Raw genomic sequence first — 56,663 nt, forward strand, 5'->3', positions numbered from 1 at the left:
GGACGTGGTCAACCTGACCCGCGCCACCGGCCTGTCCCGCTTCCCCGTCTACCGGGAGAAGATCGACGAGATCGTCGGCATGGTCCACCTCAAGGACGCCCTGGCCGTGCCCTCGCACGCCCGGCTCCGCACCTCCGTCACCAGCATCGCCAAGTCCCCGGTGCTGGTCCCCGAGACCCTGCCGGTCCAGCCCCTCCTCGCCAGGCTGCGCAGCGAACAGCCCATCGCCGTCGTCGTCGACGAATATGGCGGTACGGCGGGCGTGGTCACCCTGGAGGACATCGTCGAGGAACTCGTCGGCGAGGTCCGCGACGAACACGACGGCCAGGACGTACCCGAACTCGCCGCAGCGCCACCGGAGGACGGCAAGCCGGCCTGGGACGCCGACGGCAGCTGCCGCGTCGACATCCTCCAACGCATAGGCCTGGACGTCCCCGAGGGCCCGTACGAGACGGTGGCCGGCCTGGTCGCCGACCTCCTCGGCCGCATCCCGGCCCCCGGCGACAAGGCCGAACTCCCAGGCTGGAGGCTGTCGGTCCGCCAGGTCGGCCACTACCGCGCCGAACGCGTCCGCCTCGTCCGCACGGCTCCCGCCGTGAACGTCGTGGAGGCGGCCCGATGACCGTCCTCCAACTCCTCTTCGCCATACTGCTGGTGCTCGCCAACGGCTTCTTCGTCGGCGCCGAGTTCGCCCTCGTCTCCGTCCGCCGCAGCCAGATCGAACCCCTCGGCACGGCCCGCGCCCGCCAGGTCCTCTACGGCCTCGAGCGGCTGCCGCAGATGATGGCCGCGGCCCAATTCGGCATCACCGTCTGCTCGTTGACGTTGGGCGCGGTCGCCGAGCCGACAGTCGCACACGTTCTGGAGCCGGTCTTCGAGTGGATGCACCTGCCCGACGGCATGATCCACCCCCTCGGCTACGTCCTCGCGCTCGCCGCGGTCGTCTTCTTCCACCTCGTCATCGGCGAGATGGTCCCGAAGAACCTCGCGATGGCCGCGCCGGAGAAGGCCGCGATGTGGCTCAGCCCCGGCCTGGTCGCCTTCGCCCGGATCTGCAAGCCGATCACCATCGCCCTCGGCGCCGTCGCCCAGGGCATCCTGCGGCTCTTCCACGTCGAACCCAAGGACGAGGTCGAGGCCGTCTTCACCAGCGAACAGCTCAACCGCCTGGTGGAGGACTCCGGCCAGGCCGGCCTCCTCGACCCCGAGGAACAGGAACGCCTGGAGGACGCCCTGGAGTTGGGCTCCCGCCCGGTCACGGACGTCCTGCTGCGCCGCGAGAACCTGGTCACGGTCAGCCCCTCGGTCACCCCGGGCGAGATCGTCGCCCTCACCGCCCGCACCGGCTACTCCCGCTTCCCCGTCGCCGCGGAGACCGGCGCCTTCATGGGCTACCTGCACGTGAAGGACGTACTCGACCTGGAGGGGTCCGAGCGGGCGGTACCGCAGCAGATCTGGCGCCCCATGACGACCCTGCGCTCCGAACTCCCCCTGGACGACGCCCTGACGGTCATGCGCCGCGCGGCCACCCACCTCGCCCAGGTGGCGGACGCCTCCGGCAAGGTCCTGGGCCTGGTGGCGATGGAGGACGTACTGGAACTACTGGTCGGCGAGGTGACGGACCCGGCCCACAGGGAAGTACCGGCCCAGCCGAGGACGGCGGAACTGAAAGAAACGGTACCGAGCTGACGACTGGAAGCTGACGGTACCTGGCTGACGCGCGTTCCCTGTGCCCACCTAGGGGCGCGGGGAACTGCGCGCCCAGCCACAGCGCACCCGCAGCCGCGATACAACAGATCCCCCCAACCCAGTGCGTACCGCTCAGCCGCCGGCCGGCCCCCGCCCCGACAACACCTCTCCATACGCCTGCATCAGATCCGGCAACCGCAAGGTCGACAGATCGTCCCGCGACAACATCCCGGGATACACCGACAGCCGCAGATCCCGATACGCACAGCTCTTCTCGTACAGGGTCCGCAAGAACCGCCCATTGCCCAGCTCGTCGATCCACCCCTGATCGACCACATGCCCGGCGATGGACCGCAGCTCGTCCAACGCCTCCTCGTCCCACACGTCCCCGTTCTCCGCCGCCAACACCTCACCGATAGAAGTGAGTTCGAGCGGCCGGTACGAAGGAAAGTCGACGCGAGTCGTAAAGCGGGACGACAGCCCGGGGTTCGCGGCGAGCAGCCGGTCCATCCCCTCCGGATAGCCGGCGAGGATCACCACAAGGTGATCGCGATTGTCCTCGGCCCGCTTCAACAACACCTGCAATGCCTCGTCGCCGTACGCGTCGCCCTTCCCGTAACCGGAGTTGGAGAGCGAATAGGCCTCGTCGACGAAGAGAACGCCACCAATGGCCGAGTCGATCAACTCGTTGGCCTTCACAGCCGTTTGGCCCAGATACTCACCGACCAGATCGGCCCGCTGCGCCTCGACGAGATGATCCCCGCCGAGCAGCCCGAGAGCATAGAAGACCCGCCCCAGAATGCGGGCCACGGTGGTCTTGCCGGTACCCGAGGGCCCGGAGAAGACGAAGTGCCGTTTCGGCGGCTGGACCGGCAGTCCCTGCCCGGCGCGCAGCCGCGCCATGTTCAACTGGGCGGACAGCGCCTTGACTTGGCGCTTGACCGGCTCCAACCCCACCATGCGCTCCAGTTCGTTGAGCGCCTCCTCCAGTAAGACGGGGTCGGTGGGACCGGTGGGCAGCGGCGGGATCGGCACCGAGGTCTTCTCGCGCACCGAGTCGGCCGCGGAGGGCAGCGGCCCGGTCGGCGGCAGGCCGGGCTCCGACAGCTTCAGATCGCGCCCCTCCGCGCCGAACAGCGGATCGAGCCCGTCGGGCCCCTCCAGCGCGTCCTGCCCGCCGGAGAGCCTGATCGCCGCGAGGTCGCTCACGTCCTCGGACCCGTCGTACCCGTCGGAGTCCGTGATCGCGGCGAGCCGGGCCGAGGTGTCCATGAACGCGGGGTCGACCCGGTGCACCGCCCGGTACAGGGGGAGCGCGGCAGCACTGCGCCCGGTGCCCTCATGGGCCCGCGCCAGCCAGTACCGCAACTCCTTGCGCTGGGGCTGTTCGCTGCGGCAGCGCATCAGCGCGGAGGACAGGAGCGGCTCGGCCTGGCCGTACATCTCCAGCCGCACCCGGGCCATCCCGCCGAACAACCCGGCCTCGATGCCCAGCAGTTGGTCGTTGATCAGCGGGTCCGTGTGCCGGACCAGCTGCTCCCAGTCCTTGACCAGATAGGCCCGGCAGGCGTGCAGGAAGCGGACCTGGTGGTCGGTGTCGACGGGCGGCAGCCCGGCCAACGCCCGGTCCAGCTCCGGTACATGGCGGCCGTCCAGCCAGTGCGAGGCGTGCGCGAGCAGCAGATCACGCGGACTCTCCAGCACGGGCTGCACCCACCAGCCCAGCCAGTACCAGGAGTTGAGCGTGCGGCGGTGCCTGGTGCGCTGCTCCCCGAAGCGTTCCCGGTGCCGGTACATCCGCAGCAGCGCGGTCGTCGTGTCGACGCGCAGCGCGTGCAGTCCGAGCCAGCCGTCGGCCATTCCCGGATCCATGCGTACCGCGGTGCGGAACTCCTCCTCCGCCTGCGGATAAGCGCCCATCGTGTAGGCGTCCACGCCTCGCAGCCACGCGAGGTCGGCCGGGGCCTCGGGGCCCTGCGTGCCGAAGTCCATCACGTCCCCCCACAAACCGTGCCCCCGTTGATTCGCCGCCGGGCCGGCGCCCGTCGGCAGTCTGGGTCGAACCGCTGTGCCGCGGACGGGAGTTGCCGTGGCGCGCGAAGCAGCCGTCCGTTGGTCGCACCCTGGGCATCGTACCTGCGGGGCAGGCGCCCACCGAAGGGTGCCGCACGGGCCGTTTGACGAGGTGGGAGCAGATGGGGCGCACTCAGGACGGTGACCCAGGGTGAGCGAATCACGGCTCGTGACGGCCGGAAAAGGGGGTGGGAGCAGAACGAAGCCCCCGATCACGGGGGAACAACCGGGGGCTTCGCGACTCTGGGCGGCTTCGAACTGCCGCACATTCAGAACGTAAGACCTGTACGGCCCCTGGGTCAAGCCGAGTTGAGGCACTCAGGGAAGTTCACGCGTGAGGGTCTTCACAAGTTCAGCACACTGCGGGCGGTCCGTCACCGTGGGTGACAGCGTGGTCCGGTCCAACCGTCCCGCAGGGCCCCGGGAGCACCTCGTATCCCTTCCTCAACTCCCTTACCAGGAAGGCCGCGTGCGGTCGCGAAGGGTCTTTGGTGAAGTGTTCGCGTTCCGCCTGGACCCACCCGTCCCAGAAGTCCCGCTGGTCCGCCCCGTCCCGCAGCCGCCCCCGTGCCCAGGCCTCCTCCTGGGGCATCTCCATCCACAGCAGCCGCGCGAGGAACGGGCGCACCGCCCGGCGTCCGGCGCCGACGCCCTCGACGAGGACCACGGGCGCGGCCGGCAGCGCGCGGGGCGTGCCGAAGCGTCGGGCGTGCCAGTCGTAGGGCGCGTAGTGCGCGGTCTCGCCGCGGCCGAGCGGTGTGATCACCTGGCTCAGGAGCCGCTCGGTCCAGCCGAACAGTTCGTCGTGGGTGGCGAGGTCGTCCAGGTGCAGGACAGGCGCGCCGCCCAGGGCCGCGGCCAGCCACCCGGTGAACGTGGACTTGCCGGACCCCGCGTGCCCGTCGACGCCGACGAGCCGGACCGGGCCGCAGGACGGGGGCAGCCGGCTCAGGCGGTGGGCGAGGTCGTGCATGGCTGTTCCCGGGAGGTCGTGGGGTGATGCCGCTGGGTGCCGGGACATTCTAGTGATCGGCGGCCCTCGCCCCAGGTCATGCCAGTGGTCGACACCAATATTGGTGGGCGTGGCATGTCCCGAAGTGCTGGCAGGGGCGTGCCGCCTGTGTCCATAGTGGGCGCACAGTCGTTCATTGGATCTGTCCCGCATCGGACAACCTGGGGGTCCTCCGCCCATGAGCAGAGCCGAACAGCCGTCCCGCAGAACCGTCCTGGCCGCCGCGGTCGCCGCCGCCGTGGTGAGCGGCGCGGGCCCGGCGGTAGCCGACACCGCCACCGGCGCGGCCGACTCCGACCGGGCCCCGAGGGGTTTTGTCGACAACCACGCCTGGACCAGCTACGCCGACTGGCGCGGCGGCGCCGCCCGCGGCACCCGGGCCGTCGCGGGCCTCCGTCCGGGCCTCGCCATCGGCGCAGCCCTCGGCAGCGTCGACTACACGGACCCGCACACCGGCAGGACCGCCCCCTGGGAGTACGCGACCTGGACGTCCCCCGTCCACAAGCTCTCCGTCCCCGCGACGGAGACCATCGCCTCCTGGAACGCGCACACCCCCGCCGGCACGTGGCTCCAGATCGAACTGCACGGTACGTACACCGACGGCACGGACACCCCCTGGTACGTGATGGGCCGCTGGGCGGCCGGCGACCAGGACATCAAGCGGACCTCCGTCGACGGCCAGACGGACGGCAAGTCCACCATCTGGACGGACACCTTCGCGATCGACGACACGACGACGGGCCTGCGCCTGGCGTCGTACCGGCTGCGCCTGACCCTCTACCGCAAGCCCGGCACCAAGCTCACCCCCACCGTGTGGCGGCTCGGCGCGATGGGCTCCGCCGTCCCCGACCGCTTCACCGTCCCGGCCTCCACGCCCGGGCTCGCCCAGGAGCTGATCGTCCCGCGCTACTCGCAGGAGATCCACATCGGGCAGTACCCCGAGTACGACAACGGCGGCGAGGCCTGGTGCAGCCCCACCTCCTCGCAGATGATCATCGAGTACTGGGGCGGCCGGCTCACCCCGGACCAACTCGCCTGGGTCGACCCGGCCTACGCCGACCCGCAGGTCGACAACGCGGCGCGCTTCACCTACGACTACCAGTACCAGGGCTGCGGCAACTGGCCGTTCAACGCCGCCTACGCGGCCACGTACAAGAACCTCCAGGGCGTGGTCACCCGGCTCGGCTCGCTCACCGACCTGGAGACGCTGATCGCGGCGGGCATCCCGGCCATAACGTCCCAGTCGTTCCTCAGCAGCGAGCTGACGGGCGCGGGGTACGGCACGTCCGGCCATCTGATGACCGTGATCGGTTTCACCGCCGACGGCGACGTGATCGCCAACGACCCCAACTCGCCCAGCGATCCGGCCGTCCGCCGCGTCTACAACAGGCGCGAGTTCGAGAACATCTGGCTGCGCACCAAGCGGTACAACGCCTCCGGAAAGCTCTCCTCCGGTACCGGCGGCGTCTGTTACCTCTACTTCCCGGCGCACCCGACCGCCCGCCAGCGCAAGGCACTCGCGGCGGTGGGCGTCCGCTGACGCGGGGCTTGTGACCAAGGTCTCCGGCTCAGGCGGCGAAATGGATGGCAAGGTGGACAGAACGGGGGAGTCCACCGCACATCCGACCTCTGCGAGCCACCATGACCGCACACTCAGCCACCGCCGCCCGCACCCGTACCCGCACCGGCGGCCCCAAGGGCGACGGTCCGAAGATCGCCGAACACGTCATGGGCTGGACCCTCGTCGTGGTGATCGCGATGCTCGTGACCCAAATCGGCCTGCTGTGACCTGACGCATACGTGACCTGCCATACTGCGGTTGACCCAGCCCAGTTGGAGAGCCAGAGTCGAAATTGGAAATCAGTCAGCAGCGTGACGTCGTACGTCCCCGGGCGCGCGGTACCGAGCGTTCCTTGGCGCGCCGCGCCGAACTCATCACCATCGGCCGGAAGTTGTTCGCCGACACGTCCTACGACGCGCTGTCCATGGACGACATCGCGCGGCAGGCGCATGTCGCCAAGGGGCTGATCTACTACTACTTCCAGTCCAAGCGCGGCTACTACCTGGCGATCATCAACGACTCGGTCGCCGACCTGGTGACCTTCGCGGCGAGCGGTCTCGAACTGCCCCAACTGGACCGCGTACAGCGGACGATGGACAGCTATCTGCGCTGGGCCGAGCACAACCAGGCCGCGTACCGCACGATCGTGAGCGGCGGCGTCGGCTTCGACACCGAGGTGCACGCCATCCGCGACGGGGTGCGCGCGGCGATCGTCGCGACCATCGCCGAGGGGGCGTACGGCCGTACCGACATCTCCCGGCTCGCGCGCATGGGCCTGTTCGGCTGGGTGTGCAGCGTCGAGGGCGCCACCCTGGAGTGGATCAGCGGCCCCGACCTGTCCCGCGAGACGATGCGCGAACTCCTCGTGAAGACCCTCGGCGGCACGATGCGCGCCATCGAGGAACTGGACCCGACGTATCCGGCGCCCAAGCCGGCCCGCCGGGACGGCTGAGCAGGCGCGCCGGACCAGTTCCGAACGACCGGGTTATTCTTGAAGTAAGCGGTCGTTAACTGGTGACGAGAGACCTCCGATCGGGCATACTCACAGCGCAGAGCCGCTGGTCAGCCGCTTCCGAGACCCGGGAGCGGGAGCAGCGGCCGTACTCGTGCGATACCCGGCGGACTCGCCTCGACCCAAGGCGTGCGCCCGCCGATGTGCCCGACAAGGGAGGAGAGCGTCGCCATGCCCGACCGCGCCCCGCAGCCGGTGGACCGGCAACTGCCCACGGACGAGGCCCGGGATCTGATCTCGCTGGTCCGCGACATCGCGCAGCGAGAGATCGCCCCGAGAGCGGCCGAGGAAGAGGACGCCGGACACTTCCCGCGCGAGGTCTTCACCCTGCTCTCCGAGTCCGGACTGCTCGGCCTCCCGTACGACTCCGAATACGGCGGCGGCGACCAGCCGTACGAGGTCTACCTCCAGGTCCTCGAAGAGCTCGCGGCGGCCCGCCTCACCGTCGGCCTCGGCGTCAGCGTCCACTCGCTGTCCTGCCACGCGCTGGCCAACTACGGCACCAAGCAGCAGCAGGTCGAGCACCTCCCCGCGATGCTCGGCGGCGGACTCCTCGGCGCCTACTGCCTCTCGGAACCGTCCTCCGGCTCCGACGCGGCCTCCCTGCGCACCAAAGCGGTCAGGGACGGCGACGACTGGGTGATCGACGGCACCAAGGCCTGGATCACGCACGGCGGCATCGCCGACTTCTACACGGTCATGGCCCGCACCGGTGAGGACGGCCCGCGCGGGATAAGTGCCTTCCTGGTGCCCGGCGACGCGGCCGGCCTGACCGGCGCGGCACCCGAGAAGAAGATGGGCATGAAGGGCTCGCCCACCGCGCAGGTCCACTTCGACGGCGTCCGCGTCCCCGACGAACGGCGCCTCGGCGAGGAGGGCCAGGGCTTCGCGATCGCCCTGTCCGCGCTGGACTCCGGGCGGCTCGGCATCGCCGCCTGCGCGATCGGCGTGGCCCAGGCCGCGCTCGACGAGGCGGTGGCCTACGCGACCGGGCGGCAGCAGTTCGGGCGCCCGATCTCCGACTTCCAGGGCCTGCGCTTCATGCTCGCCGACATGGCCACCCAGATCGAGGCCGGCCGGGCGCTCTACCTCGCGGCGGCCCGGCTGCGCGACGCGGGTCGCCCGTTCGCCAAACAGGCGGCCATGGCCAAGCTGCACTGCACCGACACCGCGATGAAGGCCACCATCGACGCCGTCCAGGTGCTCGGCGGATACGGCTACACCGCGGACTTCCCGGTCGAGCGCTACATGCGTGAGGCGAAGGTGCTCCAGATCGTCGAGGGCACCAACCAGATCCAGCGCATGGTCATCGCCCGCCACCTGGCGGGTCCCGAAGCCTACCGAACCGGCTGAGGCCCGGGCTCCGTCCGGCGGGTCATGCCGCAGGCGGGGGGCCTGGCACGCCCTCAGCCTCACGGGCCGGGAGGAGACCCCGCCGATGTCGATGTCTCCTCCGCCGTGTGGCCGCAGCGCCGCGCCCCGCTCACCAGTGCCGATCGGGCGCCGTCGTCTCCCGCCGGCCCGATCCGCCGGACAGGCCCTGCGGCGGCGCCGCCAGCCGCACCCACTCCGGGTCGTGACGCCCCGGCAGGGTGCGGCCCCGGTCCGCCCAAGTCCGCATGAGGTCACGGTAGATGGGCGGATCCTGGGGCTGCGGCGGCGCCGGCGGAACCGATTCTGCGGGCGCGGGGACGAAGATCCGGCGCTGACGCCCGGTCGGCGCATATGTGGCGGTCATACCAGGGCAACGTAAGGGCACATCGGCAGGTCACCGGTGCCCGTAATCGAGCGTGAGTTCACCGGCGTACCGGTCTCGGCTCTGGCTACCGCACACTTCCTGACGTACCGTCACCTCCACTGCCCCCAGGGGAGGTTAGCCGTGGCAGACGACCGTCCCGTGCCCCTCGACGAGTACCCCGTGCACCAGGTCCCCCTGTCGATGAAGCACGTCGCGACCGGCGACCGGAACGCCTACGACCGCTGCATCTTCCACGTCCTCGACCACGAGGGCCGTGCCCTGCTCATCCTCGGCCTCGGCGTCTACCCCAACGTCGGTGTGATCGACGCCTACGCCACCCTCCGCACCGGCGACACCCTGCACGCCGTCCGCGCCTCGGACGCCCTCGGCGACGACCGCATGCACCTCGCCGTGGGCCCGCTGCGCATCGAGGTGGAGGAGCCGCTGCGCCGACTGCGCCTGCGCTGCGAGGACAACTCCCTCTCGTACGACCTCACTTGGACCGCCGAATTCCCCGCCCTCTGGGAACCCCACCACGTCCAGTACCGCGGCGACCGGCTCACCCTCGAAGGGCGCCGCTTCGTCCAAGCCGGCGGTGTGGAGGGCGTGATCCGCACCGGTGACGAGGAGTTCCGGGTCACCGCCGACGGCTGGACCGGTACCCGTGACCGCAGTTGGGGCGTGCGGCCCATCCCCGGCGAGGAGGGCGGCCGGCTCGCCGAGGAGCACCCGACCGAGGGCTTCCACTGGATCTGGTGCCCGGTCCGCTTCGAGGACAGCTTCCTCATGGTCATCGTCCAGGAGGACGCCGACGGTCACCGCACCCTGAACGAGGCGACCGTCGTCCGCCCCGGCCACCGCGACCGCCAACTCGGCTGGCCCCAGGCCGAGATCACCTACCGCTCCGGCACCCGCCACCCCGAGCGCGCCCTCATCCACCTGGGGGACGCACGGAAACCCCAGGAACTCGACGTGGAGATCCTGACCTCCTCACCCCTGGCGATCGGCGCCGGCTACCCGCCCGCCGACGACTGGCAGCACGGCACCTGGCGCGGTCACGAGTGGCTCGACCGACGGACCTACGACCTCACCCAACCCGCCCCGCTCGCGGCCTACGGCGTGACCGACCACGCGGCCCGCTTCCGCCTCGACGGCCGGATCGGCCACGGCATCTTCGAGCACGGCTCGTTCGGCCGCCACGACCCGAGCGGCTTCACCGGCTTCGACTCGGTGGCACCGTAAGGCAGTTGAGGTGACATCCCGGTGGCACCGCAAGGGAGTTGAGACGACATGGCGACGGCACCCCGCCCCCGCACCACCACCCGTGACCCAGAGGAGCTCGCCCACCGCCTCACGGCCTGGCTCGACACCCGCCTGCCCGGCGCCAAGGCCGTCAATGTCACCGTCCCCGCGTCGAACGGCATGTCCAGCGAGACCCTGCTCTTCGACATCGAACACCCTGAACCCCTGCTCCGCGCCTGCGCGTTGAGACTCGCGGCCGACCCGGCGGCGTACACCGTCTTCCCGGTCTACGACATGCCGCGCCAGTTCCGCACGATGCGCCTGGTCGCCGACCGCACGGACCTGCCGGTGCCGAGAGTCCGCTGGCTGGAGGAGGACCCCGGCCCGCTGGGCGCACCGTTCTTCGTCATGGAGCGCGCCGGGGGACGCGTACCGCCGGACGTCATGCCGTATACGTACGAGGGCAATTGGCTGCACGCGGCGACCGACGCGGAGCGAGCGCACCTGGAGGCCGCCTCGGTCGCGCTCGTCGCCCGCCTCCACGACCAAGTGCCGTTGCAGGAGGCCGAGTTCCTCACCCTTCCGGGCGACGGCGACGCCCTCACCCGGCACGTCGCCTCCCAACGCGCCTACTACGACTGGGTGGTTGACGGACTCGCCCGCTCACCCCTCATCGAGAGCGCCTTCGACCGGCTGACGGACCTCTGGCCCACCGACCCGGGCGAACCGGTCCTCAACTGGGGCGACGCGCGCATCGGGAACGTCGTCTACGACGGGTTCGACCCCGTCGCCGTCCTCGACTGGGAGATGGCGGCCCCGGCCCCGCGCGAGGTCGACCTCGGCTGGACCGTCTATCTGCACCGCTTCTTCCAGGACCTCACGGTCGCCTTCGGCCAGGCGGGCCTGCCGGAGTTCTTCCGCCGGGACCGGGTGGAGGCCCGGTACGCCGAACTCACCGGTCACACGCCGCGCGACATGGACTTCTACACCCTGTACGCGGCTCTGCGGCACGCGATCGTGATGCTGCGGATCGCCTACCGGCAGGCGTACTTCGGTGAGGTGGCCGTCCCGGCGGACCCGGACACACTGATCCTGCACCACGGCAGCCTGCGGGCCATGGTGCAGGGCAGTTACTGGGGTTGAGGGAGTGCGCTCAGGCGGCGCGGCGCATGTCCGGCACCCGCATCGGGCGCGAGCTGGGGCCGCCGACGTGCGAGAAGGGCTGCGTCCGCCAGTCCAGCCCCTGAGGGAGCGTCAACAGCAGCGCGGTGTCCTGCTCCTGGGGCTCCATGGACTCGTCGGCGGACCGGGCGTCGGCCGCCTCACGGCCCGTACCGGCGCAGACCGTCAGCCCGAACGGGTTCCACGGCGAGGCGCACAGCGCGTGCTCCGGCAGGACCTCCTCGTCCGCGAGGAGCGCGATGGGCTGCACGCAGTCCGGGCAGATCACCCGGTACATCTCCAAGGTGTCGTACGCGTCGGGTTCGTCGGCCTCGAAGCCGTCCGGGCCGTCGGATTCGACGCCCTCCGGCTCGGGCTCGACGACGAGCTGCGGCCGCTTGGGCGCGGTGCGTCCAGGGCGCTTCACACTCTGCATGGGTTTCTCCCCCTACTGGGCTGGGCCGTGAAGGCGCTGCGGCCTCGACCACAGCAAGCACTTCCCGTCCGGTCTCCGCGGTAATCACGAGACCATCACGGAGACCGCTCGGGGCCTGTGGCGTTCGTCACATGCCGCCCGCAGATGCCCGGGGCGGCGGATTTGTCCCCAGCTGACTCACCAGCCGCTCCCGGCAACATCACGAACCGGGTATGACCTGCGCCGCTCAGCTATCGGAGGAGATCAGACGCCATGTAAGTTCTTGCGTCATGGAGGAGCTGGACCGACAAATCGTGCAGCTGCTCGTCAAGGACGGGCGGATGAGCTACACAGACCTGGGCAAGGCCACGGGCCTGTCCACGTCGGCCGTGCACCAACGGGTGCGCCGGCTGGAGCAGCGTGGCGTCATCCGCGGGTACGCCGCGGTCGTCGACCCGGAGGCGGTGGGTCTGCCCATGACCGCCTTCATCTCGGTGAAACCGTTCGACCCCAGCGCCCCCGACGACATCGCGGACCGCCTCTCCGGCGTCCCCGAGATCGAGGCCTGCCACAGCGTCGCGGGCGACGAGAACTACATCCTCAAGGTGCGGGTCTCCACCCCGCACGAACTGGAGGAGCTGCTCGCCCGGCTGCGCGGCCTCGCCGGGGTCTCCACCCGGACCACGGTGGTCCTGTCGACGCCGTACGAGGCCCGTCCGCCGCGCATCTGACCCACCTGCGTGCGGGGCGGTGGTGGTGAGGCGCGAGACTGTTCCCCATGAGTGAGCGCACCCCCGAACCGACGACCGTCCTGCTCCGTCGCGGCGAAGTCCACAGCCCCGCCGACCCGTTCGCGACCGCGATGGTCGTGGAGCGCGGCCAGGTCGCCTGGGTCGGCTCCGAGGGCGCCGCCGACGCGTTCGCGGACGGCGTCGACGAGGTGGTCGACCTGGACGGCGGGCTGGTCACCCCGGCGTTCACCGACGCACACGTGCACACCACCGCCACCGGCCTCGCGCTCACCGGTCTCGACCTGTCGGACGCGCCCTCCTTGGAGGCGGCCCTGTCCCTCGTCCGGGACTTCGCCGCAGCCCGCCCGGCCGACCGTGTCCTGCTCGGCCACGGCTGGGACGCCGCCCGCTGGCCGGGGGGCCGCCCGCCGACCCGCGCCGAACTCGACACGGCGACGGGTGGACGCCCGCTCTACCTCTCCCGCATCGACGTCCACTCGGCGGTCGTCAGCACGGCCCTGCTCGACCTGGTCTCCGGCTTCGACGCGCCCGACGGCCCGCTCACCGCCGACGCCCACCACGCCGTACGCGCCACCGCGCTCGCCGCCATCACGCCGGAGCAGCGGACCGAGGCCCAGCGCACCGCCCTCGCCCACGCGGCCTCCCTGGGCGTCGGCTCGGTCCATGAGTGCGCCGGGCCCGAGATCTCCTCCGAGGACGACTTCACGGGCCTGCTGCGGCTCGCCGCCGAGGAGCCGGGACCGCGTGTCGTCGGCTACTGGGCGGAACAGGACGTGGAGAAGGCGCGGGAACTGGGCGCCGCCGGAGCCGCCGGTGACCTCTTCGTCGACGGCGCCCTCGGCTCGCACACCGCCTGCCTGCACCAGCCGTACACCGACGCCGGGCACACCGGCCTCGCGTACCTCGACGCGGACGCCGTCGCCGCCCATGTCGTCGCCTGCACCGAGGCGGGCCTCCAGGCGGGCTTCCACGCCATCGGGGACGCCGCCGTGACCGCCGTGGTCGAGGGCGTCCGCGCAGCCGCCGAGAAGGCCGGCCTGCCCCGCGTCCGCGCCGCCCGCCACCGCGTCGAACACGCCGAGATGCTCACCCCGGAGACCATCGCGGCCTTCGCCGAGCTGGGCCTGACCGCCTCCGTGCAGCCCGCCTTCGACGCGCTGTGGGGCGGCGAGGACGGCATGTACGCCCAGCGCCTGGGCGCGGAGCGGGCCCGCGCCCTGAACCCCTTCGCGGCGCTGCTCCGCGCCGGTGTCCCGCTCGCCTTCGGCTCCGACAGCCCGGTCACCCCGATCGACCCGTGGGGTACCGTCCGCGCCGCCGCGTTCCACCGAACGGCTGAACATCGGGTCTCCGTGCGCGCCGCGTTCACCGCGCATACGCGGGGCGGCTGGCGGGCCGTAGGACGGGACGACGCGGGTGTTCTGGTCCCCGGCGCGCCCGCCGACTACGCCGTCTGGCGGACCGACGCCCTGGTGGTGCAGGCGCCCGACGACCGGGTCGCGCGCTGGTCGACCGACCCGCGCTCCGGCACGCCCGGACTGCCCGACCTGACGCCCGGCGGCGACCTCCCCGTCTGTCTGCGCACCGTCGTGGGCGGACGGACGGTGTTCGTACGGCCGGGCGAGTGATCTCCCGGGGTGGCGCGCCCCCGATCCACGGCCGCCGCCCCGTCGCGCGACCTGCGCATCCTCTGCCCTGACCAGGCGATTGAGGGAGAAAGGCCAGGTCAGATGGCTGTTGACAGGCGGGCGCAGGGGGCCGGTAGGTTCGTCCGAGTCCACCACCGGACGCCCGACCGGGGAACCTCCGAACAATCGCCGAAGCGCCGCTGGGTCAGGGACGGTGTGCCGCGCCGGGCACCGTCACTGGGAGCCAGGCTCAGCGCCCGCGCCACGGCGAGGGAACGTTCCGGCCGGTCGGCTGGTGTGACCCGGGTGGGGCCCGGACGTCCAGTAGACAACGGCTTTGGTCGACCCGCAGCCGGCGGGTCCCAGGTCGGCCCGAAGGGCGCCGGGCCCCCATCCGCAGCACATAGGTGCCGAAAGGCGCGTTCTTACCCCGTTCTTGTCGAATCGACACCAGCGTACGAACGACCTGGCACGTCATCCCAGGCGGCGGCCACTATGGTGGACGCCTGCGTACGGACATGAAGGGGCAGCAGTGAACGACGGCGACGGAGCCCTCGCGGCACAGGCCCAGGGGCGGAAGTTCGGCCCGCTCGGCACGGCCTTGGTGATCATCCCGACCTACAACGAGGCGGAGAACATCAAGTCCATCGTCGGGCGGGTGCGGAAGTCGGTCCCCGAGGCTCACGTCCTCGTGGCCGACGACAACAGCCCCGACGGCACGGGCAAGCTGGCCGACGAGCTGGCGGCCGAGGACGAACAGGTCCAGGTGCTGCACCGCAAGGGCAAGGAAGGCCTCGGTGCCGCCTACTTGGCGGGCTTCCACTGGGGCATGGACAACGGCTACGGCGTGCTCGTCGAGATGGACGCCGACGGCTCCCACCAGCCCGAGGAGCTGCCCCGGCTGCTCACCGCCCTCAAGGGCGCGGACCTGGTGCTCGGCTCCCGCTGGGTGCCCGGCGGCCGGGTGGTGAACTGGCCGAAGTCCCGCGAGTTCATCTCCCGCGGCGGCAGCCTCTACTCGCGCGTGGCCCTCGACCTGCCGCTGCGCGACATCACGGGCGGCTACCGCGCCTTCCGCCGCGAGACCCTCGAAGGCCTCGGCCTGGACGACGTGGCCTCCCAGGGCTACTGCTTCCAGGTCGACCTGGCCCGCCGCGCCGTCAAGGCCGGCTACCACGTCGTCGAGGTCCCCATCACCTTCGTGGAGCGCGAACTCGGCGACTCCAAGATGAGCCGCGACATCCTCGTCGAGGCTCTGTGGCGGGTCACCACGTGGGGCGTGGCGGAGCGGGTCGGCAAGCTCCGCGGCCGGGGAAAACCCGGGGGGAAGCCCTCACAGCCGTAGCACTACGACCTCACAGGCGCGGTTGATCGTTCGCTTATCCCGCACTGAGCCGGGTCCAGGCACACTGGACGTATGACGACTGGCTCACCCACCCCTTCCGCCGCCGCCCGGCCACCGCGTTCCCGGCTGCGTACGTTCCTGCCGCTGGGCATCGCGCTGTGGCTGGTGCTGGAGATCTGGCTGCTGACCGTGGTGGCGGGCGCGTCGAGCGGGCTCACGGTCTTCCTGCTGCTGCTCGCCGGGTTCGTGCTCGGCGCGGTGGTGATCAAGCGGGCGGGGCGGCGGGCCTTCCAGAACCTGAGCCAGGCCGTGCAGCAGGGCACCGCCCCGGCCAGCGGCGGTGGCAGCGGCCTGATGATGCTGGGCGGCCTGCTGCTGATGATCCCCGGTCCGATCTCGGACGCGGCGGGCCTGCTCCTGCTCGTCCCGCCGGTCCAGCGGGCCCTGGGGCGCTACGCGGAGCGCGTGGTCGAGCGGAAGCTGCGCAGGGCCGCTCCCGGCACCCTCGGGGACGCCTTCCAGCAGGCCCGTATCCACCGCCCGGACGGCAAGGTCGTCCAGGGCGAGGTCATCCGGGACGAGCCCGGCAGCGACGCTTCGCAGGGCCCCCGTCCGCCGCTGAGTCGCTGACCCGGACGCGGACAGGCAAAAGCGCGGGCGCCGTACATGTTCGTACGGCGCCCGCGCTTACTTGCTTGTGTCACTTGCGTGTGCGGTAGAACCGCTCCGCACCTTCAGGACTAGGCCGACTTGCGGCTGTCCCTCGGGTGAACCGCGATATTCATCGCGCCGGAACGGAGAACGGCAAGACGCTCCTCGAGGACCTCTTCGAGTTCCTCGCGGGTGCGCCGCTCCATCAGCATGTCCCAGTGGGTACGCGCGGGCTTGGCCTTCTTTTCCTCAGGGCCGTCGCCGTCGACCAGGAGTGCCTGGGCCCCGCAGACCTTGCACTCCCACTCCGGCGGGATCTCCGCCTCGACCGAGAAGGGCATCTCAAAGCGATGTCCCTTCTCGCATGCGTACTCCACGGCCTGGCGTGGTGCCAGGTCGATACCGCGGTCCGTCTCGTAGCTGGTCACCACGAGGCGCGTGCCGCGAAGAGCTCGCTCACTCATGAATCGTGCCTCCCGGGCTTGTCGCCCACAGGACAGGTGTCGCTGTCGTCGTCATCCGGTCAACGTCCGGTCGGCGGTAAAGATTCCCGTACGGGGTCATGCGTCGCCGTCGTAGCCGCCCCTTGTTGTACCCACCAGCGCCCGGTTTGTCACATCTACTAGCAGATGTCACCTAGCGATTCGTCATCTTTGACGCGCAGTAACGGTACGCCAGGCAGGCCAAACGCGTACACTACCGCCCTTTCGCCTTGAGCGCTAAATCCTCTCGGGAAGAGGATTTCCCGCGTCGCCGATCGCCCGCGCCACCGGAACCCGTGCGAGCAGCACGAACCCGACGACGAAGAAGGCCACCAGGGAGATGATCGCGTCCCGATAACTTCCGGTCAGCTGGTACGTCACCCCGAACAGAAGTGGGCCCAACCAGCTCATGCCCCGATCGCTCATCTCGTACGCCGAGAAGTACTCGGCCTCCTTGCCGGGCGGCACGAGATGGGAGAACAGGGACCGGGACAGCGCCTGGCTGCCGCCCAGCACCAGGCCGATCCCGGCGGCCAGCACGAAGAACCAGACGGGCGCGCCGGCGGGCAGGAAGTACCCGGCGGCCAGTGTCACCGTCCACGCGACGAGCGAGCCGAGAATCGTCCGCTTGGCTCCGTACGTCCGGGCGAGTCGCCCCATGCCGAGCGCCCCCGCCACCGCCAGCACCTGGACCATCAGCACGGCCGTGATGAGCGTGGACTGGCTCAGGCCCAGCTCCTCGGAGCCGTACACGGATGCCTGCGAGATCACCGTCTGGATGCCGTCGTTGTAGATCAGGTAGGCGAACAGGAAGGACAGGGTGAGCGGCTTGCCGCGCATGTCCCGGACCGTCGCCGCGAGCTGCCGCCAGCCCCGCGTTGTGGGCGCCTCGGACGTCGTACGGCCGCGGTCGCGCAGTCGTTTCAGCGGTACGAGGGTGAAGGCGCCCCACCAGATCCCCGCCGACGCGAGACAGATGCGGACGGCCATCGACTCGGACAGGCCGAAGGAGTCGTGGGCGGTGAACAGGATCAGGTTCGCGACCAGGACCAGGGAGCCCGCCGCGTAGCCGAAGGCCCAGCCTCGGGAGGAGACCGCGTCGCGTTCCTCGGGCGGGGCGATCTGCGGAAGGTAGGAGTTGTACAGGACCATCGAGACGGCCACGGAGGAGTTGGCGACGATCAGCAGGAAGCCGCCGAGCAGATAGCGGTCGCCGTCCAGGAAGAACAGGCCCGTGGTGGCGGTCGCGCCCACATAGGCGGCGAGCGCCAGCAGCGGCTTCTTGCGGCCCGTGCGGTCGGCCGCCGCGCCCGCGAGGGGCATGACCAGGATCGACACGATCACGGACGCGGAGACGGTGTAGGCGAAGAAGGAGCCCGCCCGGACCGGTATCCCCAGGGGATGCACGAACCCGTCCGGGTCGGCCGCCGACTTCGCGACCGAGGTCAGGTAGGGGCCCAGGAACACGGTGAGCACGCTCGTCGAGTAGACGGAGCAGGCCCAGTCGTAGAAGTACCAGCCGTGCTGTTCGCGCCGGCGTTCGGCGGCCTCGTCGGCCGCCGGTGACCGCAGGGTGTCCGTACCCACCCGTGCCCTCGCTTCCCCGTGAACGCGTCGCCCCGGGGGCTCAGGCCCAGACGCCCCGCTCCACCATGACCTCGCGCAATGTGTCGATGTGATCGGTCATGATGCCATCGACTCCCAGGTCCAGGAGCCGGTGCATGCGATCGGCCTCGTTGATGGTCCACACGTGGACCTGCACCCCGCGCGCGTGGGCGGCACTTACGAAGCGGCGGTCAACGACGGGGATGCCCGACTGCTCCTCGGGCACCTGTGCGGCGACCGCCGAGCGGCGCACCGGAAGAGGCGCGCCCCAGGACCGCAGCCGCAGGTTCAGCACCCCGCGCGTGCCGAACGACGTGGCCAGGCGCGGCCCGGCCAGGTGCTGGGCGCGGACCACGCGTTTCTCGGAGAAGGAGCCGACACAGACGCGGTGCCAGGAGTCGGTGCGCTCCAGGAGGTCCAGTAGGGGGTGGAGCGCGGGCTCCGCCTTGATGTCGACGTTCCAGCGCACCTCGGGGAACGTCTCCAGCAGCTCCTCGAAGAGGGGCACCGGTTCCTTGCCCGCCACGCGCGCGTGGCTCACGTCCGACCAGAACAGGTCCGCGATCCGGCCGGCGCCGTCGGTCACCCGGTCCAGGGTCTCGTCGTGGAAGGCGACGAGCTTCCCGTCCGCCGTGGCGTGGACGTCGGTCTCGATGTACCGGTAGCCCAGCTCGACCGCGCGGCGGAACTGGAACACGGTGTTCTCCAGGCCGTCCGCCGCGCCGCCCCGGTGGGCGAAGGGGATCGGGCCGGGGTGGTCGAGGTAGGGATGACGTATGGGCGTGGTCACCGGGGCAGTATGACCCGTTCCGGTGACCCGCCGGCTACGACCGTGCTGCCGTCGGATGCCGACGGGACGGCGAACACGCGCAGGAAGAGCTGGGCGAGCGGGCCGATCGCCAGGGCGTACAGGAGGGTGCCGATGCCGACGGTGCCGCCGAGCGCGAAGCCGGTGGCCACGACCGCGACCTCGAGCACCGTCCGCGTCAGCCGGATCGAGCGGCCCGTGAGCCGGTGCAGCCCCGTCATCAGCCCGTCGCGCGGGCCCGGTCCGAAGCTCGCGGAGATGTACAGCCCGGTGGCGACCCCGTTGAGCAGGATGCCCGCCAGCAGCAGCGGAATCCGTACGGCCAGGCCGTGCGCGTCCGGCACCAGCGCGAGGGTGCCGTCCATGGCCAGGCCGATCACGAACACGTTGGAGACGGTGCCCAGGCCCGGGCGCTGGCGCAGCGGGATCCACAGGAGCAGCACCGCCGCGCCCACGATGATCGAGACGACCCCGATCGTCAGCCCGGTGAGTTCGGCGAGGCCCTGGTGCAGCACGTTCCAGGGCTCCAGGCCCAGGCCCGACACCACCAGGAGCGCCGAACTGGCGCCGTAGAGCGCGAGTCCGACGTAGAGCTGGACCAACCGTCGCCCGAGACGGTTCCGCGTGGACAAAGGGTGCCCCCTGGTGGTGGTAGTGGCCTGACACATGACACTCTGTGGCTTGAGAACGAACGACAACCATGGCCAATTCCGGGAAGGTGGACTGGTTTCCATGGCGCAGTGGACCTCGGCGATGGGCGCCGCACAGCTCGCCCGGCTGCTCAACTCCCAGCAGGACCGCCCGGCGGGGCCGGGTACCCGTCGGCCGCCCGCCTATCGGGCGCTCGCGGACGGCATTCGCCTGCTCGTGCTGGAGGGGCGCGTCCCGGTGGCCGCCCGGCTGCCCGCCGAGCGGGAGCTGGCCCTGGCGCTGTCCGTCAGCCGGACCACCGTCGCCGCCGCCTACGAGGCGCTGCGCGCCGAGGGGTTCCTGGAGTCCCGGCGCGGAGCCGGGAGCTGGACCGCCGTACCGGCCGGTAACCCGCTTCCCGCGCGCGGGTTGGAGCCGTTGCCCCCGGAGGCCCTCGGTTCGGTGATCGACCTGGGCTGCGCCGCCCTGCCGGCGCCCGAGCCGTGGCTCACCCGGGCCGTGCACGGCGCCCTGGAGGAACTGCCGCCGTACGCCCACACGCACGGCGACTACCCGGCCGGGCTGCCCGCGCTGCGCGCGATGATCGCCGAGCGGTACACCCTGCGCGGGATTCCGACCATGCCCGAGCAGATCATGGTGACGACCGGTGCGATGGGCGCCATCGACGCCATCTGCCATCTCTTCGCGGGGCGCGGCGAGCGGGTCGCCGTCGAGTCGCCCTCGTACGCCAACATCCTTCAGCTGATGCGGGAGGCGGGCGCCCGGCTGGTGCCCGTGGCGATGGCCGAGGGACTCTCCGGCTGGGACATGGACCGCTGGCGGCAGGTCCTGCGGGACGCCGCGCCCCGGCTCGCGTACGTCGTCGCCGACTTCCACAACCCGACCGGCGCCCTCGCCGACGACGACCAGCGGCGTCAACTCGTGGACGCGGCCCGCTCGGCCGGCACCGTGCTCGTCGCCGACGAGACGATGTCCGAGCTGTGGCTGGACGAGGACGTCGACATGCCGCGTCCCGTCTGCGGCTTCGACCCGGCCGGCTCTACGGTCATCACCGTCGGTTCCGCCAGCAAGGCCTTCTGGGCGGGCATGCGCATCGGCTGGGTGCGCGCCGCCCCCGACGTGATCCGCAGCCTGGTCGCCGCGCGCGCCTACGCCGACCTCGGCACACCGGTACTGGAGCAGCTCGCCGTCAACTGGCTGTTCAGCACCGGGGGTTGGGAACAGGCCGTGGACATCCGGCGTGGCCAGGCCCGAGAGAACCGGGACGCGCTGGTCGCGGCGGTACGGCGGGAGCTGCCCGGCTGGGAGTTCGAGGTGCCCAGGGGCGGGCTCACGCTGTGGGTCCGCACGGGCGGTCTTTCAGGGTCTCGGCTCGCCGAGATGGGGGAGCGCGTGGGGGTGCGGGTGCCGTCCGGGCCGCGCTTCGGCGTCGACGGGGCCTTCGAGGGGTATGTGCGGCTGCCGTTCACCGTGGGCGGCGCGGTGGCCGAGGAGGCGGCGGCACGGCTGGCCGCGGCGGCCCGGCTGGTGGAGAACGGGGTCAGCGGGGGCGGCGCCGAGTCGCCGAGGACGTTCGTGGCGTAGCCGGGGGCGGGAGGTATCCGGGTGCGGTGCGGGCGACTCCCGGCCGCCCGCACCGCACCCGGGCTGCTACGAACTCTCCGCCACCGCGGCCTCCACCACCGCTTCGGTCGCCACCGTCTCCGCCGCGTCCGCCGGGGTCGTGCGCGGCGGGAGCAGCGCCAGCACCGCCTGGCGGTCCGCGTCGTTCGTCGCGTCGTCGTACGGGTCCGGGGTCGCCGGGACCTGGAGCCGGTGGACCGGGCCGTTGCCCAGGCGGGCGTAGCCGCGGCCAGGAGGGATGTCGGCGATCGGCGTGGTGTGCGGGGGAGCGCCCAGGACCGCCTCCAACTGCGCGGCGGTGGCGGGTCCGAGGACGACACGCGCGCGTGTGTGCTGTCGTACGGCGTCGCTGAGCGTGTCCGCGCTGTCGAACTGGTCGGCCACCACCACCGTGACATGGGCCGCGCGGCCGTGCCGGAGGGGGACCTGGAGCAGGGACTGCGGGTCCTTGTAGCCGTCGGCCGCCGCCACGTGGGCGAAGGCGCTGGGGCGGTCCAGGATGATCCACAGGGGGCGCCTGGTGTCGTCCGGTGCCGGGTGGCCCGACTGGCGGGCGCGGTTGGCCGCGATCAGCCGGCGTTCCGTCTCCTGGGCGGCCCACTCCAGGCTGGCCAGCGCGCCCGCGAGCCCGCACTCGACCGCGAGGACTCCGTCCCGGCCGGTGAGGCACGCGTACTCGCCGGCGCCGCCTCCCTCGACGACCAGGATGTCGCCGTACTGGAGGGCCTGGAGGGCGATGGAGCGCAGCAGGGTGGAGGTGCCACTGCCGGGCTGGCCCATGACCAGCAGGTTCGGCTCGGTGGAGCGGACGCCGGTGCGCCAGACGACCGGGGGGACGTCACGCTGTTCCGCACCGTGGGTGAGGGGGAGCGTGCGGTGGACCTGGGTCGGGTCGGTGAAGCCGAGGACGGTCTCGCCGGGGGCGGTGACGAAGCGCTGGGCGGCGATGTCGGTGGGGAGCGGGGCGAGGACGCCGACCGTGAGCTGGTTGCCCTCCTCGTCCCACGCGAAGTGGTACTCCCGGCCGCGGCCGGACTTCGCGGTGAGCAACTGCTCGATCCGCGCGCGGGAGTCGGGCTCGCCGTCGGTGAAGTACGCCGGATAGCGGACGACCAGGTGGGCGACGCGGCCCGAGCCGTCGAACTCGTAGGCGGGGAAGGCCTTCTCCCAGTCGCCGCCGTGGGCGAACAGGGGGGCCGGGTCCTCGGCGGTCGCGAAGTAGGGCACCAGTGCCTCGTAGAGGGACTGGAGGCGCTGGGTCTGGGACTCGTCGGGCCCTTCGGGCGCCGGCGGGGTGCGATCGCGGCCGTGCCATGCTGCCGCCGCCATCAGGGTGATGGCGGCGAGCAGCGGGCCGTAGGGCACCAGGGCCACGACCAGGATCACCGAGGCGACGAGGAAAAGCAGCGGCCCGCGCTTGTCCTTGGGGGTCTCGGCCCATCTGCGCCGTCCGGCGGATGCCAGCCGGCGCAGACCCCGGGCGATCGTGATCAGCGGATGGAGGACATCGGTGGCGCTGTCGGCCGCCGTCCGGGCCAGCTCCCGGCTCCGGGCGATCTGTGCGGTGCCGTTGCTCAGGATGCGGGGGAGGGGGCGCCGGGCCACTGCTGTCTCCTGAAGGTGCGTACGAGTGGTTGCGTCAGAACTTGATGCCGCCGAGGAGGCTCGCCAGGCTCTCGCCGCCGGCCTTGATGCTGGGGGCGATGGCCGTGCTGGCCATGTAGAAGCCGAAGAGTGCGGCCACCAGGGCGTGGGAGGCCTTGAGTCCGTCCTTCTTGAAGAAGAGGAAGACGATGATGCCGAGAAGGACGACGCCGGACATGGACAGGATCATTTGAGCTCTCCTGGTTCGTGGGGACAGTCACCATGAGTTCTTCCAGGATCACAGGATGTATCCATACGATAAAAGGTGCAACTGGGTGAATTTCGGCGGATTTCCCTCGGATGGTGGAGCGCATTCGGGCCTTCCGAGCAGGGGTTTTCCTGTGTCGGGCCCAGTGGTGATCTTTGCCTGGGACGGCGCCGGTCATGTGTCCGCGGAGCCAGTACGCTGGCGATTCACCCGTACTAGTGAGAGGCGGTCAGGCCGATGAGTGAAGCCCCCGACCCCGAGGTCGTGGAGCTCGCGACCAAGATCTTCGACCTGGCCCGGCAGGGCGGGACCGAGGCGCTGGTCGCGTACGTGGACGCGGGCGTTCCGGCCAACCTCACGAATGACCGCGGTGACTCCCTGGTGATGCTCGCCGCGTATCACGGGCACGCCGAGGCCGTACGGGCCCTGCTGGCGCGGGGCGCCGAGGCCGACCGGATCAACGACCGGGGGCAGACGCCGCTCGCCGGAGCCGTCTTCAAGGGCGAGCAAGAGGTGATCGAAGTCCTGCTGGAGGCCGGCGCCGATCCGGCCGCGGGCACCCCGTCGGCGGTCGACACGGCGCGGATGTTCGCCAAGGCCGAGCTGCTGGAGCTGTTCGGCGCGCACTGACGCACGGCCCGTCGACAGCTGCGCCGGGCCTTCTGATCAGGTACGACAAGGAAAACGGGGGAAAACGGGGGAAGGCAGCACGGGCCCGCCCGAAATTTCGGTCGCGGCATCGAGAACTGCCGGGTCATCATGACGTCGTGATTTACGGACGCGATGGCTGGGCAGGTGTTGCCGCACCGCGCGGGCCGTAGATGCGGCCCGCATGGGCCACCTACGAGAGGCAGAGGAAAATGGTCTACAGCAAGCAGGAAACGGCGGGCGCCCCGACGTGTTGTCACGTGGCCAGGTAGTGCACGTCCCCCGGTTGCGTCGACGCTTGATGTGAGGCTGTTTCCCATGTTCGATCCGGTCATAGCGCCCAGCGGTACGCTGCTCGGCCTGCTTCAGCGGGGCCGCGGCGACGGCACACTGCACGCGCTCACCGCCCCGCGTGCCGAAGCACTCGCGGCACTGAACCACTGTGTGCTGCGCGACCCCCGCCACGACTGGCAGGTGGAGAACCGCTCCCTGTACTACGCCCGTCTGTACCTCGACCTGAACGGCGACCTGGACGCCGTCGAGGCCCACCTCTTCGACGCCGAGGACGTCCTGGACACCGAGGAGTCCCGCACGGGCCTCGCGCTCGCCGTCCTGGGGCATCTCGCCTCCTACGGCAGGCGGGACGCGCTCGCGCTGCTGCGCAGGTACGCGGCCTCGGGCAGCAACTGGGCCTGGGCCCTGGACGAGCTGGCGCTCCGGGACGACGACGCGGGCCTGCGCGCCCTCGCCGCTCCCGTCCTGGCGCGGTTCCCGGCCGACCCGGAGGGCGAGGCCGAGCTGGCCACCGTCGTACGGGACGCCTTCGAACCCCGGCCCTGGCGGCTGTGGGCCGAGGATCCACGCGAATCGATCGCCACGCGCGTGCGTGCCGCCCAGGAGGCCGGCTGCTTCGACCGCTGGCAACGCCAGATGCGACCTACCGGGCCCCGCCCGGGGTGGAGCGTGCAAGCGGTGTTCGAATGGGCCCAACAAGGCCTCGAACGCGGCGCCGCGCTGCACGTCCCCGCCGCCCGCTGCCTCAGCGCGGTCGCGGGCCCCGAGGACCGGCCCGAGATCGTCGAGGCGGCCAAGGACGGCGGCGAGGGAGCCCGCTGCACCGCCCTGCGGTATCTCGCCGACAGCAACGATCCCGAGGCCCTCGAACTGATCGAACGCGCGGTCGCCACCGGCTCCGCGCCCGTGGTCGAGGCCGCCGTCGACGCCTTCGAGCGGATGCGCTCCGTCGCCGCCGTCGACCGGGCCCGCGGCTGGGCCCGCCGCCCCGACCCGCTCGGCGCCGCCGCAGGGCGGATGCTCGCCTGCCGGGGCGGAGCCCAGGACAGCGACCTCGTCCTCGGCGCCCTCAGGGAGGCCGTCATGGGCGAAGGGCCCGACGCGCCCACCCTGTGGACCCTCGTCGACGGCGCCGGACGCCTCGGCATCGTCTGCGCCGCACCCGTCCTGCGCCATGTGTACCGGGAGACCGCCTCGTCCCATCTGCGCACCCGGGCCGCCCGCGCCCTGGCCGCCACCGACCCCTCCTACCCCACGGGCTTCGCCGTCGAGTGCCTCTGGGACTGCGAGGAGACCACCCGCGAGATCGCCGCCCGGCACGCCGAGACCGGCGACGCCCGCGTCGTGGAACAGCTCCGCAGGCTCGCCGCCGACCCGGCCGAGGAAGCGGAAGTCCAGACAGCCGTACGGAGCCGGATCGGGCCCGACGCACCCGCAGTGTGAACACGGGATGACCCGCGGGTCAGACAGGCATGGACGCCGTCTGACCTGCTCGGGTGTGCAGTGCAACGCTCATGGGACGTTCACCGTTCGCATAGATCCACGTTGACGCGGGCACGTCCAGCACGGCGACAACACGGGTATGCGTGTCGTCATCGTGACCGAATCCTTTCCCCCCGATGTGAACGGCGTGGCCCACTGCGCGCTCCAGACCGCCCGGCACCTCGTGGATCGCGGTCATCATCCGCTCGTCGTCGCGCCGGCCACCGCGGCCGGTAGCGGGCCCGACGCCCAGTCGCCGTGCCCCGTCATCCGTATCCCCTCCCTACCGCTCCCGGGCTACCCCCAGGTCCGCGTCGCCCTCCCCAGCCGACGCGTCGCCGCGGCCATCACCGCGCACCGCGCCGACATCGTGCACCTGGCCAGCCCCTTCATCCTCGGCGTCCGCGGCATGGCCGCCGCCGCCCGGCTCGGCATCCCCGCCGTCGCCGTCTACCAGACCGACCTCGCCGGCTACGCCCGTACGTACGTCGGTGCGGGCGAGGCCACCGCCTGGCGGCGCATACGCTCCGTCCACGCCGCCGCCGACCGCACCCTCGCGCCCTCCAGCGCGGCCCTGGGCGACCTGGAGGCACACGGCGTGCCCCGGGTCAGGCTCTGGCCGCGCGGCGTGGACACCGAGCGCTTCCGCCCCGAGTACCACGACGAGGCGCTGCGCCGCGAACTCGCCCCCAACGGCGAGCTGATCATCGGCTACGTCGGCCGGCTCGCCCCCGAGAAGCAGGTCGAACTCCTCGCCGGAGCCTGCGGCCTGGAGGGCGTCCGCGTCGTGGTCGTCGGCGACGGGCCCAGCCAGCCGCACCTCACCGAGGCGCTGCCGGGCGCGGTCTTCCTCGGACGCCGTACCGGAGACGAGCTCGCCCGTATCTTCGCCTCGTTGGACATATTCGTGCACACCGGACCTTTTGAGACCTTCTGCCAGACCGTCCAGGAAGCCATGGCCAGCGGCGTACCCGTCGTCGCGCCCGCCGCCGGCGGCCCGCTGGACCTGGTCGCCCACGGGCGCACCGGGTTCCTCTTCCCGCCGCGCGACGAGGTCGCCGTGACGGACGCCGTACGGACCCTGGCCGCCGATCCCGTGCTGCGGGCCGAGTACGGCTCCGCCGCGCGGGCCATGGTCGAGGGCCGCACCTGGGCGGCCGTCGGCGACCAACTGATCGCGCACTACGGCGATGTGCTCGCCGCGCGCCGGCTGGTGGTGGCGGCATGAACACCGCTTCCCTCAGGATCGTGCGGCTCGCCAACTTCGTGGCCCCCTCCTCCGGGGGCCTGCGCACCGCCCTGCGCGAGCTGGGCAAGGGCTTCAAGGAGGCCGGTCACGACCCTGTCCTCATCGTGCCCGGCGAGCGCCACACCGACCGTGAGACCGAGCAGGGCCGGGTCATCACCCTGCCTGGGCCGCTGCTGCCCGGCACCGGCGGCTACCGCGTCCTCGCCGACAAGCGGCGCGTGGCCAACCTCCTGGAACAACTCGCCCCCGACCGCCTGGAGGTCTCCGACCGCACGACCCTGCGCTGGACCGGCAAGTGGGCCAGACGGGCCCGCATCCCCGCCGTGATGGTGTCCCACGAGACCGCCGACGGCGTCCTGCGCACCTGGGGCCTCTCGGAGAACATGTCCCGGCGCGCCGCCGACGCCCTCAACGTCCGTACGGCGCACACCTACGCGCGCGTGGTGTGCACCACCGAGTTCGCCGAGCGGGAGTTCGTCCGCATCGGCGCCCGCAACGTCGTACGGGCCCCTCTGGGCGTCGACCTGGTGGAACGCCGTCCGGCGCTCCGGGACCCGGAGCTCCGCGCGCGGCACGCACGCGTGGACGACGTTCTGCTGGTGACCTGCACCAGGCTCTCCGTGGAGAAGAAGCCCGGTACGGCCATCGACGCCCTGGAGGCACTCGTACGGCGCGGACGGCGGGCGGTCCTCGTGGTCGCCGGGGACGGGCCACTGCGGGCCCGCCTCGAACAGCGGGTACGGGAGCGCGGGTTGCCGGTCGTCTTCCTCGGGCACGTCTCCGACCGCGGGCTGCTCGGCGCGCTCCAGGCCTCCGCCGACGTGTGCCTGGCACCCGGGCCCGCCGAGACCTTCGGGCTCGCCGCGTTGGAGGCCATGGCCTGCGGCACGCCCGTGGTGGCCAGCGCCTCGTCCGCGCTGCCCGAGGTCATCGGCTCCGCAGGCGCCACGGCCGCGGACAACGGGAGGGCCTTCGCGGACGCCGTGGACATGCTCCTGGAGCGCCCCGAGGCGGAGCGGCGGGAGACCGCACGCGCGCGTGCGGAGTGCTTCGGCTGGCACACCGCGGTCGACGCGTTCCTCGCCGCGCACGACGCGGATGTCCCGGTACGGCGGTTCGTGCCCGGAGGCGTGGCATGAGCACGGTTCGTTTCGTCGCCCTCGGTGATTCCCTCACCGAGGGCGTGGGCGATCCCGTCGGCGAGGCCTGGCGCGGTTGGGCCGCGCTGCTCGCCGACGGGTTGGCCGGGCAGCCCGAGGGGTCCGTGGAGTTCACGAACCTGGCGGTCAGCGGGGCGCAGACGCGGGACGTGCTGGAACGGCAGACCCCGGCCGGGCTCGCCCTGAACCCGGACGTCGTGTCCGTCGTCATAGGGGTCAACGACACCCTGCGCTGCACCTTCGACATCCAGGCCGTGGCCGCCCGCCTCGACGAGGTCTACGCGGCCTTCACCGAGCAGGGCGCGGTCCTGCTCACGGCCTGTCTGCCCGACCCGGGCGCGATGCTCGGCCTCCCCGGCGCCCTGGCCCGCCCGCTGGCCCGCCGGCAGCGCGCCGTGAACACCGTGGTGCACGCCCTCTCCGAGCGGTACGGGGCCGTGCATCTGCACGCGGCGGAGGGCGCGTGGATCATGGACCGGGCGATCTGGAGCGCGGACCGGCTGCACCCCGGGGAGCGCGGACACCGCCAACTGGCCCTGCGTTTCCATGCGTTGCTCGCGCAGGAGGGTGTGGCCTCGGGGGCCGCACCGTCGCCGGAGCCCGAGTTCCCGGTGCCCACCAAGTCGGCCAGCCTGCTGTGGCTGGCGACCGCGGGCACCGGGTGGGTGGCCCGCCGCTGCACCGACCTGCTGCCGCAGCTCCTCAGGCTGGCCGCCGACGAAATGCGCCACCGCGCGCGGGGCACGAGCGCCCGGCTCGACCTGAGCGCGTCCCACGCGGTGTCGATGGCACTGGCCTCCCTGTCGGTGCAGCAGGAGCAACCCGACCCCGCGTAGGGCGTCAGGCGCCTCAGCGGCGGCGTACGGCCACGAAACGCACCGGGGTGCCGGGCACCGCCTGCGCGGCGGCCGGGAGGTCCGTGGCGCGGACGACGGCGATCACCGGGTAGCCGCCGGTGGTCGGATGGTCGGCGAGGAAGACCACCGGGCGGCCGTCCGGGGGAACCTGGACGGCACCGAGGACCATGCCCTCGCTGGGGAGTTCACCGGTCAGGGCCCGTTCCAGGGCGGGCCCCTCGGTACGCAGTCCGATGCGGTTGCTCGCCGAGGACACCCGGTAGGCGCGTGACGTGAACGCCCGCACGGCCTCCGGAGTGAACCAGTCGTCGCGTGGTCCCAGGGTCACCCGCAGCACGAGTTCCACCGGGGGGCGCGGCTGCGGGGCGACGTCCACGCGCGCGTGGAGGCTTTTCAGGGATCCCACGGGCAGTATGGCGCCGTTCGTGAGCGGTGCCGGACCGAGCCCGGACAGCAGGTCCGTGGAACGGCTGCCGAGCACCGGCTCCACGGCGACGCCACCCGCGAAGGCGACATAACTGCGTACTCCGGAGACGGCCGCTCCGATGTCGAGGAGCGCCCCGGCGGCCACATGCACGGGTGCTCCCCAGGCGGCGGGTCTGCCGTCCACTGTCACCGGGCAGGGCGCGCCGCCGACCGCCACGAGGATTGTTGAACGAGGCCGTACGGCACAGCCGTTGAGGGTCGTCTCCAGGACGGCCGCTTCGGGCGGATTGCCGACCAGCCGGTTGACGAGCGCCGCCGCGGGCCCGTCGAGCGCCCCCGAACGCGGCACCCCCAGGTGTGCGTGTCCGGGCCGCCCCAGGTCCTGCACGGTGGTCAGGGCCCCGGCCCGTACGACGGCGAAGGCGCGGTCCGTCATACGTCCGCCACCGGGACGAAGCGCACGCGCGTGCCCGGCGACAGCAGCGCGGCCGGCACGCGCGCGGGGTCCCACAGGACCGCGTCCGTCGTGCCGATGAGCTGCCAACCGCCGGGCGAGGCACGGGGATACACGCCGGTGTACGGGCCCGCCAGGCCCACGGCACCGGCGTGGACGGCCGTGCGCGGGGTGGCCCGGCGCGGGACGTCGTAGCGGGCCGGGAGGCCGGTGAGGTAGCCGAAGCCGGGGGCGAATCCGCAGAAGGCGACGCGGAACTCGGTGGCCGCGTGGATGCGGGCGACCTCCCGCTCGGGGACGCCCCACAGGGCGGCGACGTCGGCGAGGTCCGGGCCGTCGTAGCGCACCGGGAGGTCGATCACCTCCCCCGCGCGCGGGGGAGCGGGAGGTACGTCGGAGGAGGTCAGTTCGGAGGCCAGACGGGCCGGGTCGGCGAGGCCGTCGAGGAGGACCGTGCGGGCGGCCGGGACGATCTCGCGGACGGTGAGCAGGCCCTCCGCGCGGCGCCGCAGCAGCTCCGCGTGGACGGCCTCGGCCTCCTCCCCGGAGGCGACCTCGACGAGCAGTGCGTCGTCCCCGACGCGCAGGGCCCTCACGCGAAGGCCTCCACCGAAACACCCGACTCCAGGAGCCGTTCGCGGACCCTGCGGGCCAGTTCGACCGCGCCGGGCGTGTCCCCGTGCAGGCACAGGGAGCGGGCCCGTACCTCGATACGCGCCCCGGAGAGCGCGGTGACCACCCCGGAGCGGGCCAGGCTCAGCGAGCGCTCCACGACCGCGTCGGGGTCGGTGATCACCGCCCCGTCCCGGCCGCGCGGCACGAGCGTGCCCTCGTCGGTGTACGCGCGGTCCGCGAACGCCTCCGCGACGGCAGGCAGCCCGGCCTTCGCGGCCAGTTCGAGCACGACCGAACCCGGCAGCCCCAGCACGGGCAGCGAGGCGTCCGCCAGGAGCACGCCCTCGATCACCGCGGCGGCCTGCTCCCGGTCGTGCACGATCCGGTTGTAGAGCGCGCCGTGCGGCTTGACGTACGACACGCGCGTGCCCGCCGCCCGGGCGAACACCTCCAAGGCGCCGATCTGGTACGCCACTTCGGCCGCCAGCTCGGCGGGCGGCACGTCCATCGCGCGCCGCCCGAAACCCGCCAGATCCCGGTAGGACACCTGCGCGCCGACCCGTACCCCGCGCTCGGCCGCCAGCTCGCACACCCGCCGCATGGTGACCGGGTCCCCGGCGTGGAAGCCGCAGGCCACGTTGGCGCTGGTGACGACGGACAGCAGCTGTTCGTCGTCGGTGAGGTGCCAGCGGCCGAAGCCCTCGCCGAGGTCGGCGTTCAGATCGATCATCATCTCTCCTGGTCAGGCGACGCGGTACTGCTCGTCGCGGGCGTCGGTGACGAACATCTGGCCCGGCGCGTGGGTGATGGCGAACGGCGGGCGGGACGCCATCACCGCGGCCTGCGGGGTCACTCCGCAGGCCCAGAACACCGGGATGTCGTCCGGCGCGGCGTCCACCGGATCACCGAAGTCCGGCCGGCCGAGGTCCTCGATGCCGAGTCCTGAGGGATCGCCGCAGTGTACGGGGCTGCCGTGCACCGCCGGGAGCAGCGCGGTCACCCGGATCGCCGTCGCCAGGTGCTCCGGCGGCACCGGGCGCATCGACACCACCATCGGGCCGTGCAGCCGCCCCGCCGGACGGCACGGGCGGCTCGTCACGTACATCGGGACGTTGCGGCCCTGCTCGATGTGCCGGATCGGGACTCCCGCCTCGCTGAGCGACCACTCGAACGTGAAGCTGCAGCCGATCAGGAACGACACCAGGTCGTCGCGCCAGTGCGCGCGCACGTCCGTCGGCTCGTCCACCAACTCGCCGTCCCGCCACACCCGGTAGCGCGGCAGATCGGTGCGCAGGTCCGCGCCGTCGGCGAGAACCGTCTTCCAGGAGCCGGCGTCCGTGACGTCGAGCACCGGACAGGGCTTCGGGTTGCGCTGGCAGAACAGCAGCATGTCGTAGGCCCAGTCGGCGGGCACCGAGATCAGGTTGACCTGGGTGTGGCCCGCCGCGACCCCGGCCGTGGGGCCCGTCAGACCGCCCCGGAAGTGTTCCCGGGCGGTTTTGGGGCTCCACGCGTGCGCGTGCTCGTCGACGAGGGTCAGGGGACGGTCCTCCGTGCGGTTCACTCGAGTTCCTTTCCGCGGGTCTCCGGCAGCCCCAGGAGCGCCAGCGCCGCGATGCCGTAGCCGATCGCCCCGAAGACGAGTGCCCCGCCCACACCCCAACTGTCGGCCAGGAAGCCCACCAGGGTCGGGAAGACGGCGCCCACCGCGCGGCCCGTGTTGTAGGTGAAGCCCTGTCCCGTGCCGCGCAGTGCCGTCGGGTACAGCTCGCTCAGGTACGAGCCGAAGCCGCTGAAGATCGCCGACATGCAGAACCCGAGCGGGAAACCGAGCACCAGGAGAAGGGTGTTGGCGCCGCTGGGAATGTGCGTGTACACCAGGATGCAGATCGCCGAGAGCAGCGCGAAGAGCCAGATGTTGCGCCTGCGGCCCAGCACGTCCGTGAGGTAGCCACCGGTCAGGTAGCCGAGGAAGGCGCCGGAGATCAGGAACGTGAGATAGGCGCCGGTGCCGACGACCGACAGGCCGCGCTCCGTCTTGAGGTACGTCGGCACCCAGGTGGCGAGGGTGTAGTAGCCGCCCTGGACGCCGGTGGAGAGCAGACCCGCGAAGACCGTCGTGCGCAGCAGGCCCGGTGCCTGCGCCGCGCCCGGCTTGAAGATCGCCGCGAACGAACCCTTCTGGGAGTTCTGTTCGCGTACGGCCGTCGCCTCGGGGGCGTCGTGCACCCGGCGCCGTACCCAGATCACCAGCAGCGCGGGCAGCGCGCCGGTCCAGAACATCACCCGCCAGGCCAGGTCGTCGCCGAGGAACGAGAAGACCAGCGTGTAGACGACCGCGGCCAGCGCCCAGCCGACCGCCCAGGAGCTCTGGATCGCGCCGAGCGTACGGCCGCGGTGCCTGGGGCTCGCGTACTCGGCGACCAGGATCGCGCCGACCGCCCACTCACCGCCGAAACCGAGGCCCTGGAGGGCGCGGAAGACGAGCAGGGTCTCGTAGTTGGGCGCGAAGCCGCAGGCCACGGTGAAGACGGCGTAGGTGATCACCGTGATCATCAGGGCCTTGACGCGGCCGACCCGGTCGGCGAAGACGCCCGCGGCGGCGCCCCCGACCGCGGAGACGACCAGCGTGACCGTCGTGAACAGGCCGGTCTGGCCGCTGTCCAGGCCGAAGTACGCGGCCAGCGCGACCATGCTCAGCGGCAGCGTGAAGTAGTCGTAGGAGTCCAGGGCATAGCCGCCGAACGCGCCGGCGAAGGCGCGGCGGCCGTTCGGACCGAGTGCACGGAACCAGGCCAACGCACCGTCGTCGGCGGTGAGTTCATCCGTGTCCGGGTGTGTGCCGGTGTTCAGGGCCTGAGGTGGAGGGGTCGTGCTCATGGGCACCTCGCAGTGGGAGGACGGAGGGTGCTGGGACTGAGCCGTGCCGTGCGGAAGCCGTCGGCGCCGGGGTGAGCGGGTGGCGCCATACCGAGCAAGGTAGAGGATTGTTGAACGATCCTTCAAGGTGCATGTTGTTTCGTTCTTGTATCTGCGGTTGAATTCCGGGCATGGCAGAGCAGATGGCGGGACTGGCCGACGACCGCGCCCTCCTGGGCCGTACGAGCACCGCGGAACGCGTCTCGGACATCCTCAGAAGCCGTATCGCCGACGGCTATTTCCCGCCGGGCACCCGGCTCTCGGAGGACAGCATCGGCGGCGCGCTCGGTGTGTCGCGCAACACACTCCGCGAGTCGTTCCGGCTGCTCACGCACGAGCGGCTGCTCGTCCACGAGTTGAACCGGGGCGTCTTCGTCCGGGTTCTCACCATCGAGGACGTCGAGGACATCTACCGCACCCGCCGCCTCGTCGAGTGCGCCGTCGTACGAGGACTGGGCGAACCGCCGTACGCCCTCGAACAACTCGCCGCGGCCGTGACGGAGGGGCAGTTGGCGTCCGTCGAGGATGACTGGAAAGGAGTGGGTACGGCCAATATCCACTTCCACCGGGAACTGGTCGCCCTCGCCGGCACCGCCCGCACCGACGAGCTGATGCGCAGCGTCTTCGCCGAACTCCGGCTCGCCTTCCACCTCGTGGACGACCCGAAGGCCCTCCACGAGCCGTACCTCCAGCGCAACCGCCTGATCCTCCAGGCCCTTCAGGCGGGCGACCGCGCCGAGGCCGAGAAACTGCTGGCGGTCTACCTCGACGACTCGCTGAAACGGGTCGTGGAGGCGTACCGGCGACGGGTCGGCGAGGACGGTACGGTGCTCGGCTGAACCGTGCACGCGGCTGTGACGGGAGTCGCTTCTGCGTCGTTTGGGTCGTTGTCAGACCGAGGACCTAGTCTGTGCAGCATGACTTCGCCTGCTTCGACGGACAGCGTTCCGCCCCAGTTCAGCGCGGGGCCGCGCCCCGCCCCGGGCCCGGCCGCCGACGAGGGACTGGCGCGGCGACTGCGCGCGCTCGCCTGCACCGCGCCGCTGCACGACCTCGACGCGCGCAAGGCCAACCTCGCGGGCGAGTACTCGGTCTACGGCATGGCGGAGGTGGCCCTCGCCGCCATCGACCTGGTCACCCTGAACATGGACTTCGACACCGGCGCGGACCACGACCAGATAGTGGCCAGGCTCATCCCGCGCATCGCCGCCCAGGCCCCGCAGCGCCCCGTCACCGAGCACGAGCGCGTGGCCCGCTGGGTCCTGGAGAACCTGATCAACGTCGGCAGCGTCGACCGCGGCTTCCGCACGGTCTACGGCACGTTCGCCCAGGACGGCACCTATGTGCGCCGCGACTACGACTTCAAGCTGATCGAGGAGGTCCCCGGCTACGGCGGCAGCGTCTACCTCCGTACGACCGACGAGGCCGTCAACGTCCTGGTGGGCGCCCTCGACACCGACGTCACCAGCGCGCAGATCGCCGCCGAGGTCAAGCTGGAGGTGCTGATCAGCCGCGGCCGGCTCGCCGACGCGCAACTCGCTGCGGAACAGGCCCGGTACCGGACCGTGCAGTACTCCGAGACGCTCAGGCGCGCCCTGGACGCCACGCGGCGCAACGTCCGCGCGGTGGACTGGCTCAACGCCGTGCCGGACATGATCGCCGAGGCCCTCGACCACGTTGCCGACCGGTACCGGCACGAAAACGCGATCCTGACCAATATCCGCAAGGCCCGTGACGAGTCCGAGGACGCCGAACAGAAGCGGCGCGCGGCCGAGTTGGTCGACATCGTGAAGGACTGCATCCGGCGGCACACCCAGCTTCAGTCGCGTCTTCTGGAGGCCGGGCCGCTGTTCCGTGCCGAGCAGGACCGGCAGGCCTTCGCGACGCCGATGACGACGTCGGGGATAGACCTCTACGGGCATCTCGTCTCGCCCGTTCTGCCGCTTCCGCTGGAGCAGGCGATCAAGGTCACGGACGCGTTCTTCGCGCGCGGGACCGGGTTGCGTACGCCGGTGTCCGTTCGGGTGGGGGATCTTGTCGAGATACTGCTGACGCCGCCTCAGGAGCGGGAGCATCTCGGGGCGGAGATGCCGGAGCCGGATCTCATCGCGACGCCGGACGACAGTCGGTTCAGCGAGGAGCAGTTGGCGGCGGCTATGGAGTTGCTCGATCTGCCGGCGGATGCGCCTCGGCGGTTGTCGGGGTTGCTGGCGGATGCGCGGTGTCAGGATGCGGAACTCCCTTATCTGGTGGCTCTGTTGGCCGTACATGCGGCCAGTCCGCCGGTCGGAACGGCTTATCGGCAGGGGGAGGCGAAGCTGTTGTTTGCCGTGGACGACGGGGTCGAGCTGGATGATCCCGAGTTCGGTGGGGCCGATCTGATCGTGGGGATGGCCTTGTTGGATGCGGTGGGGATGGCTGCGGGGCGGACGGAGGCGGCGTGATGATTCTGTCGTTGTTCGAGTGCACGTCCGTTGTGGCTGGTCGCGCCCACGCGGCGGAGCCGCGAATGTCACAGCCCCGCGCCCCTAGCGGGGCGCTTGCCCTCGACCTCGTTTTCAAGAACAAGGAGTTGCAGTCGTGACCGAGCACGAGCCGGACGTAGCCGCCGTACCGGTGACCGCTGTCATCACGCCCGCAGACGCCGCCGACGCGGCTCGGCTCGTCGCGTTCGGGTTGCAGCCGAAACTGCAGCCCGCGCGGGACCAGGAGTACGCGGAGTTGTTGAGGCGGTATCGGGAGGACCCGCCGTTCGCCCGGCTCGCCGATGCCGTGGCCGCCGGGCTCGGGCTGGTGGTGCTGGAGGTGTCCCCGCGCGCGGGGATGGCTGTGACCGCTGCCGAGGACTCGGTGTTCGCCGTGCGCATGGGGGACTACGCGCGTCGTACGGCCGCCGACTCAGGGGACCGTTTTCTGCACGGGCTCGCCCATCTCGCCGTAGCCGCGATGGCGTTCCCGCGCCCCGAGGACCTCGCCGACGACGGCTACATCGGCCGCGTCACGGTCAACGGGGTCGACGCGTTCGTACGACAGGCCTGCCGTCGCTTGGAGGAGCGGGCCGACGAGCAGGGCATGAACACCGACCCGGCCACCGACGCGCCCGGACTGGAGGCCGCGTGGCGGATCTGGGTCAGACGCAGCGCGACCGGAGCCACCAAGGACGCCCGCAGACTGGCCGGTTCGACCACCGGCATCGTCGGCAAGGCCGCCGCCTTCCTCACCGACTCCGGCTTCCTCCAGCGCACGGGCGACGACAACGGCGGGACCTATCGCACGACCGCCCGCTATCAGCTCCAGGTGCGTGACATGGCCGGCAGTGCCGCCATGGCCGAGCTGCTGGAGCTGGGCGTCGTCCCGGTCACCGACGGCACCGCGAGCCTGCTGCCCGCCGAGGACACCGAGGACCTGGAGCTGGTGGCCGACGCCGGGCTGCCGTTCCACTCCTGATCCCCAGCTCCTCCCGAAGACCCACGAACCCCCCACACCTGCCGAAGACTTACGACGAGAGTCCGCCATGTACGAGCTGTCCCGGGTCCGCCTCTACTCCATCGGGCCCGCCGGTGCGCGCTACGCCGACACCGTGCTTGACCTGCGAGGCGTGGGCAAGCCCGTGCCCGACCCCGCGCCCACCCAGGCGGAGTTCTTCGAGGACGAGCCCGTCGGGCCGCCGCGCCGCCCCGCGCCCGCCGGCGTGCTCTTCCTGGAGAACGGCGGCGGCAAGTCCGTCCTGCTCAAGCTGATCTTCTCCGTGATGCTGCCCGGCCACCGCAACACCCTGGGCGGCGCCAGCTCCGGTGTGCTCCGCAAGTTCCTCCTCGCGGACGACTGCGGCCATGTCGCCCTGGAGTGGCAGCACACGCTGACCGGCGAGTGCGTGGTGGTCGGCAAGGTCAGCGAGTGGCGGGGGCGCCAAGTATCCAACGACCCGCGGAAGTTCGCCGAGGCCTGGTACTCGTTCCGGCCCGGGCCGGGGCTGAGCCTGGACAACCTCCCCGTCGCCGAGGCCACTTCCGTACGGCCGCCCGTCGAGGGCGCGTCCGGCGCGCAGGGCCGTCGGCGCACCATGAAGGGTTTCCGGGACGCCATCACCGAGGCGGGCAAGGCGTATCCGCACCTCGAAGTGCACTGGGAGGAGATCCACGACCGCTGGATCGAGCACCTCGGCGACCTCGGCCTCGACCCCGAACTCTTCCGCTACCAGCGGGAGATGAACGCCGACGAGGGCGAGGCCGCCGGCCTCTTCGCGGTCAAGAAGGACTCCGACTTCACCGACCTGCTGTTGCGCGCGGTCACCGACACCCGGGACACCGACGGGCTCGCCGACCTGGTCGGCGGATTCGGCCACAAGCTGGGGCGGCGGGCCGAGTTGATCGCCGAGCGGGAGTTCACGGCCGGTTCCGTGGACCTGCTCGGCCGGATCGTCGAGGCCGCCGAGGCGCGGGCACGCGCGCGTGACATCCACACCGGCGCCGAGCGTCGTACCCGCACCCTCGCGCGGCGGCTGTCCGCGCGGGGCGCACAGGAGCGGGTGCGGGCCGCAGACCTCGCCCAGCGGGTCACCGCCGCCGCGTACGCCGTCACGCACGCCGAGGGGGCACGCGAGCGCAGCGCGCTCATCGCGGCCGAACTGGCGTACCGGCACGCCTCGTTGGCACTGGCCACAACGGAGAAGTCCGCCGCCGCGCAGAAGCGCGAGCTGGCCGACGCACGCACGCTGCACTCCGCCTGGCAGGCCGCCGAGGCCGTCCTGCGGCACCGCGCCGCCGCCGACCGCTCCGCGCGCGTGGCCGTCGCGATCCGCGAGGCCGAGAGGGACGCCGCCCCGGCGCTCGCCGCTCGCGCTAAGGCCGCCGCCGATCTCGTACGGGCCCTGCACACCGCCGCCGAGAGCGCCGAGAACCTTGCCAACGAGGGCGAGGAGCGGTCCGCCGCCCTCCAGGAGGTCGGCGAGACCTCCCACCGCGACGCGACCTCCGCCGCCACCGAGGCGCAGCGCGCCCGCAGCGAGGTCGGGCATCTGCGCCAGCGCCTGTCCGAGGTCGAGCAGGAGACCGCCGAGGCGGTGCGCGCCGGCTGGCTCGACAACAGCGCCCCCGACGCCGACCCCGCCCGCGCGGCCCTCGCCGCGAGCGACGCCGAGAAGACGGCCGTGGCCGCCTGGGACACCGCGCGCGAGGCATCACGGCGGGCGTCCGAGCACGCCCGCGAAGCGGCTTCCGCCGAGTCACGCGCGGAGTTGACGGCGGCCCGCGCGTCCGACGCGGCGACGGCTGCCGAGCGGACCTATGACGCCGAGCGGCGCCTCGCCGAGGGGTTGGCGGGGGAGGAACGGCTGGCTGAACTGCTCAGCTTGCCTGGTGCCGGTGGTGCCGGTGGTGCCGGTGGTGCCGGTGGTGCCGGCGGTGCCGCAGGTGGTAGCGGTGGTGTGCCGGTACCGCGCGGTGCGGGCGCCGGGCGCGCGGCCGACGGGGCGGTGACGGGACAGGGCGATGCCGGGGCCCCAGGCACTGCGGGCCAGGGCGCTGAGGGCGGCGCGGGCGCGGGCTCGGGAGCGGTCGGTGACGGTGCCGAGTCGGATGTGCGGACCGGTGCTTCGGCCAACGGCCTTGTCGTAAACGGACGTTCGGCAACCAACACCGCCCCCGCTACCAGCCCCGCAGGCAGCGGCCATTCCTCCACCAACACCGGTACGGTCACCTACCCCGGTACCACCAAACCCACCCGCCCCCTCGCCGAAGGCCCCCTCACCCCCGAGGACCTCGACCGCTTCGCCGACGAGTTGCGCGAGCTGCTCGACGACGGGGTCGCCTCCGCGGAGCGGCAGCTCTTCGACCTGCGTACCGCCGCCGCCGACGACTCCCGGATCCTCGGGGCGCTCGGTGACGGCGGACTGCTGCCGCCCGGCCCGGATGTGTTGGCAACCGTGGAATACCTCGGTGAGCACGGCATCCCGGCGCTGCCCGGCTGGCGTTACCTTGCCCAGGCCGTCGACCCCACCGACCACGCGCGCGTGCTGGCCGCCCGGCCCGAGCTGGTCGACGGCGTGATCATCACCGACCCGGACACGCACGCGCGTGCCCGCGAGGCGCTCAACGAAGCAGCCCTGCTGCCCCGGTCCGCCGTGGCGGTCGGCACGGCCGCCGCCCTGCTCGCCCCGACTCCGGCGCCCGACGCGCAGACCACCGACGTCTTCCTCGTACCGCCGAACCCGGCCATGCACGACGAGCACGCCGCCGACGAGGAGCGGCAGGCGCTGCGCGCGCGGGCGGGGCAGCGGGACGAGGAGATCCGCACGCTCGCCGCGCGGCTCGGCAAGGACCGGGAGCTGGCGGCGCGGCTCGCGTCCTGGCGTACCGGCTGTCCGAGCGGGCGACTGGTCGAGCTGGCGCAGGCCGCGCGGGACACGCGCGCGTTCGCCGAGGAGGCCGAGGCCGAGCTGGCCGAGGCGCGGACCGTGCGGGCCGAGGCAGACGAAGCCGCCGCCGAGGCCGCCCAGGTGCGCGACGAGCGGCAGGAGACCGCGCAGAAGGCCCGGCGCGCCACCGACGCCCTCGCCGGACTCGCCTTCCGGCTGCGTGAACGCGCCGGCTGGCAGGTCAAACTGCGTGAACTCGCCGACGAGGCAGCCGAGTCGGAGGCCCGCGCCCAGTCCTGCCTGGAGCGCGCCCGAGCCGCCGACGAGGACCGCCGCGCCGCTCAGCGGGCCGCCGACGACGCCCGTCGTACGGCCCGTGCGCTGCGCGCCGAGCGCTCCGAGATCGCGGGCGCCCCCGACGACGTACCGGAAGACGACCCGGACGCCCCCAAACCCTCACTGCCCGCCCTCCGTGAGGCCTACCGGGCCGCCTCGCAGCTCTACGAGAAGGTCGGCGTCGGCGCCGATCTGCGGGCCGAGCAGGCGCGGGCGGAGAGCGACGAGAGCGCGGCGATCGCGGAACTGGACCGCCTCAGCAACAAGGTGCGTACGCGCGCGGCGCAGTTGCTCCAGTCACCGGACGGCTCCGACGGGCCCTCCCGGCAGGCCGCGGCGGCGCGTGCCGAGGAGCTGGTGCAGCTGCTGGAGACCCGGGTGTCGACCGCGAGCGAGCAGCTCGGGCGGCTGCGCGGCGAGGCCGAGCGGCACGCGCCCGAGGACGGCGAGGCGCATACCGAACTCGCCGAAGAACTCGTTCCGCGCGACGCCGAGCACGCCCAGGCACTGCTGCGTACGGCGACGGCCGAACTCGGCTCCCGCACCGACGCGTTGGGCCAGGCCCGCGAGGCGCACGCCGAACTCCTCGACGCGCACCGCGCCGCCGAGGACGGGGCCGGCGGCTTCGACGAGACCGCCGCGATGCTCCGTGACCTGTTGCGCGAGCACTCCTCGGACGAGGAGCAGGAGGAGCCCGAGCCGTACCCGGGCAGCGTGGAGGAGGCCCGGCACTCCGCCGCCGAGGCCCGTCGCTCGCTGCGCGGCTGCGCCGCCGACCTGTCCGCCGCAGAGAGCGCCGTACGCGAGGCGAGCGATGTGCTCGTGCGGCACGCCAACTCCACGCGCTACGAGCAGGTACGGACCCCCGCGCGGCAGCAGATCCGTGAGCTGCCCGCGTCCGCGTTGCCCGAGCACGCGCAGAAGTGGGCCGACGCCTTCGCGCCCCGACTCCGCGTCCTCACCGACGAGTTGGCGCAATTGGAGCGCAACCGCGACTCGATCGTGGACCGGCTGCGCGGGCTCGTCGAGTCGGCGCTGGCAACTCTGCGGTCCGCGCAGCGGCTGTCCCGGCTGCCCGAGGGTCTCGGCGAGTGGTCCGGGCAGGAGTTCCTGCGCATCCGCTTCGAGGAGCCCGACCAGGCCACGCTCACCGAGCGGCTCGGGGTGGTCGTCGACGAGGCGACCCGGGCCGCCGTGAAGAAGAACTCCGACATGCGGCGGGACGGAATGTCCTTGCTGCTGAGGGGAGTCGGGGCGGCTCTGGAACCCAAGGGTGTCGCCGTCGAGATCCTCAAGCCGGACGCCGTACTACGGGCCGAGCGCGTGCCCGTCGGGCAGATGGGCGACGTGTTCTCCGGCGGTCAGCTGCTCACCGCGGCCATCGCCCTGTACTGCACGATGGCCGCGCTGCGCTCGAACGACCGGGGCCGCGACAAGCACCGGCACGCCGGCACGCTCTTCCTCGACAACCCCATCGGGCGGGCCAACGCGACGTATCTGCTGGAGCTGCAGCGCGCCGTGTCCGACGCGCTCGGTGTCCAACTGCTGTACACCACCGGCCTGTTCGACACGACGGCACTGGCCGAGTTCCCGCTGGTCATCCGGCTGCGCAACGACGCCGACCTGAGGGCGGGCCTCAAGTACATCAGCGTGGAGGAACACCTCCGGCCGGGCCTGCCGCAGCAGGCCCCCGCCGGAGAAGGGGAGTCGGTGCACAGCGAGATCACGGCGACCCGCATGTTCAAGCGCCCGGCGCCGACCGCCCCGTAGGAGAGCCTCCGTAGGCCGACCTCAGGAGTGGGACAACTGCCCGGCGCCGCCCTTGCGGGCTATCCGCTCCTGCGCCCGCTCGGTGGCCCGTGCCTGACGCTGGGCCCGGCGCCGCTCGCGGCGGAGGGCCCTCGCGGTGCTGCTGGGCTCGGAGATCACGCCGTTGCGCTGGTTCCACGTCTGGCGGGTCACCCAGACGTCGAGGGCGCCCCAGGTGGCCACGACCGTGCTGGCCACGCTGCTGATCACCATCGGGAACGCCAGCCAGGACCCGGCCATCGTGCACAGGAAGGCGACCGTCGCCTGGATCAGCGTCACGGCGATGATGATCACCGCCCGCACGGCCGCCGTACGCACCGGGTCCGGCAGTCGGCGCCGACGGGCCGGCTCCTCGATCCACAACGGCCGGTAGTACTCCCGCTCTTCCGCTCTGCCGCGGGCCGAACGCGGCTCGTCGAATCCTGCCGCCGCCGGCTCGCTCCGGTACTCCGAAGCCCCGCCGCCCTGTGTCGTCGTGCCACCGTCCGCCGCGATGTCGTGATCCGGCGCCTCACGGCGCCGCCGCGCCGTCGACCGCGCCGCCACGCCGTCCTCAAGCGTCTCTTGCCGCTCCGCCGTGCCCATCAACGTGTCCTCCCCACCGCCGGTACACCACTCGCCCCGGAGTCCGAAGAATCCGGCTCCCCAGTGGGTGCCCGGCCTGCCCTGTTTTACGCCGCACGGTTGCGGATGCGGCTCGTGTGGCCGGTTCCGCCCCCATTTCCCGTAGAGAAAGACGAACAACATGCCACGAAGATTCCCAACGGACGAAAAATTCCGGCCAACTGGCCAAGGAGACCGATCAGGTGGGGTGAGGTGATCCCGGGGAAAACGGGGCGGCAATCTCCCGTAATGCCCCGACAACTCCCCATGTCTCGTCGCTGTTGCGGAAGTTCACGCTCCGGACAGCTCTTCGAGTTACCTCTGTGTCAGTAGTAGGCTCGCGCCGTTTGTTGACGCACATGTGTACCCCCGGCCGGCGGGGGTCCAGCTGGGGGAGGCCATGCGCTTTCGCGGGAAGTCCATCCGCCGGAAGATCGTGGCGCTCCTTCTCGTGCCGCTCGTGTCCCTGACCGCGATCTGGGCGTTCGCCACGGTCCTCACCGGCCGGGCGGCCGGAGACCTGTTCAACGTGTCGTCGGTCGTTGAGAAGATCGGCTATCCCACCGAGGACACCGTCCGCGTCATCCAGCAGGAACGCCGACAGTCGCTCGTCTACCTGGCCGACCCCCGCGCCGCCGACGGGCTCACCGACCTCAGACGCAGCCGTGCCGCGACCGACGAAGCCGTCGCCAAGATCCGCAAGAACGCCGAGAACCCGGACGTGCGCAACGCGATGGGCGAGGCGACGGACGGCCGTGTCGGCGCGGTCCTCGACGCCTTCGACGGCCTCGCGTCCCTGCGGCGCGGCGTCGACGACGGCACCGTCAACCGCGCTCAGGCCCTCGGCCTCTACAACCACCTCGTAGACCCGTGCTACGTGCTGCTGTCCAACCTCCACGTCGTCGACAACGTCGAGATGGACAAGCAGTACCGCGCTCTCGTCAACCTCGCCCGCGCACGTGAACTGCTCTCCCGCGAGGACGCGTTGCTCGGCTCCTCCCTGATCGTCGGCGAGCTCACCCGGGACGAGACCCGCGACATCTCCGACCTCGTCGCGCAGCGCACCCTGTTGTACGACATCAACCTGCCGCTGTTGCCCTCCTCGGAGCGCGGCCACTTCGAACGCTTCTGGACGAACGCGGCCAGCGCCCCGCTGCGCGTGGCCGAACAGGCAGCCGCCTCGACCACGTCCGGCACGCCCCGCCACGTCACCGCACAGACCTGGAACACCGCGGCCGGTGGCGTGCTGGACAAGCTCGGCGCTCTCGACGACCGGGCCAACGACCGCTACCAGGACCGCGTGCGCCCCGTCGCGATGAGCGTCATCCTCAAGGCGGCCGTCGCCGGCGTCCTCGGCCTGATCGCCCTCCTGGTCTCGCTCTTCCTGTCCGTCCGTATCGGCCGCGGCCTCATCCGCGACCTGCGCCAACTGCGCCTGGACGCCCACGAGGCGTCCGGCGTACGGCTGCCCAGCGTGATGCGCCGCCTGTCCGTGGGCGAGGTCGTCGACGTGGAGACCGAGGTCCCGCGCCTGGAATACGACCGGAACGAGATCGGCGACGTCGGCCAGGCCCTCAACACCCTTCAGCGGGCCGCCGTCGAAGCCGCCGTGAAACAGGCCGAGTTGCGCTCCGGCGTCTCCGAGGTCTTCGTCAACCTCGCCCGGCGCAGCCAGGTCCTGCTGCACAAGCAGCTCACTCTGCTCGACACCATGGAGCGCAGGACCGAGGACACCGACGAACTCGCCGACCTGTTCCGCCTCGACCACCTGACCACCCGTATGCGCCGCCACGCCGAAGGCCTGGTGATCCTCTCCGGAGCCGCCCCGTCCCGGCAGTGGCGCAAGCCGGTCCAGCTCATGGACATCGTCCGCGCGGCCGTCGCCGAGGTCGAGGACTACGAGCGCATCGAGGTCCGCCGACTGCCGCGGATCGCCGTCACCGGTCCCGCCGTCGCCGACCTCACCCACCTCGTGGCCGAACTCCTGGAGAACGCCACGGTGTTCTCCCCGCCGCACACCGCCGTCCAGGTCCTGGGGGAGCGGGTCGCCAACGGCTTCACCCTGGAGATCCACGACCGCGGGCTCGGCATGGCGGCCGACGCACTCCTGGACGCCAATCTCCGGCTCGCCGAGACACCGGAGTTCGAACTCTCCGACACCGACCGGCTCGGCCTGTTCGTGGTCAGCAGGCTCGCGCAGCGGCAGAACGTCCGCGTCTCGCTCCAGCCCTCCCCGTACGGCGGCACCACCGCCGTCGTCTTCATCCCCGACGCCCTGCTGAGCGACGAGATCCCGGACACCAATGGCATCGGCTTCCGCCTCGACCGGCCGCGGCCGACGAAGGAGGCAGAGCTGGAGGAGAGCCGCCGCTCCGCGCTCTCCCAAGTACCCGTGAAGCTTCCCGGACTTCCGCCCGCGCTCCTGGACGGCCCGGTCGAACTCGAGGCCCCTGTCGACCTGGACAACCTCGAAGGCTTCCCGAACGCGCTCGACGACGAGGACGGCGAGCGCGGCGGGATCTTCCGCCCCCGCCGCTCCGCCGCCCACCGCGACGACCTCGCCCCCGTCCGCCCCGTAGAGCAGCATCAACAGGTCTCCGGTACCTACGACGGACCGCGCGGGGCGGCGGATCAGGACGGGCACCGCAGCGAACCGCTTCCTTTGCCCCGGCGCCGGACGCCCAAGCTCGTGAGCTCTCATGGGCGCCCGGTCGCGGAGCAACGCTCCCGACGGGACCCTGGGGACTCGCGAGAGGGCGGGTTCGACGGCCCCTCGGCCGCTCCGGGCGCGGGCGGATCCGACACGGACGGCCCGGCACCGCTGCCGGCCAGGAGGCGCGGTGACACGCCGCTACGGCGCCGTACCGACGTGCCCGGTGGGCGCGCCGAGTCAGGGGCGCCCCAGGCTTCCGCGGGGCGCGGCTTCGGCGAGCCGCCCGAGTCTCCCGTCCTCCCCAGGCGCACCCGGCGTGCCGAGATCGCGTCCAGCGGCCCGGACTCCGACAGTCCGTCGGGGCCCGACCTGGGGGCGCTGCCCCGACGCGTACGCCAGGCCAATCTGGCCCCACAGCTGAAAAAGGAACCCGAGCGGCGCGCCGCGAGCCCGGCGGAGGTCGCCGAGCGCGACGCCGACGAGGTACGCAGCCGTATGGCCTCGCTCCAGCGCGGCTGGCAGCGCGGCCGCGAGGAGAACGCCGAGGGCGACGACGCCCGGGGCGGCACGGCACAAGGAACTAAGGGGGACGGTCGATGACCGCACCAAAGGCGACCGGCCACGGCACCGACGAGCGCGGGCTGAACTGGCTCCTCGACGACCTCGTCGAGCGCGTCGCCAGCATCCGCAAGGCCATCGTGCTCTCCGGCGACGGCCTCGCCACCGGCGTGTCCCAGGATCTGACCCGGGAGGACAGCGAACACCTGGCCGCCGTGGCCTCCGGCTTCCACAGCCTCGCCAAGGGCGTCGGCCGCCACTTCGAGGCGGGCAGCGTGCGGCAGACGGTCGTCGAGCTCGACGAGGCCTTCCTGTTCGTGACGGCCGCCGGCGACGGCAGCTGCCTCGCCGTCCTCGCGGACGCGGACTCGGACGTCGGACAGGTCGCCTACGAGATGACACTGCTCGTGAAGCGGGTCGGTGTGCATCTGGGGGCCACTCCGCGCACCGATCTGTCCACCGGCGGGTAGTGAAGTGACATGAGCAGAGACGGTCAGGGAAGAGGTCACTGGTTCGACGACGAGGCCGGACCGGTCGTCCGGCCGTACGCGATGACGCGCGGCCGCACCACCAGCGCGGCACAGCACCGCCTCGACCTGATCGCGGTGGTCGTCGCGGAGTCCCGGGCGGACGACTCGGAGGCGGACCAGACGCTGTCCCCGGAGCACGTGGACATCGTCGGTCTCTGCCGTGACGCCCCGCAGTCGGTCGCCGAACTCGCCGCCGAACTCGACCTGCCCATCGGAGTGATACGCGTCCTCATCGGGGACCTCGTGGACGGGGAACTCGTCCATGTGTCGCGTCCCGTACCTCCTGCCGAACTGGTGGACGAGAGTATTCTGCGCGACGTCATCAGCGGCCTCCGCGCGCTGTGAGCGCCGCGGAACCGGAGAAGAGACGTGACTGACCGTCAGTTCCGGGTGGAGATCCCGCCGTCCGGCGAGGTCGGCCCCCTGACCAGACCCCCTTCAAGCAGGAGAACAGATCGATGATCTTCGGGCGTTCTGAGCGTGGCAAGCCCCCGGTCGAGCCCGTCACGCTCAAGATCCTGGTGGCCGGCGGTTTCGGCGTGGGCAAGACCACCCTCGTCGGCGCGGTCAGCGAGATCAGGCCGCTGCGCACGGAGGAACTGCTCACCGAGGCAGGACGTCCGGTCGACGACACCAGCGGGGTGGAGGGCAAGCACACCACCACCGTCGCCATGGACTTCGGCCGCATCACCCTGCGCGATGACCTCGTCCTGTACCTGTTCGGCACGCCGGGCCAGGAGCGGTTCTGGTTCATGTGGGACGAGCTCTCCGAGGGCTCCCTGGGCGCCGTCGTCCTCGCCGACACCCGCCGCCTGGAGGACTGCTTCGCCGCCCTCGACTACTTCGAGCGGCGCTCCATACCCTTCGTCGTCGGCGTCAACTGCTTCGAGGGCGCCGACCGTTACCCGGCGGACGCCGTACGCCAGGCCCTCGACCTCGACGAGGACGTCCTGCTCATGCTGTGCGACGCACGCGACCGGTCCTCGGTCAAGGAGGTCCTCATCGAGGTCGTCCAGCACGCGATGGCCTACGGCGCGAAGCGCCGCCAGAGCGTCACCGGCTGAGGCGCGGGAGCGGCCCGTACCTCCGCCGACCGGGGTACGGGCCGCAGCTCGTGGAACCACACGAACGACGCACGCGCGCGTGCCTGGTCAACCACCCACGCGCGTGTGCCTAGTTGTCGCCCTCCTCCAGCCAGCCGAAGCTCTTCTCCACGGCCTTGCGCCAGTTGTGGTACTCGCGGTCGCGCACCGACGCCTCCATGGACGGCGTCCACTCGACGTCCTTCTGCCAGTGCGTCTTCAGCTCGTCCAGGTCGTTCCACACCCCGGTGGCGAGCCCCGCCGCGTACGCGGCGCCCAGACAGGTCGTCTCGGAGACCTTGGGCCGGATCACCGGCACCCCGAGGACGTCCGCCTGGTGCTGCATCAGGAGGTTGTTCTTGGTCATGCCGCCGTCCACCTTCAGGGTGGTGATCTGCACCCCGGAGTCCTGGAACATGGCGTCCACGACCTCCCGTGTCTGCCAGCTCGTCGCCTCCAGCACCGCGCGCGCGAGGTGCCCCTTCGTGACGTAGCGGGTCAGCCCGGTGACGACTCCGCGCGCGTCGGAGCGCCAGTAGGGAGCGAACAGGCCGGAGAACGCGGGCACGATGTACGCGCCGCCGTTGTCGTCCACGCTCGCGGCGAGGGTCTCGATCTCGTCGGCGTTGCGGATGATGCCGAGTTGGTCGCGGAACCACTGGACGAGCGCGCCCGTGATGGCGATCGACCCCTCCAGGCAGTAGACCGGCGCCTCACTGCCGATCTTGTAGCCCATCGTCGTGAGGAGCCCGTTCTTCGAGGGCACCGGCCGGTTCCCGGTGTTGAGCAGCAGGAAGCTGCCCGTGCCGTAGGTGTTCTTCGCCGTGCCCACGTCGTAGCAGGCCTGCCCGAACACGGCCGCCTGCTGGTCGCCCAGCGCCGACGCCACGGGCACGCCCGCGAGTTGGCCCATCGCGGTGCCGTAGACCTCGGCGGAGGACCTGATCTCGGGGAGGATCGCCTCGGGCACGTTCATCGCGGAGAGGATGGACGGGTCCCACTGGAGGGTCTCCAGGTTCATCAGCATGGTGCGCCCGGCGTTCGTCACGTCGGTGACGTGCCGGCCGCCGTCGGTGCCGCCGGTGAGGTTCCAGATCAGCCAGGAGTCGATCGTGCCGAAGGCGATCTCGCCGCGCTCGGCGCGGTCCCTGAGGCCGGGCACGTTGTCGAGCAGCCAGGCCGCCTTGGGGCCGGAGAAGTAGCTGGCGAGCGGCAGCCCGGTCTGTTCGCGGAAACGGTCCTGCCCGTCCGTACCGCCCAGTTGGTTGCACAGGGCCGCGGTGCGCGTGTCCTGCCACACGATGGCGTTGTGCACGGGTTTGCCGGTGGCGCGGTCCCAAAGGACCGTCGTCTCGCGCTGGTTGGTGATGCCGAGCGCGCTGAGCTGGTCGGCGCGGAGTCCGGCCTTGGCGATCGCCCCGGCGACCACCGCCTGCACCTTGGACCAGATCTCGGTGGCGTCGTGCTCCACCCAGCCCGGCTTGGGGAAGATCTGGCGGTGCTCGCGCTGGTCGACGGCGACGATCGCGCCGTCCTGATTGAAGACGATGCAGCGGCTGGAGGTGGTGCCCTGGTCGATTGCGGCGACGAACTTGTCCGTCATGACGACCCCTTTGTCGTGTCCTTCGGAGGGCTGCTCTCAGAAGGTTGTTCTCGGAAGACCGATGGAAGGCTGATGGAAGACCGTGCTCAGAAGGCTGCGTTGAAGATGACTCCGGCGAGCGCCCCGCCGATCAGCGGTCCCACCACCGGGATCCACGCGTAACCCCAGTCCGAGGTCCCCTTGTTGGGGATCGGGAGCAGCGCGTGGACGATGCGGGGGCCCAGGTCGCGGGCCGGGTTGATGGCGTACCCGGTGGGCCCGCCGAGCGACAGACCAATGCCGACCACCAGGAAGGAGACGACCAGGACCGCCGTGCCGGACGTGCCGAGCCCCTTGGTGAGGCCGAAGGCCAGGATCGGCAGCACCAGCGCGATGGTCGCGATGATCTCCGTCATCAGGTTCGCCACGACATTGCGGATCGTGGGCGTCGTGGAGAAGATCCCGAGCGTCGGCTGCGCCATCTCCTCCTCGGCGTTGGCCTGGAACTGCGCGTAGTAGACCAGCCAGCACAGCACCGCGCCGAGCATGGCGCCGACCATCTGCCCCGCGATGTAGAGCGGTACCTTGTCCCACTTCCCGGTGTCGATGGCGATGCCGATCGTGACCGCCGGGTTCAACTGCCCGCCGGACAGCGGCGCGGCGGTGTAGGCCCCGGCCATCACACCGAAGCCCCATCCGAAGGCGATGACGATCCAACCGGAGTTCTGTGCCTTGGAGTAGTTCAGTACGACGGCGGCGACCACTCCGGCGCCGAAGAGGATCAGGATCGCTGTGCCGATGACCTCACCGAGGAATATGTCTCCGTTGCTCATGGCGGCTCCTAGGCCCTGGCCCGGGACGGTCGGCCCCGGTCCTCCGTTACAGGGTGCGGTTCCCTTGGCGACTTCAGCCGAAGGCAGGGAGGGTCCCGCGCCCCGCCCGGCGTCCGTGACGAGCGTGCCGTCGCAGCCGAGATCGCCCGTGGGGAGTGGGCCTGAGCGCAGGGTGAGCCCGCGCGGCGCAGTGCCTGGTACGCCGAGAATGTACGGCGATGTCGACCGACACCGGGAAGTGTTCACCGGCACCCTGGGAGCGTCAAGGTCGCGGACGGCATCGGTGACACCCGCCCTGACGGCCCCTGGAGCCCTCCAGGAAGCCGCCGGACCTTCTCAGCGTCCGTGCGACTCCGCCGTCGTGTGGTCGGCCCGTACGGGCGCGGCAGGCGAGCCGCGCAGGATCTCGTACTCGCCCAGCCCGGCCTGGCTCAGTACCCAGCTCGTGCCGTCCAGCGACTTCGCGGCCTTCTTCAGCGGCGCCAGGAACGCGGCGGCCTGTCGGTGGTCGGTCACGCTCCCCGGCACGCACAGGACGGTGGCCAGGGACAGCGTCACGGCCCTCCCGCCCGCCGCCCAGGGCACGTCCAGCACGGTTGTCGCCAGCGGCTCCAGTCCCTCCGGATCGGTGAGCACCAGGAAGTCGTCCCCGCCGATGTGCCCCACGCGCGCGTGCCCGAGCGCCGCCGACTGCAGCGCCCGCCCGACCGAGCGGATCAACTCGTCGCCCGCCGCGAACCCGGCCCCGTCGTTGACCTGTTTGAAGTGGTCGACATCCAGCCAACTCAGCGCGAACGCCCGCCCGTCCGCGATCCGCCGGTCCACCTCACCGGTGATCGCGTCCGAACCGGGCAGCCTGGTCAGCGGATTGAGACCCGCGGCCTCCTCCACCCTCGTCTCGGCCAACGCCCGCACCAGATCCGCCAGTCGTACGACGCCCACACACCGCCCGTACCGGTCGACGACCGCCACGTCGTCCGACGTACGGTCCCGGTCGCCGACCGCGACCACGTCCAGGACCTCCCAGGCGGTCGCGTCGGCGCCGATCGTCCGCGGTACGTCGCCCAGCCTGGCCGCGGGCCGGTCGGCGTACAGGGCGTGGCCGTAGCGCCCCGACATCGACAGCAGGAAGCGGGACCGGTGCACCGACCGGACCGGCACCCCTTCCCGGTCCACGAGCACCACCCCGGACACGTCGGGCGAGCCGGTCAGCAGGGCCCGCACCTGGCCTGCCGACGCCGTGTCGGGCAGCAGCGCGGCCGGCCGTACGAACTCCCGCACCCACGGCCCCGACGGCGGTGTCGCCGCGAGCCCGGGGGCGCGGGCCGGAACGTATACGTCGGCCGCGGGAACCCGCGTCGCCGGCGCGAACAACTCGCCCTGCGCCAGCTGCGCCCCGGCCGCCCTCGCGGACGCGCACTGCGCCTCGGTCTCCACCCCCTCCACGGACAGCAGGGCGCCCAACTGCTCGCACAGGGTCCGCATCGCCCGCACCGCGGCCGGCCGCTCCAGCAGCGACGCGTCGAGCTTCACCAGGTCGGGCGCGAGGTCCGTGAGCAGCCGCAGGGGTACGTCACCGTCGCCGACGCCGTCCGCACAGATCCGGAACCCCTGGCCCCGCAGCTCGGACACCGCCTCCAGGAGCGCCCGTCGCGGCACGTGCGTGAACGGCGGGCCGATGTCGACCGTCACCTCCCATGGCAGCCGTCCCGCCTCGCGCACCGCTCGGTGCAGCGGGGTCAGCCCGCCGAGGTCGGCGAGGGTACCGGCGAAGACGTTGATGTGCAGCGGCAGCAGCGTCTCCTTGCGCGCGGCGGCGCGGACCGCCAACACGGCCAGTCTGCCGTCGAGTTCGGGGTCGCGGCGGGCCTCGGCCAGGATGTCCCCGGTCTCCGGGCGGACGAGGATCTCCATGCCTGCGATCCCTCCGGTGGTCAGATTGACCACCGGCTGGAAGGCGAAGCGGAGGGTGTCCGTCACGGAGTGCACGGCAGCATGATGACGCCACCGGCGTACGCCCAGGCCCAGTTCATAAGACGTTCACGCAGCCTTGCGGGCCGCTCACACCGTGTGTGCGACCCGCCGTCGGTCACCGTACGGCGAGCACCGCCGACCCGTGCCCGAACAGCCCCTGGTTCGCGGTGATCCCCACCCGCGCCCCCGCGACCTGCCGGCCGCCCGCGGCACCTCTCAACTGCCAGGTCAGCTCGCACACCTGGGCGATCGCCTGCGCCGGAACCGCCTCCCCGAAGGAGGCCAGTCCACCGCTCGCGTTCACGGGTATGCGGCCGCCCAGGGCCGTCGCGCCCTCCCGCAGCAGCTTGGCTCCCTCGCCCTCGCCGCACAGCCCCAGATCCTCGTACCACTGCAACTCCAGGGCGGTGGACAGGTCGTACACCTCGGCCAGGGAGACGTCTTCGGGGCCGATTCCCGCCTCCTCGTAGGCCGCGCGCGCGATCGACGCCCGGAACGTCTCGTCGGGCGCCGCCACCGCCGCCGCGGAGTCCGTGGCGATGTCCGGGAGGTCCAGCACCGTGTTGGGATAGCGCGGCGTCACCGTGGACACCGCCCGGATCCGCACCGGCTCCGTCGCCCCGCGCCGGCGCGCGAACTCCATGCTGGACAGCACCAGGGCGGCCCCGCCGTCCGAGGTGGCGCAGATGTCGAGGAGCCGCAACGGATCGGCGACCACCGCCGAGGCGGCGACCTCCTCGGCGGAGACCCGCTTGCGGTAGCGCGCGTACGGATTCAGCGCGCCCAGGGACGCGTTCTTCACCTTCACCTGGGCGAAGTCCTCCGGCGTGTCCCCGTAGAGGGCCATCCGTCGGCGCGCGTACATCCCGAAGTACGTCGGATTGGTCGCCCCGAGGACGCGGAAGCGCAGCCAGTCCGGATCGTCGCGCCGCTCCCCGCCCGCAGGCCGGAAGAACCCCTTGGGCGCGGCATCGGCACCGACGACCAGGACCACGTCCGCGAGCCCCGAAAGGATCTGTGCCCGCGCCGCGTTGACGGCCTGCGCCCCGGACGCGCACGCCGCGTACACACTCGCAACCCGGGCCCCCTGCCAGCCCAGCGCCTTCGCGAACGTCGCGCCCGCCACATACCCGGGGTATCCGCCACGCACCGTGTCCGCGCCGACGATCGAGCCGACGTCCCGCCACTCCAGGCCGGCGTCGGCGAGCGCCGCCCGGGCCGCCGCCGTCCCGTACTCGACGAAGCTCCGCCCCCACTTGCCCCAGGGGTGCATGCCCGCGCCGAGCACCGCCACGTCCCCCGTCATGCCGTCACCCCCGTAGGCCGCCAGTGCCAGGTCGTCCAGGTCGTCTCCGTGTCCTCGCTGAGCACGCCGGGGACGACCTCCACCTCCATGCCCACCGTCAGATCGGCGACGGTGATCCCGGGAACCGCCTGTCCCAGCACCACGATCCGCTCGGACTCCAGCTCCACAGCGATCAACGCGTACGGTTCCCACGGAAGTTCCGGATCGCTCACATACGGTGACGGTGGCCGGTACCGGCTGTCCGTGTACGACCAGACACGGCCGCGCCGCGACAGCGGGACCTCCTCCAGGTCACCACCCGGGCAGCCCGGATTGCGGCAGTGGCCGTCCTCACGAGGGAAGAACACCGAGGTGCACGCGGAGCAGCGCGTGCCGAGCAGCCGGAAGCCGTCCCCGTCCCCGGTGAACCAATCGGTGACCACAGGTGTGCGTGTCCGCGACAACGTCCCTCCACAGCACTGGATCTGACGGAACGTCAGAAGTGTCCCACGGGCAACGGAAAATGAGCAGGGCGTTTCGTGAACCATCGAGCCACTTACGGCGTCGTCGTATCGGGAGAGACGGCCGGGGCCCACGGGGGTGGTTCCGGCCGTTTCCCGTTCACGCGCGCGGCCCCCGGAAAGACGCCCTCCGCTTGATCGGATACAGTCCGCCGGGTGTCCGAAACTCAAGCCTCCGTCCCCAACTCCGCGCCGGACTCCCACTGTTCGAGCTGCGGATCGCCCTACGGAGAGGGCGTCTCCGGCTGGCCCCGTACCTGCCCGGCCTGCGGCACCGTCGCCTACCGCAACCCGAAGCCCGTCGCCGTCGCACTCCAGCCCGTGTACGATACCAAGGGCACCGCCCTGGTCGTCATCACCCGAACCGTCGCCCCCGCGCGCGGAGGCGTCGCCCTGCCGGGCGGCTACGTCGACGACCGCGAGGACTGGCGGCAGGCCCTCGTGCGCGAACTCCGGGAGGAGACGGGCATCGACGCCGCGAGCCGCGACGTACGGCTCGTCGACGCCATCAGCTCGCCCGACGGGCATCTCCTGCTCTTCGGCGTCCTCCCCGAGCGCCCGGTCGAGGGCCTGCCCAAGTCCGTCGCCACCGACGAGACGGAAGGCTGGCAGCTCCTGCGTCGGCCGGAGGAGCTCGCCTTCCCGCTGCACTCCGTGGCCGTCAGGGCCTGGTTCGAAGGCCGGTACATCTGAGCTCAGGCTGCACCGAGCCCCCGCACCCGTACCGGGTAGGACGGCGCGCTCACGCCGTCCTCCAACTCCCGCTCCACGACCACCCGCCGACCCTCCCAGCGGGCGACGTACCGCTCGATCTCCGGCTCGTCCCCACCGTCGCCCGCGTCCGGCACCATCAGCCCGCCCCCGGTCCGCCCCCGAGCGGGCGCCCACACCTCCAGCTCCAGCTCCCCGTCAGCGCCCCGCACCGGCAGAACGGCACCCGCGCGCGCGAGCACCGGAATCCGCGACAGCGGGGCGTCCACGAGAATCTGGGCCGGCCCCTCGTACGCCTGCTCCGTCTCCGTGTCGTACCAGCGCCCCCTCGGCAACTGCACCGCACGCCGGTCCGACCCCGGATCGAGCACCGGCGCCACCAGGAGGCAGTCGCCGAGCAGGAAGGCGTCCTCGCAGTCCCGTAGCGCGCGATCCTCCGGCGCACCCCACCACAGGGGCCGCACGTAGGGCGCCCCGGTCCGCCGCGCCAGATGCGCCAGCGTCATGAAGTACGGCAGCAGCCGCCGCCGTTCGACGAGCGCCACGCGCGCGTGCTCCAGCACCTCGGCACCGAACTCCCAGGGCTCCCTACGCCCCGCGCGCAGACTCGCGTGCGTACGGAACAGCGGCAGATACGCGCCCAGTTGGAACCAGCGCAGATACAGCTCGGGCGACGGACTCCCGTCGAATCCGCCCACGTCCGGGCCCGAGTACGGGACCCCGCACAGCCCAAGCCCCATCACCAGCGACAGCGAGGCCCGCAACCCCGGCCAGCCGGTGGCCACATCGCCGGACCATGTGCCCCCGTAGGACTGCATCCCGGCCCACCCGGAACGCGAGAAGAGGAACGGCCGCTCCTGGGGGGCCAGTTCGCGCAGCGCCTCGTAGGCCGCTCTGGCCATGCACAGCGCGTACACGTTGTGCGCCTCACGATGGTCACCGCCACGCCCCTCCAGGTCGTGCCGGGCCGAACGCGGCAGCGTCGACTCCCCGAAGGCGGCGAAGGACGTCGGCTCGTTCATGTCGTGCCAGAAACCCGCGAACCCCTGCGTGAGCCGCTCCTGGTAGAGCCCGCCCCACCACTCCCGCACGCGCGCGTGAGTGAAGTCCGGGAACACAGCCTCCCCCGGCCATACGACACCCCGCACCAGCCGCCCCGAGGCGTCCCGCACGAAGGCGTCCTCGGCGGTCCCGCTGTCGTAGACGGCGTTCCCCGGCTCGGCCTTCACCGCGGGGTCGACGATCGACACCAGCCGGACGCCGTCCCGCAGCAGCTCCTCGGCGAGCGCCGGCAGCTTGGGGAAGCGCTCCTGGTCGACGGTGAACACCTGGTGCTCGTCGTAGTGGTCGATGTCCAGGTGGACAGCGTCCAGCGGCAGACCGCGCTCCTGGTAGCCGGCGACGATCCGCCGCACCTCCTGCTCACTTCCGAAGCCCCACCGCGCGTGATGGTGCCCCAGCGCCCACGCCGGCGGCAGCGCGGGAGCACCGGTGAGCGACACCCAGGCGTGCAGCACGCGCGCGGGGGTGCCCACCACCACCCAGCACCGCAGCGGACCGCCGTCCATCCGCAGCTCGGACGCCCCGGCCCGGTCGTGCCCGGAACCGGCACCCTCCTCGCCCTCCCGCAGCGTCACCGTGCCGTCCCAGGAGGTGTCGTGGAACACCAGATGCGTGGCCGCGTCGGCGACGACCAGCTGCACCGGCATGGTGATGTACAGCGGATCGTCACCCGGCGCGAAGGCGTGCCCCGGATCGGTGTTCCACAGCCGGTACGTCCCGTCGCGCAGCCGGGGGCCGGACGCGCGCCCGCCGAGACCGAAGAACCGGGCGTCCGCCGCCACCTCCGACCGCTGCATCCAGCGGGCCGGGCCCCCGCCCACCGGCTCCCACCAGCGAGGCGGCAGATCCCGGCGCAGCGTCACACCACCGGGCGTAAGCACCTCGACCGCGCCGTGCCGCGACACGGCGACCGTCACCCGCTCCGCCACGACCCGCCAGCCACCGTCCTTGTCCGGCTCCAGGACCGCCCGCGGATCCGGCTCGGGACACCGCCCGCCGAGCGCGTACGAGGGCTCAGGACCGGCCCCGTCCCAGCCCCAGAAGACAGCCCCGTTCGCGGCGACGGTGATGCGCAGCTCGGAACGGGCGAACCGGATGATCCCGCCGCCGGGCCCCGGCTCCGCCTCCCGCACGGGCCCGGGCACCCGGGCCCGTTCCGCCCCGCGCGCGGGCAGCCCGGTGGCGTCGGCGCGCCTCCTGCGCCATGCCGCCCGTACGGTACGCAACCCCTGCGCCGCCCCCGTCGAACCGACCACCTTCACCGAACGCACCAGGTCACGACCGTCCATGCTGCTCACCCTGCCATTACAAACCCCGGATAACCGTGTCGTTCAACTGCCGTTCACCCGTGGTGGGACCACATCT

At 71.8% G+C, this 56,663-nt stretch carries 49 protein-coding genes (1 of these 49 only partly in view); 27 read left to right on the plus strand and 22 right to left on the minus strand.

Annotation, left to right across the window (positions count from 1 at the left end; translation table 11 throughout):
* Positions 1–622, plus strand: the 3' end of a protein-coding gene (locus tag ACIQBL_RS42135; protein WP_401952571.1) for a hemolysin family protein. Its footprint begins 713 nt before the window's first position; only the last 622 of its 1,335 coding nucleotides appear in the window; its start codon lies off the left edge, out of view; the stop codon is at positions 620–622.
* Positions 619–1,689 carry a hemolysin family protein gene (locus ACIQBL_RS42140; protein ID WP_401952573.1) on the plus strand — a complete coding sequence of 357 codons (1,071 nt, stop codon included), beginning with the start codon at positions 619–621 and terminating at the stop codon, positions 1,687–1,689. The genes ACIQBL_RS42135 and ACIQBL_RS42140 overlap by 4 nt, the downstream gene beginning before the upstream one ends.
* Positions 1,690–1,821: 132 nt before the next feature.
* On the opposite strand, the gene ACIQBL_RS42145 is transcribed toward ACIQBL_RS42140, so the two are convergent.
* Positions 1,822–3,681, minus strand: a complete 1,860-nt coding sequence (locus tag ACIQBL_RS42145) for an AAA family ATPase (protein WP_401952576.1) — start codon at positions 3,679–3,681, stop codon at positions 1,822–1,824.
* Between the two features lie 433 nt (positions 3,682–4,114).
* Complete coding sequence (locus ACIQBL_RS42150) at positions 4,115–4,735, minus strand: uridine kinase (protein WP_401952578.1); 621 nt, start codon at positions 4,733–4,735, stop codon at positions 4,115–4,117.
* Between the two features lie 217 nt (positions 4,736–4,952).
* On the opposite strand from ACIQBL_RS42150, the gene ACIQBL_RS42155 reads away from it, so the two are divergent.
* From ACIQBL_RS42155 to ACIQBL_RS42170, 4 genes are all read left to right on the plus strand, one after another.
* Positions 4,953–6,314, plus strand: coding sequence for a peptidase C39 family protein (locus ACIQBL_RS42155; protein WP_401952580.1), 1,362 nt, complete (start codon positions 4,953–4,955; stop codon positions 6,312–6,314).
* Between the two features lie 101 nt (positions 6,315–6,415).
* Positions 6,416–6,562 (plus strand): SCO1431 family membrane protein, encoded by a 147-nt coding sequence (locus ACIQBL_RS42160; protein WP_401952583.1) that lies wholly within the window; start codon positions 6,416–6,418, stop codon positions 6,560–6,562.
* 65 nt (positions 6,563–6,627) lie between these two features.
* Entirely contained in the window at positions 6,628–7,287 is a 660-nt protein-coding gene (locus tag ACIQBL_RS42165; protein WP_401952585.1) for a TetR/AcrR family transcriptional regulator, read from the plus strand.
* Between the two features lie 231 nt (positions 7,288–7,518).
* A complete protein-coding gene (locus tag ACIQBL_RS42170) occupies positions 7,519–8,700 on the plus strand; it encodes an acyl-CoA dehydrogenase family protein (protein ID WP_401952588.1) in 1,182 nt (393 codons plus the stop codon).
* Between the two features lie 130 nt (positions 8,701–8,830).
* Here ACIQBL_RS42170 and ACIQBL_RS42175 read toward each other — a convergent pair whose 3' ends face one another.
* Positions 8,831–9,085, minus strand: a complete 255-nt coding sequence (locus ACIQBL_RS42175; RefSeq protein ID WP_401952591.1) for a hypothetical protein — start codon at positions 9,083–9,085, stop codon at positions 8,831–8,833.
* Between the two features lie 141 nt (positions 9,086–9,226).
* Here ACIQBL_RS42175 and ACIQBL_RS42180 point away from each other — a divergent pair, with 141 nt between their 5' ends.
* The gene (locus tag ACIQBL_RS42180; RefSeq protein WP_401952593.1) at positions 9,227–10,327 is read left to right on the plus strand and encodes a hypothetical protein; all 1,101 of its coding nucleotides are present in this window, start codon (positions 9,227–9,229) and stop codon (positions 10,325–10,327) included.
* A gap of 48 nt (positions 10,328–10,375) precedes the next feature.
* On the plus strand, positions 10,376–11,470 hold the full coding sequence (locus tag ACIQBL_RS42185) for a phosphotransferase family protein (RefSeq protein ID WP_401952596.1): 1,095 nt from the start codon (positions 10,376–10,378) through the stop codon (positions 11,468–11,470).
* 10 nt (positions 11,471–11,480) lie between these two features.
* Here ACIQBL_RS42185 and ACIQBL_RS42190 read toward each other — a convergent pair whose 3' ends face one another.
* Positions 11,481–11,924: a hypothetical protein gene (locus ACIQBL_RS42190; RefSeq protein ID WP_401952599.1), complete on the minus strand. Its 444-nt coding sequence runs from the start codon at positions 11,922–11,924 to the stop codon at positions 11,481–11,483.
* A 269-nt stretch (positions 11,925–12,193) separates the two neighbouring features.
* On the opposite strand from ACIQBL_RS42190, the gene ACIQBL_RS42195 reads away from it, so the two are divergent.
* The 4 genes from ACIQBL_RS42195 (at position 12,194) to fxsA (ending at position 16,258) form a co-directional block, all read left to right on the plus strand.
* Positions 12,194–12,634 carry an Lrp/AsnC family transcriptional regulator gene (locus ACIQBL_RS42195; protein ID WP_043683290.1) on the plus strand — a complete coding sequence of 147 codons (441 nt, stop codon included), beginning with the start codon at positions 12,194–12,196 and terminating at the stop codon, positions 12,632–12,634.
* 47 nt (positions 12,635–12,681) lie between these two features.
* Positions 12,682–14,283 (plus strand): amidohydrolase, encoded by a 1,602-nt coding sequence (locus ACIQBL_RS42200; protein WP_401952602.1) that lies wholly within the window; start codon positions 12,682–12,684, stop codon positions 14,281–14,283.
* A 532-nt stretch (positions 14,284–14,815) separates the two neighbouring features.
* A complete protein-coding gene (locus tag ACIQBL_RS42205; RefSeq protein ID WP_401952604.1) occupies positions 14,816–15,628 on the plus strand; it encodes a polyprenol monophosphomannose synthase in 813 nt (270 codons plus the stop codon).
* A gap of 72 nt (positions 15,629–15,700) precedes the next feature.
* Positions 15,701–16,258 carry an FxsA family membrane protein gene (fxsA, locus tag ACIQBL_RS42210; RefSeq protein WP_401952607.1) on the plus strand — a complete coding sequence of 186 codons (558 nt, stop codon included), beginning with the start codon at positions 15,701–15,703 and terminating at the stop codon, positions 16,256–16,258.
* 110 nt (positions 16,259–16,368) lie between these two features.
* Here fxsA and ACIQBL_RS42215 read toward each other — a convergent pair whose 3' ends face one another.
* The 4 genes from ACIQBL_RS42215 to ACIQBL_RS42230 form a co-directional block, all read right to left on the minus strand.
* Positions 16,369–16,743 (minus strand): RNA polymerase-binding protein RbpA, encoded by a 375-nt coding sequence (locus ACIQBL_RS42215; RefSeq protein ID WP_003977404.1) that lies wholly within the window; start codon positions 16,741–16,743, stop codon positions 16,369–16,371.
* Positions 16,744–16,998: 255 nt separating this feature from the next.
* Positions 16,999–18,348 (minus strand): MFS transporter, encoded by a 1,350-nt coding sequence (locus tag ACIQBL_RS42220; protein ID WP_401952609.1) that lies wholly within the window; start codon positions 18,346–18,348, stop codon positions 16,999–17,001.
* A 40-nt stretch (positions 18,349–18,388) separates the two neighbouring features.
* Complete coding sequence (locus tag ACIQBL_RS42225; protein ID WP_401952611.1) at positions 18,389–19,156, minus strand: glycerophosphodiester phosphodiesterase; 768 nt, start codon at positions 19,154–19,156, stop codon at positions 18,389–18,391.
* Complete coding sequence (locus ACIQBL_RS42230) at positions 19,153–19,842, minus strand: YitT family protein (protein ID WP_401952614.1); 690 nt, start codon at positions 19,840–19,842, stop codon at positions 19,153–19,155. The genes ACIQBL_RS42225 and ACIQBL_RS42230 overlap by 4 nt, the downstream gene beginning before the upstream one ends.
* Before the next feature lie 64 nt (positions 19,843–19,906).
* Here ACIQBL_RS42230 and ACIQBL_RS42235 point away from each other — a divergent pair, with 64 nt between their 5' ends.
* Positions 19,907–21,409 carry a PLP-dependent aminotransferase family protein gene (locus tag ACIQBL_RS42235; RefSeq protein ID WP_401952616.1) on the plus strand — a complete coding sequence of 501 codons (1,503 nt, stop codon included), beginning with the start codon at positions 19,907–19,909 and terminating at the stop codon, positions 21,407–21,409.
* A gap of 66 nt (positions 21,410–21,475) precedes the next feature.
* Here the strand turns inward: ACIQBL_RS42235 and ACIQBL_RS42240 are convergent, their stop codons facing one another.
* Positions 21,476–23,053, minus strand: coding sequence for a hypothetical protein (locus tag ACIQBL_RS42240; protein ID WP_401952618.1), 1,578 nt, complete (start codon positions 23,051–23,053; stop codon positions 21,476–21,478).
* Between the two features lie 34 nt (positions 23,054–23,087).
* Positions 23,088–23,282 (minus strand): hypothetical protein, encoded by a 195-nt coding sequence (locus ACIQBL_RS42245; protein WP_019059657.1) that lies wholly within the window; start codon positions 23,280–23,282, stop codon positions 23,088–23,090.
* A gap of 255 nt (positions 23,283–23,537) precedes the next feature.
* On the opposite strand from ACIQBL_RS42245, the gene ACIQBL_RS42250 reads away from it, so the two are divergent.
* The 5 genes from ACIQBL_RS42250 to ACIQBL_RS42270 all read left to right on the plus strand — a co-directional run bounded on the left by ACIQBL_RS42250 (position 23,538) and on the right by ACIQBL_RS42270 (position 28,969).
* Positions 23,538–23,930: an ankyrin repeat domain-containing protein gene (locus tag ACIQBL_RS42250; protein ID WP_401952621.1), complete on the plus strand. Its 393-nt coding sequence runs from the start codon at positions 23,538–23,540 to the stop codon at positions 23,928–23,930.
* A 336-nt stretch (positions 23,931–24,266) separates the two neighbouring features.
* Positions 24,267–25,685: a HEAT repeat domain-containing protein gene (locus ACIQBL_RS42255; RefSeq protein ID WP_401952623.1), complete on the plus strand. Its 1,419-nt coding sequence runs from the start codon at positions 24,267–24,269 to the stop codon at positions 25,683–25,685.
* 139 nt (positions 25,686–25,824) lie between these two features.
* Complete coding sequence (locus ACIQBL_RS42260) at positions 25,825–26,952, plus strand: glycosyltransferase family 4 protein (protein ID WP_401952626.1); 1,128 nt, start codon at positions 25,825–25,827, stop codon at positions 26,950–26,952.
* Positions 26,949–28,112 (plus strand): glycosyltransferase, encoded by a 1,164-nt coding sequence (locus tag ACIQBL_RS42265; RefSeq protein WP_401952629.1) that lies wholly within the window; start codon positions 26,949–26,951, stop codon positions 28,110–28,112. The genes ACIQBL_RS42260 and ACIQBL_RS42265 overlap by 4 nt, the downstream gene beginning before the upstream one ends.
* Positions 28,109–28,969: an SGNH/GDSL hydrolase family protein gene (locus ACIQBL_RS42270; protein ID WP_401952632.1), complete on the plus strand. Its 861-nt coding sequence runs from the start codon at positions 28,109–28,111 to the stop codon at positions 28,967–28,969. Before ACIQBL_RS42265 ends, ACIQBL_RS42270 begins: the two co-directional genes overlap by 4 nt.
* A 13-nt stretch (positions 28,970–28,982) precedes the next feature.
* Here ACIQBL_RS42270 and ACIQBL_RS42275 read toward each other — a convergent pair whose 3' ends face one another.
* The 5 genes from ACIQBL_RS42275 to ACIQBL_RS42295 are packed head-to-tail and all read right to left on the minus strand — an operon-like array spanning position 28,983 to position 33,365.
* Positions 28,983–29,852: a biotin-dependent carboxyltransferase family protein gene (locus ACIQBL_RS42275; RefSeq protein ID WP_401952635.1), complete on the minus strand. Its 870-nt coding sequence runs from the start codon at positions 29,850–29,852 to the stop codon at positions 28,983–28,985.
* The gene (locus ACIQBL_RS42280) at positions 29,849–30,466 is read right to left on the minus strand and encodes an allophanate hydrolase subunit 1 (RefSeq protein WP_401952638.1); all 618 of its coding nucleotides are present in this window, start codon (positions 30,464–30,466) and stop codon (positions 29,849–29,851) included. The genes ACIQBL_RS42275 and ACIQBL_RS42280 overlap by 4 nt, the downstream gene beginning before the upstream one ends.
* Entirely contained in the window at positions 30,463–31,215 is a 753-nt protein-coding gene (locus ACIQBL_RS42285; protein WP_401952701.1) for a LamB/YcsF family protein, read from the minus strand. Before ACIQBL_RS42285 ends, ACIQBL_RS42280 begins: the two co-directional genes overlap by 4 nt.
* Positions 31,216–31,227: 12 nt before the next feature.
* Positions 31,228–32,049 (minus strand): putative hydro-lyase, encoded by an 822-nt coding sequence (locus ACIQBL_RS42290; protein WP_401952640.1) that lies wholly within the window; start codon positions 32,047–32,049, stop codon positions 31,228–31,230.
* The gene (locus tag ACIQBL_RS42295) at positions 32,046–33,365 is read right to left on the minus strand and encodes an MFS transporter (protein ID WP_401952643.1); all 1,320 of its coding nucleotides are present in this window, start codon (positions 33,363–33,365) and stop codon (positions 32,046–32,048) included. Before ACIQBL_RS42295 ends, ACIQBL_RS42290 begins: the two co-directional genes overlap by 4 nt.
* Positions 33,366–33,535: 170 nt before the next feature.
* Between ACIQBL_RS42295 and ACIQBL_RS42300 the strand changes: the two genes are divergently transcribed.
* The 4 genes from ACIQBL_RS42300 to ACIQBL_RS42315 all read left to right on the plus strand — a co-directional run bounded on the left by ACIQBL_RS42300 (position 33,536) and on the right by ACIQBL_RS42315 (position 41,865).
* Positions 33,536–34,243, plus strand: coding sequence for a GntR family transcriptional regulator (locus ACIQBL_RS42300; RefSeq protein WP_401952646.1), 708 nt, complete (start codon positions 33,536–33,538; stop codon positions 34,241–34,243).
* Between the two features lie 78 nt (positions 34,244–34,321).
* Complete coding sequence (locus tag ACIQBL_RS42305) at positions 34,322–35,848, plus strand: hypothetical protein (protein ID WP_401952649.1); 1,527 nt, start codon at positions 34,322–34,324, stop codon at positions 35,846–35,848.
* A gap of 136 nt (positions 35,849–35,984) precedes the next feature.
* Positions 35,985–36,851, plus strand: a complete 867-nt coding sequence (locus ACIQBL_RS42310) for a hypothetical protein (protein WP_401952652.1) — start codon at positions 35,985–35,987, stop codon at positions 36,849–36,851.
* A 67-nt stretch (positions 36,852–36,918) separates the two neighbouring features.
* Positions 36,919–41,865 carry a hypothetical protein gene (locus ACIQBL_RS42315; RefSeq protein ID WP_401952654.1) on the plus strand — a complete coding sequence of 1,649 codons (4,947 nt, stop codon included), beginning with the start codon at positions 36,919–36,921 and terminating at the stop codon, positions 41,863–41,865.
* A 21-nt stretch (positions 41,866–41,886) separates the two neighbouring features.
* Here the strand turns inward: ACIQBL_RS42315 and ACIQBL_RS42320 are convergent, their stop codons facing one another.
* Positions 41,887–42,489, minus strand: coding sequence for a hypothetical protein (locus tag ACIQBL_RS42320; protein ID WP_401952657.1), 603 nt, complete (start codon positions 42,487–42,489; stop codon positions 41,887–41,889).
* 418 nt (positions 42,490–42,907) lie between these two features.
* Here ACIQBL_RS42320 and ACIQBL_RS42325 point away from each other — a divergent pair, with 418 nt between their 5' ends.
* From ACIQBL_RS42325 to ACIQBL_RS42340, 4 genes are all read left to right on the plus strand, one after another.
* Positions 42,908–45,760, plus strand: a complete 2,853-nt coding sequence (locus tag ACIQBL_RS42325) for a nitrate- and nitrite sensing domain-containing protein (protein ID WP_401952659.1) — start codon at positions 42,908–42,910, stop codon at positions 45,758–45,760.
* Positions 45,757–46,188 carry a roadblock/LC7 domain-containing protein gene (locus ACIQBL_RS42330; protein WP_401952662.1) on the plus strand — a complete coding sequence of 144 codons (432 nt, stop codon included), beginning with the start codon at positions 45,757–45,759 and terminating at the stop codon, positions 46,186–46,188. Before ACIQBL_RS42325 ends, ACIQBL_RS42330 begins: the two co-directional genes overlap by 4 nt.
* Positions 46,189–46,197: 9 nt before the next feature.
* Positions 46,198–46,593 carry a DUF742 domain-containing protein gene (locus ACIQBL_RS42335; protein WP_401952664.1) on the plus strand — a complete coding sequence of 132 codons (396 nt, stop codon included), beginning with the start codon at positions 46,198–46,200 and terminating at the stop codon, positions 46,591–46,593.
* A gap of 113 nt (positions 46,594–46,706) precedes the next feature.
* Positions 46,707–47,312 (plus strand): GTP-binding protein, encoded by a 606-nt coding sequence (locus ACIQBL_RS42340; RefSeq protein ID WP_401952666.1) that lies wholly within the window; start codon positions 46,707–46,709, stop codon positions 47,310–47,312.
* A 109-nt stretch (positions 47,313–47,421) separates the two neighbouring features.
* On the opposite strand, the gene glpK is transcribed toward ACIQBL_RS42340, so the two are convergent.
* The 5 genes from glpK to ACIQBL_RS42365 form a co-directional block, all read right to left on the minus strand.
* Positions 47,422–48,933, minus strand: coding sequence for a glycerol kinase GlpK (gene glpK, locus ACIQBL_RS42345; protein ID WP_401952669.1), 1,512 nt, complete (start codon positions 48,931–48,933; stop codon positions 47,422–47,424).
* A gap of 86 nt (positions 48,934–49,019) precedes the next feature.
* The gene (locus tag ACIQBL_RS42350; protein WP_033282380.1) at positions 49,020–49,745 is read right to left on the minus strand and encodes an MIP/aquaporin family protein; all 726 of its coding nucleotides are present in this window, start codon (positions 49,743–49,745) and stop codon (positions 49,020–49,022) included.
* A 336-nt stretch (positions 49,746–50,081) separates the two neighbouring features.
* Entirely contained in the window at positions 50,082–51,734 is a 1,653-nt protein-coding gene (locus ACIQBL_RS42355) for an EAL domain-containing protein (protein ID WP_401952672.1), read from the minus strand.
* 100 nt (positions 51,735–51,834) lie between these two features.
* Positions 51,835–53,025: a lipid-transfer protein gene (locus ACIQBL_RS42360; protein ID WP_401952675.1), complete on the minus strand. Its 1,191-nt coding sequence runs from the start codon at positions 53,023–53,025 to the stop codon at positions 51,835–51,837.
* Positions 53,022–53,447: a Zn-ribbon domain-containing OB-fold protein gene (locus ACIQBL_RS42365; protein ID WP_401952704.1), complete on the minus strand. Its 426-nt coding sequence runs from the start codon at positions 53,445–53,447 to the stop codon at positions 53,022–53,024. The genes ACIQBL_RS42360 and ACIQBL_RS42365 overlap by 4 nt, the downstream gene beginning before the upstream one ends.
* Before the next feature lie 234 nt (positions 53,448–53,681).
* On the opposite strand from ACIQBL_RS42365, the gene ACIQBL_RS42370 reads away from it, so the two are divergent.
* Positions 53,682–54,218 carry an NUDIX domain-containing protein gene (locus ACIQBL_RS42370; RefSeq protein WP_401952678.1) on the plus strand — a complete coding sequence of 179 codons (537 nt, stop codon included), beginning with the start codon at positions 53,682–53,684 and terminating at the stop codon, positions 54,216–54,218.
* A 2-nt stretch (positions 54,219–54,220) separates the two neighbouring features.
* On the opposite strand, the gene ACIQBL_RS42375 is transcribed toward ACIQBL_RS42370, so the two are convergent.
* On the minus strand, positions 54,221–56,587 hold the full coding sequence (locus ACIQBL_RS42375) for a TIM-barrel domain-containing protein (RefSeq protein WP_401952681.1): 2,367 nt from the start codon (positions 56,585–56,587) through the stop codon (positions 54,221–54,223).
* Positions 56,588–56,663 lie beyond the last annotated feature (76 nt).

Source organism: Streptomyces sp. NPDC088350 (assembly GCF_044753545.1).
In the GTDB taxonomy this organism is placed as follows: domain Bacteria; phylum Actinomycetota; class Actinomycetes; order Streptomycetales; family Streptomycetaceae; genus Streptomyces.

What these genes read in the sequence shown, in the direction of transcription:
- ACIQBL_RS42245 (WP_019059657.1), bottom strand. Translation starts at nt 23,282, where the DNA reads ATGATCCTGTCCATGTCCGGCGTCGTCCTTCTCGGCATCATCGTCTTC.
- ACIQBL_RS42150 (WP_401952578.1), bottom strand. Translation starts at nt 4,735, where the DNA reads ATGCACGACCTCGCCCACCGCCTGAGCCGGCTGCCCCCGTCCTGCGGC.
- ACIQBL_RS42190 (WP_401952599.1), bottom strand. Translation starts at nt 11,924, where the DNA reads ATGCAGAGTGTGAAGCGCCCTGGACGCACCGCGCCCAAGCGGCCGCAG.
- ACIQBL_RS42320 (WP_401952657.1), bottom strand. Translation starts at nt 42,489, where the DNA reads ATGGGCACGGCGGAGCGGCAAGAGACGCTTGAGGACGGCGTGGCGGCG.
- ACIQBL_RS42300 (WP_401952646.1), top strand. Translation starts at nt 33,536, where the DNA reads ATGGCAGAGCAGATGGCGGGACTGGCCGACGACCGCGCCCTCCTGGGC.
- ACIQBL_RS42340 (WP_401952666.1), top strand. Translation starts at nt 46,707, where the DNA reads ATGATCTTCGGGCGTTCTGAGCGTGGCAAGCCCCCGGTCGAGCCCGTC.
- ACIQBL_RS42285 (WP_401952701.1), bottom strand. Translation starts at nt 31,215, where the DNA reads ATGATCGATCTGAACGCCGACCTCGGCGAGGGCTTCGGCCGCTGGCAC.
- ACIQBL_RS42375 (WP_401952681.1), bottom strand. Translation starts at nt 56,587, where the DNA reads ATGGACGGTCGTGACCTGGTGCGTTCGGTGAAGGTGGTCGGTTCGACG.
- ACIQBL_RS42255 (WP_401952623.1), top strand. Translation starts at nt 24,267, where the DNA reads ATGTTCGATCCGGTCATAGCGCCCAGCGGTACGCTGCTCGGCCTGCTT.
- ACIQBL_RS42185 (WP_401952596.1), top strand. Translation starts at nt 10,376, where the DNA reads ATGGCGACGGCACCCCGCCCCCGCACCACCACCCGTGACCCAGAGGAG.
- ACIQBL_RS42325 (WP_401952659.1), top strand. Translation starts at nt 42,908, where the DNA reads ATGCGCTTTCGCGGGAAGTCCATCCGCCGGAAGATCGTGGCGCTCCTT.
- ACIQBL_RS42235 (WP_401952616.1), top strand. Translation starts at nt 19,907, where the DNA reads ATGGCGCAGTGGACCTCGGCGATGGGCGCCGCACAGCTCGCCCGGCTG.
- ACIQBL_RS42140 (WP_401952573.1), top strand. Translation starts at nt 619, where the DNA reads ATGACCGTCCTCCAACTCCTCTTCGCCATACTGCTGGTGCTCGCCAAC.
- ACIQBL_RS42145 (WP_401952576.1), bottom strand. Translation starts at nt 3,681, where the DNA reads ATGGACTTCGGCACGCAGGGCCCCGAGGCCCCGGCCGACCTCGCGTGG.
- ACIQBL_RS42270 (WP_401952632.1), top strand. Translation starts at nt 28,109, where the DNA reads ATGAGCACGGTTCGTTTCGTCGCCCTCGGTGATTCCCTCACCGAGGGC.
- ACIQBL_RS42155 (WP_401952580.1), top strand. Translation starts at nt 4,953, where the DNA reads ATGAGCAGAGCCGAACAGCCGTCCCGCAGAACCGTCCTGGCCGCCGCG.
- ACIQBL_RS42350 (WP_033282380.1), bottom strand. Translation starts at nt 49,745, where the DNA reads ATGAGCAACGGAGACATATTCCTCGGTGAGGTCATCGGCACAGCGATC.
- ACIQBL_RS42195 (WP_043683290.1), top strand. Translation starts at nt 12,194, where the DNA reads ATGGAGGAGCTGGACCGACAAATCGTGCAGCTGCTCGTCAAGGACGGG.
- ACIQBL_RS42275 (WP_401952635.1), bottom strand. Translation starts at nt 29,852, where the DNA reads ATGACGGACCGCGCCTTCGCCGTCGTACGGGCCGGGGCCCTGACCACC.
- ACIQBL_RS42360 (WP_401952675.1), bottom strand. Translation starts at nt 53,025, where the DNA reads ATGACGGGGGACGTGGCGGTGCTCGGCGCGGGCATGCACCCCTGGGGC.
- ACIQBL_RS42295 (WP_401952643.1), bottom strand. Translation starts at nt 33,365, where the DNA reads ATGAGCACGACCCCTCCACCTCAGGCCCTGAACACCGGCACACACCCG.
- ACIQBL_RS42330 (WP_401952662.1), top strand. Translation starts at nt 45,757, where the DNA reads ATGACCGCACCAAAGGCGACCGGCCACGGCACCGACGAGCGCGGGCTG.
- ACIQBL_RS42315 (WP_401952654.1), top strand. Translation starts at nt 36,919, where the DNA reads ATGTACGAGCTGTCCCGGGTCCGCCTCTACTCCATCGGGCCCGCCGGT.
- ACIQBL_RS42200 (WP_401952602.1), top strand. Translation starts at nt 12,682, where the DNA reads ATGAGTGAGCGCACCCCCGAACCGACGACCGTCCTGCTCCGTCGCGGC.
- ACIQBL_RS42265 (WP_401952629.1), top strand. Translation starts at nt 26,949, where the DNA reads ATGAACACCGCTTCCCTCAGGATCGTGCGGCTCGCCAACTTCGTGGCC.
- ACIQBL_RS42160 (WP_401952583.1), top strand. Translation starts at nt 6,416, where the DNA reads ATGACCGCACACTCAGCCACCGCCGCCCGCACCCGTACCCGCACCGGC.
- glpK (WP_401952669.1), bottom strand. Translation starts at nt 48,933, where the DNA reads ATGACGGACAAGTTCGTCGCCGCAATCGACCAGGGCACCACCTCCAGC.
- ACIQBL_RS42260 (WP_401952626.1), top strand. Translation starts at nt 25,825, where the DNA reads ATGCGTGTCGTCATCGTGACCGAATCCTTTCCCCCCGATGTGAACGGC.
- ACIQBL_RS42230 (WP_401952614.1), bottom strand. Translation starts at nt 19,842, where the DNA reads ATGTGTCAGGCCACTACCACCACCAGGGGGCACCCTTTGTCCACGCGG.
- ACIQBL_RS42170 (WP_401952588.1), top strand. Translation starts at nt 7,519, where the DNA reads ATGCCCGACCGCGCCCCGCAGCCGGTGGACCGGCAACTGCCCACGGAC.
- ACIQBL_RS42175 (WP_401952591.1), bottom strand. Translation starts at nt 9,085, where the DNA reads ATGACCGCCACATATGCGCCGACCGGGCGTCAGCGCCGGATCTTCGTC.
- ACIQBL_RS42305 (WP_401952649.1), top strand. Translation starts at nt 34,322, where the DNA reads ATGACTTCGCCTGCTTCGACGGACAGCGTTCCGCCCCAGTTCAGCGCG.
- ACIQBL_RS42250 (WP_401952621.1), top strand. Translation starts at nt 23,538, where the DNA reads ATGAGTGAAGCCCCCGACCCCGAGGTCGTGGAGCTCGCGACCAAGATC.
- ACIQBL_RS42335 (WP_401952664.1), top strand. Translation starts at nt 46,198, where the DNA reads ATGAGCAGAGACGGTCAGGGAAGAGGTCACTGGTTCGACGACGAGGCC.
- ACIQBL_RS42215 (WP_003977404.1), bottom strand. Translation starts at nt 16,743, where the DNA reads ATGAGTGAGCGAGCTCTTCGCGGCACGCGCCTCGTGGTGACCAGCTAC.
- fxsA (WP_401952607.1), top strand. Translation starts at nt 15,701, where the DNA reads ATGACGACTGGCTCACCCACCCCTTCCGCCGCCGCCCGGCCACCGCGT.